Origin of the sequence: Azorhizobium sp. AG788 (genome assembly GCF_943371865.1) — a bacterium.
In the GTDB taxonomy this organism is placed as follows: Bacteria; Pseudomonadota; Alphaproteobacteria; order Rhizobiales; family Xanthobacteraceae; genus Azorhizobium.
In genome coordinates this window covers 1-50968 of record NZ_CALRWL010000046.1, presented here as the reverse complement: position 1 = coordinate 50968, position 50968 = coordinate 1, and the positions used below count along the sequence as shown (strand labels likewise).

The following is a 50968-nucleotide window of genomic DNA, read 5'->3' as shown; positions in this document are numbered from 1 at the left end:
CGCCGTGCCGGACCTCAGCCCTGCCGCAGCTGCTCGAGCGCGGCGGCAACCACCGCCTGAGGCGTAATGCCGAAGTGGCGATAAAGATCCTTGGCCGGTGCGCTGGCACCGAACGAGCTCATGCCGACGAAGGCCGCGTCCGAGCCGATGATCGAGTCCCAGCCCATGCGGATGGCGGCTTCGATGCCGACGCGGGCCGGGGCCTTGCCGATCACGGCGCGGCGTTCCACCAGCGGGCGGGCGAGGAACAGTTCGAACGAGGGCACGGACACCACGCGGGTGGCGATGCCGTCCGCTTCCAGCAGGGCGCGGGCTTCCACCGCCAGCGCCACTTCCGAGCCGGTGGCGAACAGCGAGACCTGGGCCTCGCCGCTGGCGGCCACCAATTCATAGGCGCCGCCGGCGGTGCGGTTCTCGTCGGTGGTTTCGGTGCGCAGCAGCGGCAAATTCTGGCGCGACAGGATCAGCGCGCTGGGCCGGTCCTTGGCTTCGAGCGCGATCTGCCAGCATTCGGCGGTTTCCACCGTGTCGGCGGGGCGCAGCACCAGAAGGTTGGGGATCGCCCGCAGCGCCGCCAGATGCTCCACCGGCTGATGGGTGGGGCCGTCTTCGCCCAGGCCGATGGAATCGTGGGTCAGCACATGGATCACCCGCTCGCCCATCAGCGCCGCGAGGCGGATGGCGGGACGGGAATAATCGGAAAACACCAGGAAGGTGCCACTATAGGGAATGAAGCCGCCATGCAGCGCCAGTCCGTTCATGGCCGCGGCCATGCCGTGCTCACGCACGCCCCAATGCATGAAGGAGCCGGAGAAGTCGTCCGGCGTCACCGCCTTCTGGCCCTTGGCGCGGGTGTTGTTGGAGCCGGTGAGGTCGGCGGAGCCGCCCAGCAGTTCCGGCACCGCCTTGGTGATGGCGTCGAGCACGATTTCCGACGACTTGCGGGTGGCCACCGCGCCGCCATCGGCCTTGGCCTTGGCCTTCACCGCGGCAATGGCCTCGGCCAGAGCGGCGGCGGGCAGGTCGCCGCGCAGGCGGCGCTCGAATTCGTCGCGGTCGGCCTGGGGCAGCGCGGCGAGGCGCTCCTGCCAGGCGGCGCGGGCGCTGGCGCCACGGCTGCCGGCAGCGCGCCAGGCATCATGCACGTCGGCGGGGGTCTCGAACGGGGCGGCTTCCCAGTTCAGCGCCTTGCGGGTGGCCTCGATCTCGGCGGCGCCCAGCGGCGAGCCGTGGGCCTTCTCCGAGCCGGCCTTGGCCGGGGAGCCGAAGCCGATCACGGTGCGGCAGGCGATCAGGGTCGGCTTGGTGGAGGCCTTGGCTTCTTCCACCGCCGCCAGAATGGCGACGGGATCATGCCCGTCCACCTTCAGCGTGTGCCAGCCGGAGGCGGCGAAGCGCGCGCACTGGTCGGTGGAGCCGGACAAGGAGGTGGGGCCGTCGATGGAGATGCGGTTGTCGTCCCATAGCACGGTCAGCTTCGACAGCTTGAGATGGCCGGCGATGTCGATGGCTTCCTGGCTGATGCCTTCCATGAGGTCGCCGTCGGAGGCCAGCACCACGGTGCGGTGATCGACGATCTGGTCACCGAAGCGGGCGGCCATCAGGCGCTCGCCGAGCGCGAAGCCGACCGCGGTGGCGATGCCCTGGCCCAGCGGACCGGTGGTGGTCTCGATGCCGGGGGTGACGAAATTCTCCGGATGGCCGGGCGTCAGCGAGCCCAGCTGCCGGAAGCGCTTGATCTCGTCCATGGGGACGGAGGCAAAGCCCAGCAGGTGCAGCAGGCCATAGAGCAGCATGGAGCCGTGGCCGGCGGAGAGGATGAAGCGGTCGCGATCGGGCCAATGGGGATCGGCGGCGTCGAACTTCAAGGTCTCGGTGAACAGGACCGTCGCGATGTCGGCGGTGCCCATGGGCAGGCCGGGATGGCCGGAGTTGGCGGTCTCCACGGCATCGATGGCGAGGAACCGGATGGCGTTGGCCATGCGGTTGTGGAGGTCGCGGCTCGACATGAAGGGCATTCTCCGGCGCGTGCGCGCCTCTATGACAGACGGTCAGACAGCATGAGGCAAAGCCTCGCGGCGGCACTGATAGCAGTGCGGTGCGTGCTGTCAAACGCACGGGCAAGGCGAGGTCAAGGCAGGTGTCCCCGTGCGGCCCCGCGCCGCATCGTCGCGGGCGGGCGCGGCAGGCGGGTGTGCCGCGAAACGCGCCGCGCCTAAATTTGCGCCATCCGGGGGCGCCGCGGGATCAGCGGGCGTTGGTGGAGAGCAAGGCGCGCAGGGTCTGCGGGTTGCGATCCCATTGCACGTCGGCGATGCGCCAGCCGGCGGAGGTGCGCACCATCTTGAAGATGACGGTCTTCTTTTCATCGAAATTGTCGAACTGGGCGATCACCGTGGCGCCGGTCTTGGTCACGCCCTTGGCGGAGATGGCCACCGCCTTGATCTCGAAATCCTGGCCTTCGATGAAGGGATCGAAATTGAGTCGCGGTTCACCGGATTGGGCATCGGCCACCACCAGCTTGCTCAAGGCCGGGTCGAAATAGGCCGCCGCCACCACCGGGTCGGTGAAGTCGAAGCCGACCACGGTGTCCGGGGCGGTCTCCAGATATTTCTGGTAGAGGGCGCGCACCAGCCCTTCGGCGGTGGGCGCCACCGCCGCCGCCCCGGCCGGGGGCGTGGCCGGCGCCGCTGTGGCCGCGCCCAGGCCGAGCGGCCCATGGCTCAGGAGGCAGGCCGCCGCCAAAGCAACGGCCAGCCCGCGCGGCGCCGTCCGCAGCATCGCCCGCATCCCCCGTCCAACCCCTTGCCGCATCACTCGCCCCCGACTGCCGTGTTCTCGCTTTGGTCGCTATGTACGCAGTCCCTTGGTACCGCTGCAAGATGGGTCTTGATGGCGGGTCTTGACGGCAGGTCTTGCGGCGCCCCGCCGCGCCCGCAGCCGGGAGGAAAGGATGCCTTCATCCTCTTTCCCGTTGACAAGTCTGAAGCGGTGGCCCTTTGCCCACCGACTCGGCTACACTGGGCTGTCATGTATGCGCTCAAGCAACGCCCGCCCGAGTTCGGACCCATCGAGGCCGCCACCCAGCGGCTGCATGCGGCGCTGGATCGGCTGTCCGATGCCCTGGATCGACGCCGCGAAATGGACCGCCATCAGGAGGCGCTCCTGGCGCAGCTGCATGCCTTGGGCAATGACCGCGCCCGTCTGGCGGCGGATCTGGACCGGGCCCAGGCGGAAGCCTCCCAGGTGGCGGATGTCAGCCGCGAGGTCACCCGCCGGCTGGATGTGGCCATGACCACCATCCGCGACGTGCTCGCGACCCATGGGGGGTAGGCGCGCATGGCCCATGTGAGTGTGACCATCGCCGGGCGCTATTACCGCATGGCGTGCGACGAGGGCCAGGAGGAACACCTCATGCGTCTGGGGCGCGATATCGATGCGCGCATCAACCAGTTGCGCAGCACCTTTGGCGAGATCGGCGACCAGCGCCTCACCGTCATGGCCGCCATCACCATTTCCGACGAACTGGCGGAAGCGCGCAATCGCATCCGCGCGCTGGAAAGCGACCTGGAAGGCCAGCGCGATGCGCGGGCCTCCGCTTTGGCCCGCCTGGAGGCGGGGGAAGAGGCCGTGGCGCGCACCATCGACGAGGTGGCCGAGCGCCTGGAGCGCCTCGCCCGCGAGATCGGCCCGGCGCCGGTGACCACCATCGGCATGGGCTGACGGCCCGCCGGGGGCGCGTACCGATTGCCGGCAAGATACCCCCGAGATACCCTCAAGATCCCCCTAGCGCCCGGTCGCGGGAGTGCCTACATTCGACAGGCGGGGCTGTGGGGTTCGTTAGGAAACATTTCCCCGGGGCCTTATCGATCCTTAAGGGAGCTGTTCCTGCCCTCGTCCGTGGACTTGGGCACACGGCGCCCACCTACGCTGTAGGTTTCCCGGGATCGAGTTCCGACGGCTTTTGCGGCTCCGCACTTATTCTCTGCTGATGACATCGATTGATCTCTCAGACAGCGCCGGTCTCACCGACCGCGCCATGAAAGCCAGCCTCCGCCGTGAAGCGCTGGCGCGCCGCGCCGCCATGGGGGCCGAGGCCCGGTCGCTCGCCTCCGATCTGGCCGCGCGCCATGCGCTGGCCGCCCTGAGCCCGGTGGCGGGCCGGATCGTCGCTCTGTTCGCTCCCTTCCGTGATGAAATCGACACTGCGCCTTTGGCCCATCGCCTGTGGGCTGCCGGGGCGCATCTGGTGCTGCCGGTGGTCACCGCCCGCGATGCGCCCTTGCTGTTTCGCGCCTGGAATGCCGGCGACACCTTGGTTCCCGCCGGCGCCTATGCCATTCCCACCCCCTCCGAGGATGCGCCCGAGCGGGTGCCGCAGGATCTGATCGTGCCTCTGGCCGCCTTTGACCGCGCCGGCTTCCGCATCGGCTATGGCGCCGGGCATTATGACCGCACCCTGGCCGGCTTGCGGGCAATGGGGCCGGTGCGGGCGTTCGGATTTGCCTTCGCCTGCCAGGAAACCGCCCATGTGCCCGCCGAACCCCATGACGAACCGGTGGATGGGATGATAACGGAGGAGGGCTTTTCCTCCTGCGGCGGTTCGGATGCGTATTCTCTTCCTCGGTGATGTGGTCGGCCGCACCGGCCGCGATGTGGTCATGACCCGGCTTCCGGGCCTGGTGTCCGACTGGGCACTGGATCTGGTGGTGGTGAATGGCGAGAACGCCGCCGGCGGGTTCGGCATTACCGAGGCGATCTATGAGGAAATCCGCGCCGCCGGCGCCGATGCTGTGACCCTGGGCAACCACGCCTTCGATCAGCGCGAGGCGCTGGTGTTCATCGAGCGGGCGGACGCCTTGGTGCGGCCGATGAATTATCCCCCCGGCACGCCGGGACGGGGCGCGGCGCTGGTGGAGACCCGCCGCGGCGGCACCGCTCTGGTGGTCAATGTGATGGGGCGGGTGTTCATGGACCCCATGGACGATCCGTTCGCCGCCTTGGATCGCGCCCTCGACGGCATGGAACTGGGCCGGGTGGCCGATGCGGTGGTGGTTGATTTCCACGCCGAGACCACCAGCGAGAAGCAGGCCTTCGGCCATTATTGCGACGGCCGCGCCAGCCTGGTGGTGGGCACCCACACCCATGTGCCCACCGCCGATCACCGCATTCTGCCCGGCGGCACCGCTTACATGACCGACATCGGCATGTGCGGCAGCTATGGCGGCGTGATCGGCATGGACAAGGAAGAGCCGCTGCGCCGCTTCACCCGCAAGATCGGCGCCGGGCGGTTCGAACCGGCCACCGGGCCGGCCTCGCTGTCCGGGGTGGCGGTGGAGACCGATCCGGCCACCGGGCTGGCGGTCAAGATCGCGCCGGTGCGTCTGGGCGGGGTGCTGGAAGAGGCGCGGCCCACCTTCTGGGAGGCGTAAGCGCCTCACCCTGGGGCAGTTTGGCGGGCGATATGCGCCTTCCTTGCCCTTTTCCATTGCGCCGACCTATAAGGCGCGCACAGTCGATCAGCCTCTCCGGGCGGCGCTCAGACGCGCGGGAGGGGCACATGTCATCGGGAGGCGACCATGGCCGGTCATTCACAGTTCAAGAACATCATGCACCGCAAGGGGCGGCAGGATGCGGTGCGCTCCAAGCTGTTCTCCAAGCTGGCGCGCGAAATCACCGTCGCCGCCAAGATGGGCCTGCCGGATCCGGCCATGAATGCGCGCCTGCGCGCCGCCATCCTGGCCGCCCGCGCCGAAAACATGCCCAAGGACAATATCGAGCGCGCCATCAAGAAGGCGTCCGGGGCCGACGGCGAGAATTATGACGAGATCCGCTATGAGGGCTACGGCCCCGGCGGCGTGGCGGTGATCGTCGAGGCGCTGACCGACAATCGCAACCGCACCGCCTCGGAAGTGCGCTCCTATTTCACCAAGTCCGGCGGCAATCTGGGCGAGACCGGCTCGGTGGCGTTCATGTTCGATCGCCTGGGCGCCATCGAGTTCAACGCCGGCAAGATCGACGCCGACGCTTTGCTGGAAGTGGCCATCGAGGCCGGCGCCGAGGATGTAGTGTCGTCCGAGGACGGCCATGAGGTGGTGTGCGCGGTGGAGAGTCTCGCGGAAGTCCAGCGCGCGCTGGAAGCCAAGTTCGGCGAGCCGCGCAAGGCCGGCCTGGTGTGGCGGGCGCAGAACACCATCGCCGTGGATGACGAGACCGGCGAGAAGCTGATGCGGCTGGTGGATGCGCTGCAGGACAATGACGACGTGCAGCACGTCACCGCCAATTTCGAACTGTCCGACGCGCTGATGGAGAAGCTCGGCGCCTGACGGGGACGGGCCACCGCCCGATCCCATCGGCCAAACGACAAAAGGCCCGATCCTCCGGCGGATCGGGCCTTTTCGTCTTTGAACGCTGTGGAAACGGCGGGGGTCAGGCGGCGGCGGCGAGCCGGTCGGCGGTGTCGCGCAATTCGGCGATGGCGGCTTCGATTTCCGTGCGCTGGCGCTCCAGCTGGGTGAGCTGGGTGAGGCAGCGGTCGCGGGTCAGGGCCAGATCGCGCCCGGCCTGGCCTTCGTGGGCGGCCACCAGGGAGCGGATTTCCGCCAGAGTGAAGCCGAGGCGCTTGCCCTTGAGGATCACCGTCAGGCGGTCGCGGTCAGCGGGGGAATAGAGCCGGGCGAGACCCTCGCGCCGGGGCGAGAGCAGGCCCTTGTCTTCATAGAAGCGCAGGGCGCGCAGCGTGACGCCGAACTCGCGGGCCAGATCGCCAATGGTATAGACGTCGTTGCCCGCATAAGCGCGGCCCGTGCCGGTGACCGGCAGGCCCACGCCCGTCAGGCCTGTGCTGGAACCCGTAGCAAGCGCATCGAAATTGTTCGCGTCCATCAAACTCTCCGTCTGTGAGCCGCACCCGGCGCCGGCGTGCCCTGCCTTGGGCAGCGACAGCGACCGGCGAAACGAGCGTCAACGAGCACCCCGTGAGGGCTAGTTAGGCCGGATGGCGACGCAGGGGGAGCGTGTTGCAGGCTCCGTAAGGGAAAGTAACCGTTACGCATTGAGGCTTTTCAACGGTTAACGCTCCGTTTACCAAAAGGCACGAATGCTGCTCAGATCGATTCGCAAGCGATTCGGTCGGGTCAGCGCGGAGGCGCCCGGTGATGATCGGGGAGGCGGACATGGATCGCAGGGACGGCGCCGCGCGCATGGCGAACACCGGCAACGCGGATCGCTTCTCCGACGCTGTCTTTTCCGCCTCGGCCATCGAGCATCTGCGCGCCGACGTGGAGAATCTGCGCAGCAGCCTCCAGGCTGCCGCCTCGCCGGAGGTCCTGCGCGACGTGGATCGCGCCATGGGCGTGCTCAGCCGCCAGGTCAAGGACGCCCGCGGCGAGGCCCGTCAGGCGGAACAGGCCGGCGCCCAACTGGCCGAAACCGTGGGCGGCCGGATCGACAGCCTGCGCGACAGCATCGAGAGCCTGCGCGCCGCCGAGCCCACCGTGGCCCTGGCCGCGGCGGTGGAGGCCATGGCCCGCAAGCTGGACGTGATCGACGCCAAGGCGGTGGACCCGGTGACCGTGGCGCGCCTGCAGCTCCAGACCGCCGAACTGAAGGATCTGGTGGCCCGCACCTTGGCCCACGCCACCCAAGCCGCCGAGCAGGTGCGCCAGGAGGCGGCCCAGCAGCTGGCCGAGGTGGGCGCGGGCGCGCTGGAAGCGGTGACCGCCGCCAGTGCCGACTTCGGCCGCATTGCGGCGGAAACCCTGACCCGCATCGAAGATCGCCTGGAGCAGCATCTGGCGGCGCAAGCGGCGCCCGCACCCACCGGCGCGGACGACCTTGCCGCCTTGCGCGACCGGCTGGATCAACTGTCCCAGGACGTGCGGGCGCTGGCCCCGGCCACGGACGGGCGCCTGGCGGCGCAGGTCACCCAGCTCCTGGAACGCATCGACCAGGGCGGCGGCATCGAGGCGGCCACCTTGGCGCCCTTGGTGGGGGTGCTGGAACGCCATCTGGTGACGCTGACCGAGCGCATGGGCGAGTCCCAGGTGCGGTTGCAGCGGCTCGACGGCATCGAGACGTTGTTGCAGCGCATGACCGGCGACATGCAGCGCATGCGCGAATCCCTGACCGAGGACGACGACGCGGCGGACGCCGCATGGCCCGCCGCCGACGCGCATCTGCCTATTATGACCGCAGCCTTGGGCCTGTCCCCGCAGGATTTTGATGACGCCCCGCGCACCGCCGCCTTCGCCACCTTGGATGAGGCCGGGCAGGTGTTTCGGGAGATGTATCTGCGGCATCCCGGCGACGAGGCTGCGCCTGAGGGCCGCGATCCCGGGCCGTCGCAGGCCGATGATCTGGCGTCCGACCCGCTGTGGCAGGAGATCCTGGGGCCTGCCTTTTTGCAGGCGGCATCCCGCGAGCCCGAACTGATGGACGAGGCCGGCGCACGCCCGGCGCGCGACCCCAGCGACGCCCTTCACCTTTTGGCCGCTGAGGTTTCGGAGGCCGAAGCCGCCGCGGCCGTGCCCGACTGGCATCGCCGCGAGAGGCCCGGTCTGCCGACCCTGCCCGCCGCCACCCGACGCTATGAAGCGCCCCTGCCGGCGGAGCCGGTGGCAGACCAGGACGAACCCGCGCCCGTGGCCGCGCCCGAGAGCGTGTCGGCGCCGAACGGTGGCGACCGCCCCGAGACCGCGCCGGCCCCCGCCACATGGGCGCCTGTGAGCACCGCGCCCCGGCCCGAGCCGCGCCCGGCGGATCCCTCCGCATCGGCGCCGGATAGCAGCTGGCCGGCGCACGAGGCCGTTGCGCTCTGGGTGGTTCCGGAGGCGCGGCAGCGTGAAGTGGAGGAGGCCTCCCTCCACGCCGCGCCCCGTCCGCGCGGTGTGGCCCCCTCGCATGCACGGGACCGCGCCGCCCATGAAAACGGACGCGGCCCGCGGCAGAAGCCCCTCAGTGCCCGCGAGGCGGCGGCGCTGGAAGCGGCATTGACCTCAGGCGCCACCGTGGACGAGGCGCCGCGGGTGCGCCTGGACTATGTGGCCGCCGCCGATCGGGCCGAGCACCACGAAAAGGGCGTCCGCATTGCCCGCAAGCGCCGCTCGGAGCGGCGCATCCATACCGCGCTGCGCCTGGGCGGGGTCGCCGCGGCGATCCTGGTGCTGGGGCTGGTGACGGTGAAGCTCACCGCCCGCGAGGGCGGCACGTTCGGGCTCCAGGCCCTGGTGACGGCGCCGGCCGCCACCGATGGCAGTGGCCCCGCGCCGGTGGACAAAAGCTTGCTGAGTGCCTTGCCGCCGCCGGTCGGCCCCGCGGCCCTGAAGACGGCCGCCTTGGCGGGGGATGCGGACGCGGCCTGCGAAGTGGGCTTGCGCTATGCCGACGGCAAGAGCACCGACGTGGATACCGCCGCCGCCATGAAATGGCTGGGCTTTGCCGCCGCCCATGGCTCGGTTCCCGCCGCCTATCGCCTGGGCAGCCTGTATGAATTCAGCATCCGCAACGTGTCCGAGGCCAAGCGGCTGTACCAATGGGCCGCCGAGCGCGGCAATCTGCGCGCCATGCACAGTGTCGGGGTGCTGTATTCCGACGGGGTGGACGGCAAGCCGGACTGGTCCAATGCCATCACCTGGTTCCGCAAGGCGGCCGAACGCGGATTGCGCGACAGCCAGTATAATCTGGGCGTGATCTATGGGCGCGGCCTGGGCGGGGCGGTGGATCGGGCGGAAGCCTGGAAATGGTTCTCGCTCGCCGCCAACCAGGGCGATACCGACAGCGCCCGCAAGCGGGACGATGTGGCCAACAAGGCCGAGGGCGGCGTGGTGGAGCGGGCCAAGGCCGCCGTGGCCGCCTTCGTGCCCGGCCCCGTGGTCGAGACCGCCAACACCGTGCCGGTGAAGCCGGAATGGGAAGTGGCCAGCCCCGCCGATACGGCGCCGCGCAAGTCCGCCTCCCGCTCCTGAGGGCCGGGCGCCGCTGGCGCCGGGCGGGGCGGCGGCGCAGGTTGGCGCCATGACTTCACGTTTGATTCGCATCATCGGGCTGGACCCGGGCCTGCGCCGCACCGGCTGGGGCGTCATCGAGGCCGAGGGCTCGCGGCTGTCTTATATCGCCTGCGGCACCATTCTCCCGCCCGAGGGCGCGCCCATGGCCGAGCGCCTCGCCATCCTGCACCGGGGGCTGATGGAGGTGCTGACGCTGCACGCGCCGGAGGAAGCGGCGGTGGAGGAGACCTTCGTCAATATGAATCCCGCCTCCACCCTGAAGCTGGGGCAGGCGCGCGGCGTGGTGATGCTGGCCCCGGCCCAGGCCGGTCTTTCGGTGGCGGAATATGCGCCGCTGCTGGTGAAGAAGACCGTGGTGGGCGCCGGGCGGGCGGAAAAGGCGCAGATCCGCATGATGATCGGCGTGCTGCTGCCCAAGGCGACCCCCAAGACCGAGGATGCGGCAGATGCGCTCGCGGTCGCCATTACCCACGCCCATCACCGCGGTGCCGCTGCGCTGCGGCGAGCCGCGCTGTAGGATGGCACGGGCGCGGCGCGCTGCCGGGCGGGATGGGGAAGGGGAACGACATGCTGTGGGGTCAGCTTGCCCTGGTGGACGCGGCCATGTTCGCCGGCGCGGCCTTCTATATCAATGTGGCCGAGCAGCCGGCGCGGCTGCAACTGGGGGCCGGGCCGATGCTGGCCCAATGGAAGCCGTCCTATCAGCGCGGGTTCGCCATGCAGGCCACCCTGGCGGCGCTGGGCTTTGTGTTGGGCGCGGCGGCGTTCGCGCTCTCCGGCCGCTGGCACTTTTTGGCCGGCGCCGTGCTGATGCTGGCCAATTGGCCCTTCACCCTGATCGGCATCATGCCCACAAATCGCAAATTGCTGGCCCTGGCGCCGGCGCAGGCGGGGGCGGAAAGCGCCCACCTGATCGCCATCTGGGGCCAGCTGCATATGGTGCGCACCGGCCTCGGCCTGCTGGCCACTCTGGTTTTCCTTTGGGCATTGCTGGGCTGAGCCCGGCGCGGATGAGATGACATGATCGGAAAACTGAAGGGCGTGGTGGACAGTGTCTTCGAGGATCATGTGGTCCTCGACGTGCACGGCGTCGGCTATGTGGTGCATTGCTCGGGCCGCACGCTCCAGGCCCTGCCCAGGGCGGGCGAGGCGGCGGTGCTGCTGATCGAGACCCATGTGCGGGAAGACCAGATCCGCCTGTTCGGCTTCTTTGCCGAAAGCGAGCGGGAGTGGTTCCGCCTGCTCCAGGGCATCCAGGGCATCGGCACCAAGACCGCCTTGGCCATTCTCTCCACCCTCAAGCCGTCGGAAATCGCCCATGCGGTGGCGCTGGGCGACAAGGCGGCATTGGCGCGGGCGCCGGGGGTGGGGCCACGGGTGGCCACCCGCATCGTCACCGAGCTGAAGGATAAAATGCCCAGCTTCACCGCGGCGGACCCCAGCCTGGCGCGGCTGGCGGCGGATATCGATGCCGCCGACGCGGCGGGTGGGCCTGCCGCCGATGCAGTGTCGGCCTTGATGAACCTGGGCTATGCCATGCCGCAGGCCCACGCGGCCATTGCCACGGCGGCCCGCAGCGCCGGGGAGGGCGCCACCGCCGAGACCCTCATCCGCCTCGGGCTGCGCGAACTGGCGAAATAGGCTGCTCCAGCAAGGGCAGCAGCCGGGAATCCTCCAAAGCGGCGCGGCGATGCCCGAGGCCGGCGAGGTAAGCGGCATCCTGGGCAAAGGCGAGGAAGGCTTCGCTCGAGGCCTGCCGCACCAGCAGCGCCTCGTCCCAGCGCTCGGTGTCGGGGCCGATCAGGAAGGTGTCGCCGGCACCGCGAAACAGCACCTCGCCGCCGCTGGCGTGCAAATAGGGCAGGGTGTGCGCGATATAGCGCTCATAGGCCTGCGCGCCGGTGATCGGGACGTCCGGCGCCAGCAGCGGGACGTCCGCATAATCGGCCATGGGGCGGAAGCGCAGCAGGTTCAGCATCACCACGCCCCGTGCCGGCCGGGCGGCGAAGGCGCGCCCGGCCGCCAGGGTCGGCTCCAGATAGCGGGGTTCGGCCGCAGCGGGCGTCATTGTGGACCCCCCATCGTCTCGCTGGACGCGGATGGGCCATCCACCAGGCGCAGCGCATAGGCCCGCACATCCTGCGGCCATGCGGCCATGCGCGCCTCCAGCCCGGCGCGGTCGGCGGCGAACAAAGCGCGGCTGGCCTCTTCAAACTCCGGCAGGTTGCCGGCGAGGGCGGACATGAAGGCATAGGCCGCCTCCCGCGCCGCACGGGCCTGCTGCGGCGAGGCTCCGGCGCGGCGGGCCTCGTCCACCAGGCGCCGCAGCACCACCGAGGCGCCGCCCGGCTGGGCGGCCAGCCAGTCCCAATGGCGCGGCAGCAAGGTGATCTCCCGCGCCACCACGCCCAGTTTCGGCCGGCCGCGCGGGCGGGGGGCAAGGTCTGCCTCCACGGATGCCGGATCGGAGCCGGGCGGGGCGAGGCGGGCGGCGATGTCCGCGTCCGTGCCGCGCAGATCCAGGTCCACCACCTTGCCGGTGGCGTCGTCAAACACCAGCAGCGTCTCCAGCGCGCCGGCGGCGTTCGCCGCCCGAACGGCCAGCGCCGCCTCCAGCAGCGGGCCGGCGGCGCGGCGCTGGAAGCCCTGGAACACGGTGAAGGTGGCATTGGCGGGTGGGGTCACGGGCCGGTCTCCTGAAAAGTTGGGCTGGTTTTACCCGGATGAATATGCGAAAGCAAATTATATCCGGGTAAAACTTATCGGGCCATGCCCAGCCCCACCGCACAGGACACCGACCGATGCAGCAGATCGACCGACGGGCGGCCATCGCCGCCTACAAGGAACGCAAGGTCCGCGCCGGCATCTATGCCGTCCGCTGCCCGGCAGCGGACGCGGTGTGGGTGGGGCAGGCGGCCAATCTGGACGGCATCGCCAACCGGGTGTGGTTCAGCCTGCGCCATGGCGGGCATCCCAACTGCGTCCTGCAGCAGGCCTGGCAGGCCCATGGGGCCGAGGGCTTTGTGCTGGAGGTGCTGGAAACCCTGGCGGAGGAGGAGAGCGCCTATCTGCGCGGGCGGCAGTTGAAGGCGCGGCTCGCCCACTGGCAGGCGCATCTGGGCGCCGCGCTGGCGTGATCCCGGCCCTTCCGGCGCATCGCGCGTGGCCCTGATGCGGGGAAGGGGCTAGAATCTGCCGACTCGCGATGGCACAAGGCCCCATGACACCTCGTTTGATAGCTGCCGAACCCCGGTCCGAGGACGAGGCGGATGCGACACTTCGTCCGCAACGCCTCGCTGATTTCGTCGGGCAGGCCCAGGCGCGCTCCAATCTGGAGGTGTTCATCCAGGCCGCCCGCGCCCGGGGCGAGGCGCTGGACCATGTGCTGTTCGTCGGCCCGCCGGGCCTGGGCAAGACCACCCTGGCGCAGATCATGGCCCGCGAGATGGGGGTGGGCTTCCGCTCCACCTCCGGGCCGGTGATCGCCAAGGCCGGGGATCTGGCCGCCATCCTCACCAATCTGGAAGAGCGCGACGTGCTCTTCATCGACGAGATCCACCGCCTCGCCCCCCAGGTGGAGGAGATCCTCTATCCGGCCATGGAGGATTACGAGCTGGATCTGGTGATCGGCGAGGGGCCGGCGGCGCGCTCGGTGAAGATCTCGCTGCCCAAGTTTACTCTGGTGGGCGCGACCACCCGATCCGGCCTGCTCACCACGCCGCTGCGGGACCGTTTTGGTATTCCGGTACGCCTTGTGTTCTATACGCTGGAAGAGCTGGAATATATTGTTACCCGCGGCGCGCGCGTATTAGGCATCGGCATCGTGCCGGACGGGGCGCGGGAGATCGCGCGGCGCGCCCGCGGCACGCCGCGCATCGCCGGGCGATTGCTGAGGCGGGTCAGGGACTTCGCTCTGGTGGCGGGGAGCGCCGCCATCGACCGCAAGATCGCTGACCGGGCGCTGCTGGCGCTGGACGTCGACGCGGCGGGTCTGGACGCCATGGACCGGCGCTATCTCTCTGTGATCGCTGAGCATTATGCCGGCGGGCCGGTGGGCGTCGAGACATTGGCCGCCGCTTTGTCTGAGCCACGGGATGCCATCGAGGAAATTGTGGAGCCATACCTGGTGCAACAAGGCTTCATCCAGCGCACGCCGCGCGGGCGGATGCTCACCGCCGGGGCCTTCCGCCATCTCGGCTTGCCCGAACCGCAGCGTCCGTCGGCGTCCCTGCCGCTGTTCGACGAGGGCGATTAGCCCCGATCGTGGCCATGAGATTGACGTGATCGCGGCGCTGAACCCGCCGCATGTTTCGTTGGCTGAAGCTGAGGGCGATGAGCGGAAGCCGGCTTCGCAGCATTGCGCTGTCGCAGCCCAGATGAATTCAAGGATTTCGCATGAAGACTGACCTGTCCGGTGAGCGCGCCATTGTGCCGGGAGAGCGCGAAGCCCATCCGCATCTGGCCGGCCGGCTCATTCCCGGCGGCCATGCCTTGGCGTTGCGGGTCTATTACGAGGACACCGATTTCTCCGGCATCGTCTATCACGCCAACTATCTGAAATTCATGGAGCGCGGCCGCTCCGACTATATGCGCCTGCTGGGCGTGGTGCAGGGCGACCTGTTCGCCGAAGCCGCCGCCGAGGCCCCTGGCTTTCACTTCGTCGTGCGCTCCATGCAACTGGACTTCAAGAAGCCCGCGCGCATCGACGATGTGTTGGAAGTCATCACTTTGTCCAAGGATGTGGCGGGCGCCTCCATCACTCTGGCGCAGTCGGTGAACCGGGGCGAGGAGGTGCTGGTGTCAGCATTGGTGCGGGTTGCCTTCGTGTCCCAGGGTCGCGCCAAGCGCATCCCTGATGCGCTGCGGAAGGCGACGCTGGAGGATGCCGCCGTGCTGGAAAGCGCTGTTGCACCGCAGCGCTAACGCTCCCTTAAGCTTAATGGAGCGAAGGTAGCGGAGCGACGCGGCATGCTGCGTCGCGGTCCGTCGCCCAAGTTTGGACAGAGTCCGCCTGGAAAGAGCGGCGGCGGGGCTTTTCCACACGGGTCGAGGCCTCGCGCGCTTTTTGCCATCGCGCGGCCTGCCAGCCGAGGATTGAAGATGAAACCAGCCATCCGGGCGCGGGGGCGTCGATGAAGAAATGGATTCCGACGCTGGCAACCCTGCTCGTGCTGGGGGCGTCGAGCGCATGGGCGCAATCGGACGTGGGCGCAGCGGCGCTGCCGGCGCCGAACGTCAACATCTCGCTCATCGGCTTGTTTTTGCAGGCACATTTCGTCGTCAAGCTGGTGATGATCGGCCTGGTGGCCTCGTCCATCTGGGTGTGGGCGATCATCATCGACAAGACCCTGCTCTACAGCCGCACCCGCAAGGAGATGGACCGGTTCGAGCAGGTGTTCTGGTCCGGCCAGAGCCTGGAAGATCTCTACCGCTCACTGTCGGGACGCCCGAACGAGGCCATGGCGGCCATCTTCGTCGCCGCCATGCGCGAGTGGAAGCGCACCTATGAGGGCGGCGCCAAGTCGTTGACCGGCCTCAATCAGCGCATCGAGAAGGTGATGGACGTCACCATTTCCCGCGAGGTGGAGCGGTTGGAGAACAAGCTGCTGGTGCTGGCCACCGTGGGCTCGGCGGGGCCGTTCGTCGGCCTGTTCGGCACGGTGTGGGGCATCATGACCTCGTTCCAGGCCATCGCCGCGTCCAAGAATACCAACCTCGCGGTTGTGGCGCCGGGCATCGCGGAAGCCTTGTTCGCGACCGCCATGGGCCTCATTGCGGCCATTCCCGCGACCATCTTCTACAACAAGTTCATCTCCCAGGCCGGGCGCCAGGCCCAGCGCCTCGAAGGCTTCGCCGATGAGTTCTCGGCGATCCTGTCGCGGCAGATCGACGAACGGGGCTGAGGGCGCATCATGGGCATGGGAGGCGGATTGGGAGGCGGATGGCAGAGCCGGCGGTCGCGTCGGCGTGGCCGCACCTCCGTCATGGCGGAAATCAACGTGACGCCCATGGTGGACGTCATGTTGGTGCTGCTGATCGTGTTCATGGTGGCAGCGCCCATGCTGACCGTGGGGGTGCCCCTCGACCTGCCGCAGACCCAGGCCAAGTCGGTGAACCAGGACAAGGATCCCTTGACCCTCTCGGTGAACGGGAAGGGGCAGATCTTCCTGCAGGACACCGAGATCAAGATCGACGACCTGGTGGCCAAGCTCCAGGCGATTTCCAAGAACGGCTTTGACGAGCGCATTTTCGTGCGTGGCGACAAGACGGTGAATTACGGCACGGTGATGCAGGTCATGGGCCGCCTCTCGGCGGCGGGCTTCAAGAAGGTGGCCCTGGTGACCGAGGTGGAGCAAGGAAGCTGAGAGCGATCAGGATGCGCGCCGGGCTAACCGCATCGACCCTCGTCCATGGGGGCGTCATCGTCCTGGCCTTGGTGTCCTTCGCGGCGCCGAGCCCCTTTGACGCGCCTCCCCCTGAGTCGATCAATGTGGACGTGATCTCGGCCTCCGAACTGTCGCAGATGACCAAGGGCAATGAAAAAGGCAAGAAGACCGAGACCAAGAAACTGGTCGCGGAAAAGGTCGATGCGCCCAAGCCCGTGAACGATCCCAACCTCAAAGTGTCGGAAAAGGCAGAAGTGGAGCCGGCCACCCAGCCGCCGCCACCGCCTCCCCCGCCGCCGCCCACCCCCACGCCGAAGCCGGAAGACGCCAAGCCGACGCCGCCGACGCCGAAGGTGGAAGATCCCAAGCCTGCACCGACCCCGCCCAAAGCCGAGCGCCCGCCCGAGCCCAAGGTGGAGCCGAAGGCCGACGAGGCGCTCAAAGCCGATCCCAAGAAGGAAGACCAGAAGCAGGAGGCGAAGGTGACCCCGCCGCCGCCCCCGCCGCTGCCGCCCAAGAAGCCGGCGCCGCCGCCGCTGGATCCGCCCAAGACCACGGCCGACGCCAAGCCGGACCAGAAACTCGACTATGACAAGATCGCAGCGCTGCTGGACAAGCGGACGCCGCAGCGCAACGCTGCCGCGGACCAGGCCGTCTCGCAGACCGCCTCGCTGGGCGCGCCCCGCGGGGAGGCGCAAACCCTGAGCCAGAGCGAGATCGACGCGCTGCGCGCCCGCATCCAATCCTGCTGGAGCCCTCCGGCCGGCGCGTCCGAGGCCAGCGACCTGCGCGCGGCCGTGAGCGTGTCGTTCAAGCCGGACGGTTCCCTGGCGGTCCAGCCGCTGCTGGCGGGCGTGACGCCCGCCTCCTCGCCCTACGGCCCCGCCTTCGCCGACAGCGCTTTGCGAGCCATCATCCGATGCGCGCCCTACAGCTTCCTTCCGGCCAACAAATACAATGTCTGGAAGGACATCGAGCTGGGCTTCAGCCTGAGAGACATGCTCGGCCGCTCGGATCAAACGAGAAGAACCCAATGATCGATCTTTCCCGCGAGATGTCTGAGTGTTCTCCCGGCCGCGACGGGATCTCGCGGCGCGCCGTGATGATCGGGGGCGGCGCCTTGGCCGGGGCCTCGCTGCTGGCGGGTCCCGCCAGTGCCGCGCTCAAGCTGGAAATCACCTCCGGCACGCCGCAGCCGATCCCCATCGCCATCACCGACTTCCTCGGTGAAGGCGACCAGGGGCGGGCGGTCAGCGGCGTCATCGCCGCAGATCTGAAGCGCTCCGGCCTGTTCGCGCCCATCGATCCCAAGGCGTTCGTGGAGAACATCACCAATCCGGATGTGGCGCCGCGGTTCCAGGACTGGCGGGTGATCAACGCCCAGGGTCTCGTCACCGGCCGCGTCACGCGCCAGAGCGACGGGCGCCTGAAGGCGGAGTTCCGCCTGTGGGACGTGTTCGCCGGCCAGCAGCTCATGGGCCAGCAATATTTCACCCAGCCGGAGAACTGGCGGCGGGTGGCGCATATCATCGCCGATGCGATCTATGAGCGGCTCACCGGCGAGAAGGGCTATTTCGATACCCGCATCGTGTTCGTGGATGAGAGCGGCACCAAGGACAAGCGGGTGAAGCGCCTGGCCATCATGGACCAGGACGGCGCCAATGTGACCTACCTGACCCGCGGCGACGCGCTGGTGCTCACGCCGCGCTTCTCCCCGACCAGCCAGGAAATCACTTACATGTCCTATGGGCAGTCGGACCCGCGGGTCTATCTGCTCAACATCGAGACCGGTCAGCGGGAGATTGTCGGCAATTTCCCCGGCATGAGCTTCTCGCCCCGCTTCTCCCCCGACGGGCAGCGGGTGATCATGAGCCTGCAGCAGGGCAGCAATTCCAACATCTTCGTCATGGATCTGCGGTCCAAGACCACCACGCGCCTCACCGACGCCCCGGCCATCGACACCGCCCCATGCTATTCGCCGGACGGCCGGCAGATCTGCTTCGAGAGCGATCGCGGCGGCTCCTCGCAGATCTACATCATGAATGCGGACGGCTCCGGCGCGAAGCGGGTTTCGTTCGGCAATGCGCGCTATTCGACGCCGGTCTGGTCGCCCCGAGGCGACGTCATCGCCTTCACCCGGCAGTCCGAAGGCAAGTTCGCCATCGGCGTCATGAAGCCCGATGGCTCCGGGGAGCGGGTGCTGACCGAGGGCTATCATAACGAAGGGCCGACCTTCGCTCCCAACGGGCGGGTGATCATGTTCTTCCGCGATCCGCCAGGCGCCGCGGGGCCGAACCTCTTCACCATCGACGTTACCGGCTATAATGAGCAGCGGGTTCCCACCCCCAGCTATGCGTCGGACCCGGCTTGGTCGCCGTTGCGCTCCTGATCCTGCGCAATCGGTGTTGCATAAAAGTCGCGGCGGGCTGAAAGCGCCGCGACCTGCGCCTTGGGGTTCGGGCTGCATTTGCGGTTTTATCTATTCAGATCAGTGAGATAGTCCGGCTCGCCGCGCGCCGGCTTTCCCCCGGCGCAGAGTGCCGCCGCATTCCCACATCTTTGCCTTGATGACGCCATGGCCCCCGCCCACTGCTGGGGCGTCCCGAACGCAGCGTTGCTGTGTCGGGCCATCCGCGTCCTCCGGGCGCGTCGGCGTGCGAGGCGCGCGGCGGCTGCGGCCTTCAGGATTCGGAAACCATAAAACACAGTAGTGAGCGGGATGCGCAGCGCGATCCGGCTTGCAGGGAAGCCGCGAGGGCGGGCGGAACCTCCGCTTAACCAAGCGGCTGCTAGAGCACGAACCGATGAGCTTGCAACAAATGCTGCTCACTGAGTCGTTCTCTTCTTTCATGAGGGCGGGACGCTCACATCGCAGCGATGGGGTCCGGCTCTAGAAACATTGTCCGGGCTGAAGTTAAGGAGACACCGGAATGCTTGGTTTTGGTTTTGCGCGCGGCTTCCGGTTCGCCGCCCTGTTCGGCGTGGTTCTCGCTCTGGCGGCCTGCGCCAATACGCCCGATCCGAATGCCGCCGGTGGCGTCGGTGGCGCCGGCGGACCTCCCGGTTCGCCGCAGGAGTTCGTGGTGTCGATCGGTGACCGGGTGTTCTTCGACACCGACCAGACCGACGTGTCCCCGGAGGGCCGCGCGATCCTGGACCGTCAGGCGCAGTGGCTGCAGCAATATGCCCGCTATACCTTCACCATCGAAGGCCATGCGGACGAGCGCGGCACCCGCGAATACAACATCGCCCTCGGCGCCCGCCGGGCACAGAATGTGCGCGACTATCTGGTGTCGCGCGGCATCGATCCGGCGCGCATGCGCACCATCTCCTACGGCAAGGAGCGCCCGGTGGCGGTGTGTAACGACATCTCGTGCTGGTCGCAGAACCGCCGCGCGGTGACGGTGCTCAATCCCGCCGGCAGCTGATCGGCAGGCCCTTCGGGGCGTGTTATTAACGTACCTCTCGAGCCGGCGCCCAAAGGGCGCCGGTTCTTGCGTTTCAAGGGCTGCAACGGTGGTGTCGGGGTCACACTTTGGACGCGATCCCCCGCCTAAGGTGCCCCGCTTGCGAGGCCCTGACGATGTACTTGCCCGTTCGTTTGTTTAAGATTGGCGCCATGAAACGCCACACTGCTAAGATGTTGCTTCTGGCGGCCGCCTGCGCCGCGCTGCTGGCTGCCCCTGCCGCCGCGCAGCAGTCCGGCGGCTTGTTCGGCGACATCTTCAAGCCACCGGCGCCGGTGCAGAACGATGGCGTTGCCAACCAGCAGAGCGAACTGGTGCTGCGGATGGACCGCATGGAAAACCAGCTGCGCCAGCTGACCGGGCAGGTGGAGCAACTGCAGTATCGCAATCAGCAGCTGGAGCAGCAGCTCAACGCGCGCTCCGGCACGCAGGTCGGCGTGCCCATGGTGGCGCCCCGCCCGACGGTTGTGCCGCCTGCCGCGCCAGCGACGGGGCGGCGATCCGATGCATTCGACCCCAATGAGGATCCCACGGCCCCCGGCGCGCCGCAGCCGCTGGGGTCGCCCAACAGCGCCGCCGTCGCGCCCCCGCGACCCGTGGGCGCCCCGCTTGATATCAATGCGGCGGCCCAGCGACCGGGCGCGCAGCCCGTGGCCGTGCCGCCTTCGGCAGGGCCCAAGGACATGTATGACCTCGGCCTCAATCAGGTGCAGCGGCAGGACTACGCCGGTGCCGAACAGACCTTGCGGCAGTTTCTCCAGACCTATCCCGGTGATCGCCTGACGGCAGATGCCACCTATATGCTGGGGGAGAGCTTCTATCAGCGGCAGACCTACAAGGACGCCGCTGAGCTGTTCCTGCAGGTCTCCACCAAATTCCCCAATTCAACCCGCGCGCCGGAAGCCTTGTTGCGTCTCGGCCAATCCCTTGCAGCGCTGAACGAGCGCGAGGCCGCGTGCGCCACCTTTGGCGAGGTGGACCGCAAGTTCCCCCGGGCGGCGTCCTCGGTCCGGCAGTCCGTCGAGCGCGAGCAGAAACGTGCCGGCTGCTGAGCGCGCCGGCCGGGAGCCGATCGATGCCCCCGAACTGGAGGGGTTGTTTTCCAGCTTCCTCAGCTATGACCGGATCCTGATCGGCGTCTCCGGCGGCCCCGACTCCACCGCCTTGCTGCTTCTGGCGCGCACATGGCGCTACGGATTGCTGGACGGGCCGGGTTTCCTGGTGGCGACCGTGGACCATGGCCTGCGCCCCGAGTCCGCCGCGGAGGCCGCCGCGGTGGGGGAGCTGTGCTATCGCCTGGGAATTCCCCACGTCATTCTGCCGTGGCGCGGTCCCAAACCGCGGAACGGTGTGCAGGAGGCGGCCCGCGACGAGCGCTTTGCCCTGCTGCGAGCCTTCGCGCGGGAGAACAGGGTCAGCGCCCTGGCGCTTGCCCATACCCTGGACGATCAGGCCGAGACCGTGCTGTTCCGCTTGTGCCGCGGCTCGGGCATCGGCGGGCTTGCCGCCATGCGTCCCATGACCCGGCGCAACGGCCTCACGGTGCTGCGTCCGTTCCTCGATGTGCCCAAGGCCCGTCTGGTGGCGACGCTGGAGGCCTCCGAGACGCCGTTCGTGCGTGATCCGAGCAATGCCGACCCGAAATTTGCCCGTCCGCGTCTGCGGGCCCTGGCGCCGGTTCTGGAGAACGAGGGGCTCGATGCGGAGCGCCTCGCCCTGCTGGCGCGCCGCGCCGCACGGGCGGATGCCGCACTGGAAGTGGCGGTCGACGCCGCTCAGGCCCGTGTGGGCCTCGGTCGCTGGGGCGAGGGTGCTGAGATCCGGCTGGATTGTGCGCCTTTTTTTGCCTTGCCCGAGGAAATCGGGCTGCGCCTGCTGGTGCGGGCGCTCACCGCCAAGGCCAGCGAGGGTGCCGTGGAATTGGGCAAGGCGGAGCGTCTGCATGGCGCCATCGTCTGTGCCCATGGGGAAGGGGCACGCCTGCGGCGAACCCTCGCAGGGGCTTTGGTCACCCTCAAGCAAGGCTATATCGGTATTGCTACAGCACCACCGAGGCAGGTTGGGGTGGAGGGCCTCGCAGTAAATTCAGAGGTTCTGCGTGCGCTCGTCCTTGGCAAGGAGGGGGGCGACCCCTAGATTACAGTCGGACGCAGCGGGACCATCGGCGCGAGGACGGGGCAGATTTGCCCATTTGACCTCCATCGACGACGTGACGCGGCGCCCCATGAGGGACCAATGAACGCCAACCTACGCAATTTCGCCCTTTGGGTTATCATCGTCCTGCTTCTGCTGGCCCTGTTCTCGCTCTTCCAGAGCCCGGGACAGCGCAGCAGCGCGAACGATATATCGTTCTCCCAGCTCCTGTCGGATGTCGACCAGGGCCGGGTGCGGGACGTCGTGATCGAGGGCCCCAATATCTCAGGGGCGTTCACCGACGGTCGCCAGTTCCAGACCTATGCGCCCAACGATCCGTCGCTGGTGCAGCGCCTGTATGGCAAGGGCGTGTCCATCACTGCCCGGGCGCCCTCGGATAATGTGCCGTGGTTCGTCAGCCTGCTGGTGTCCTGGCTGCCGTTCCTGGCTCTGATCGGCGTGTGGATCTTCCTGTCGCGCCAGATGCAGGGCGCCGGCGGCAAGGCCATGGGCTTCGGCAAGAGCCGCGCCAAGCTCCTCACTGAAGCGCATGGCCGCGTCACCTTCGAGGACGTGGCCGGCATTGACGAGGCCAAGAGCGACCTCACCGAGATCGTGGACTTCCTGCGCGATCCGCAGAAGTTCCAGCGCCTCGGCGGCCGCATCCCCCGCGGCGTGCTGCTGGTGGGCCCTCCCGGTACCGGTAAGACGTTGCTGGCCCGCGCCATTGCGGGTGAGGCCAACGTGCCGTTCTTCACCATCTCCGGCTCGGACTTCGTGGAAATGTTCGTGGGCGTCGGCGCCAGCCGCGTGCGCGACATGTTCGAGCAGGCGAAGAAGAATGCGCCTTGCATCATCTTCATCGACGAAATCGACGCCGTGGGTCGGCACCGTGGCGCCGGCCTCGGCGGCGGTAATGACGAGCGCGAGCAGACCCTCAACCAGTTGCTGGTGGAGATGGATGGCTTCGAGGCGAACGAGGGCATCATCCTCATCGCCGCCACCAACCGTCCCGACGTGCTCGATCCCGCCCTGCTGCGTCCCGGCCGCTTCGACCGTCAGGTGGTGGTGCCGAACCCGGACGTGGTGGGTCGCGAGCAGATCCTGAAGGTGCATGCCCGCAAGATCCCCATCGCCCCGGACGTGAACCTGAAGGTGATCGCCCGTGGCACCCCCGGCTTCTCCGGTGCGGATCTGGCCAATCTCTGCAACGAATCCGCGCTCATGGCGGCCCGGCGCAACAAGCGCATGGTCACCATGTCGGACTTCGAGGACGCCAAGGACAAGGTCATGATGGGGGCGGAACGCCGCTCGCTGGTCATGACCGAGGAAGAGAAGATGCTGACCGCCTATCACGAAGGCGGCCATGCCATCGTGGCGCTCTCGGTGCCGGCCACCGATCCGGTGCACAAGGCGACCATCATTCCCCGCGGTCGCGCGCTGGGCATGGTCATGCAGCTGCCCGAGCGGGACAAGCTGAGCATGTCTTACGAGCAGATGACCTCGCGCCTCGCCATCATGATGGGCGGGCGCGTGGCGGAAGAGCTGATCTTCGGCCATGACAAGGTCACCTCCGGCGCCGCATCCGACATCGAGCAGGCCACGCGCCTGGCCAAGATGATGGTGACGCGCTGGGGCTTCTCCGACGAACTGGGCCAGGTGGCCTATGGTGACAATCAGGACGAAGTGTTCCTGGGCATGTCCATGGGCCGCACCCAGAGCGTGTCGGAAGCCACCGCGCAGACCATCGACAAGGAAGTCCGCCGTCTGGTGGACGAGGGCTATATCGAGGCCAAGCGCATTCTCTCCGAGAAGCGCGAATCCCTGGAAGCCCTGGCCCGCGGCCTGCTGGAATATGAGACCCTGAGCGGCGACGAGATCGTGGATCTGCTCGACGGCAAGCCGCCGGTGCGCGACACGGTGATCGAGCCGGCCAATCCCCGTGGCCCCACGGTTCCCACCGCCGGCAAGAACCGCCCCCGTCCGGGCGACTCCGCCGGCAGCGTCGAGCCGCAGCCGCAGGCCTGAGACCAGGCGAGCGCTGATTGAGCGCCTTGCCCGAGGCGTCCTGACAGAGACAAAATGCCCGCCTCGGCGGGCATTTTGCTGTCCTGAGGTGTTCATCGCCGTGAGCGCGTGCGTCCGAGCCTGCGTTTGCGGGTCGCGTGGTGGCCAAGTGCGATCGTCTTGCACCGAGACGTTGCGAACAACACGCTGCGACAACAGCTCGTCCCCGAGGCGCCACATGGACAGGTGCCCCGCGCCTTGCCATAACCGCTCCTCCTCTCAGCGGATGGGCCATGCCTTCCCCTTCCCCTCTCGGGCGCGCGTCCATTGTCACGGCGGCGACGCTGGGCTCCCGCGTGCTGGGGTTCGCCCGCGATGCCGGCACCGCAGCTATCCTCGGCGCGGGGCCGTTGGCCGATGCCCTGATGGCCGCCCTTGCCTTGCCCTTGCTGGCCCGACGGCTGCTGGCCGAGGGCGCCTTCAACGCCGCCCTGATCCCGGCTCTCAGCCGCGCTGCCGCCCCCGGCGGCGAAGCCGGTGCGCGCCCCCGCGCGGTCGCCGGTGGAACGCTTCTCTTGCTCTGTGCCGCACTTGTTGCCCTCGCCGGAATCGGCGCCGTGTTCATGCCGGCGTTGATCACCCTCCTGGCGCCCGGCTTCGAAGTCGGCGGCGAACGCGCCGATCTGGCCGTGCAATGCGGGCGGATCGCGCTGCTCTATCTTCCCCTGGCGGGCGCGGCGGCGGTCTATGGCGGCATTGCCAATGCCGGCCATCGCGTCGCCTTGCCGGCGCTCGCCCCCATCCTGGCCAATCTGGTGGTGCTGGGGGCCATTGTTTGGCTGGTGCTGGAAGGCTGGATCGGCACCGCCCAGACGGCGCGGGCCATGGCCATCGCCACCGTGCTGGCGGGCGTCGCCCAATTGGCGCTGATGATGCTGGCCGCGCGCGGAAATCCCGCCTGGCCGTGCGTCACGACGCCGGACTGGTCGGCGGCGCGAGCGGTGCTGCGGGCCAGCGCCCCCGCGCTGTTGTTCGCGGGCCTGTCGCAACTGCGCCTGCTCATCGTCGCCGCTGTGGTGTCGAGCGATCCCGGCAGCGTGTCGGCGCTCAACTATGCCCAGCGGCTGGTGGATCTGCCGTTGGGCCTGGTGGGGGCCAGCGCCGGCGCGGTGCTGGTGCCGCTGCTGGCCGCGGGCGGGCGAACCGCAGGCCGGGAGGCCACCGGCGCGCTGCTGGCGGCTCTGGCCCTAGCACTTCCGGCGGCAGCGGGCTTGGCGCTATTGGCCGAACCCATCGTCAGCGTGCTGTACCAGCGCGGCGGCTTCACCGCTGCGGATGCCCACGCCACTGGCTGGCTGCTGACGGCGCTGGCCTTCAGCTTGCCCGCCCAGGGGGCGGAGCGGGTGCTCGCCGCCACCGCTTTGTCCCATGGCCTGACCCGGCCGGTGGAGAAGATCGCCCTGACGTCTCTGGCCAATTGCCTCGCTCTCGCCATCGGGCTCGGCCTCGGGCTCGGGCCGGTGGCAGCGGCCTGCGCCATCGCCGTCTCCGCTACGGTGAGTGCCGCAACCATGACCATGCTGCTGGCGGGGCATCGCCTGTTGTCATTCGATGCGGCCACGGGCCGACACCTGCGGACCCTGCTGGGGGGCACCGCTTTGATGGCGGTGGCGGTGGGGGGATTGGCCTGGCTCTGGCCCGGCTCCGCCGAGCCGACGCTGGCGGCGGCCGTGCGGCTGGCCGCGCTGGTGGGAGTGGGCCTTGTGGCCTATGGCGGCTGCGTGCTTGGGCTGCGGCGCCAATCCGGCGCGAAGCCACAGAACACAGCATGAGGCGCGATCGCTCGCGCCGACGGGGGACACATGAGCGAGCCGCATTTCTTCGCCTATCCCAGTGATGACGGGCTGGCCCTGTTCGGCCGCATGTGGGGGGAGCCGCAATCGACGCCGCCCGTGGTCCTGTTGCCAGGGCTCACCCGCAATTCGCGGGATTTCGACGCTTTAGCACAGGCGCTGGCCGATCACCCCACGCGCCCGCGCTGGGTGGTGGGGTTCGACTTTCGCGGCCGTGGCGGCTCGGCCTATGGCCCGGTGGCCAGCTACAATCCCCTGCAGGAGGCGCGCGACACGCTGCTGGGCCTGTCCCGCCTCGACATCACCCGCGCCGTGTTCCTGGGCACCTCCCGCGGCGGACTGGTCATGCTCATGCTGGCGCAGGCTTTGGCGCGGGCGGATCTGTTCGCGGGCGCCATCTTCAACGACATCGGCCCGGTGATCGAGACCGCAGGGCTGGCGCGCATTGCCGGCTATGTGGGGCGGCCGATTCCCGATACCTGGCCGGCATTGGTGGCAGAGCTGAAAGCGGCGCAGGGCTTCCTGTTTCCGGCACTCACCGGCGACCAGTGGGAGCGCTATGCCCGGCAGATCTACCGGGATGACGGCGGTCGTCCGCGCCTCGCCTATGACGCCGCGCTGGAGGAGGCCTTCAATGCGTTCGACCCCGCCAAGCCCCAGCCGGACCTGTGGCCGGCCTTCGATACGCTGGCGGATGTGCCGACAATGGTTATCCATGGCGGCCGCTCCGACATCCTGTCCGAGGGCACCGTGGCGCAGATGGCCGCGCACCACCCCGGACTTGCCATCCATACGGTGCCGGACCAGGGGCATGCCCCGCTGCTCTGGGATACCGCGTCGCAGCAGGCGATCCTGGATTTCCTGGCGCCGATCGCCTGAGGCGCGCGGCGCGTGGGCGCAGCACCCTTGCGCCGGGCGGCGGCGGCGTGGCATGACGCGGCCTCATCTTTCAAGCGGGCCCGGCGGGGCCGCTTCCCATCAAGGTTCGGCGGCGCGGCGGCGCCGCCTGTGAGGAGGTCGCCATGGCGGCGGTCGCGGAACGCGTGTTCTCCGGGGTTCAGCCCACGGGCAATCTGCATCTCGGCAACTATCTCGGGGCCATCAAGCGCTTCGTGGCCCTGCAGGACAGCCATGACTGCATCTATTGCGTGGTGGATCTGCATGCGATCACCGTGTGGCAGGATCCCGCAGAGCTGAAGCGCCACACCCGCGAGGTCACGGCCGCCTTCATCGCCTGCGGCATCGACCCCAAGGCGCATATCGTGTTCAATCAGAGCCAAGTGTCCGGCCACGCGGAACTGGCGTGGGTGTTCAACTGCGTTGCCCGGATGGGCTGGCTCAACCGCATGACCCAGTTCAAGGAGAAGGCCGGCAAGGACCGCGAGAACGTCTCGCTGGGCCTGTTCGCCTATCCCAGCCTGATGGCCGCCGACATCCTGCTCTATCGCGCCACTCACGTGCCGGTGGGCGAGGACCAGAAGCAGCACCTGGAACTGACCCGCGACATCGCCCAGAAGTTCAACGTGGATTTTGGCCCCTCCATCGCCGAACAGGGGCATGGTGAGGGCTATTTCCCACTGACCGAGCCGCTGATCGCCGGCCCGGCCACGCGGGTCATGAGCCTGCGCGACGGCTCCAAGAAGATGTCCAAGTCGGATGCCTCCGATCTCTCGCGCATCAATCTGACCGACGACGCCGACGCCATCGCCTCCAAGGTGCGCAAGGCCAAGACCGATCCCGAGCCGCTCCCCTCCGAGGAAGAGGGCCTGAAGGCCCGGCCCGAGGCGGACAATCTGGTGGGCATCTATGCGGCCCTGTCCGATAGCACCAAGCAGGCGGTGCTCGGCCAATATGGCGGCGGCCAGTTCTCCACCTTCAAGATGGCGCTGGTGGATCTCGCGGTGGCCAAGCTCGGCCCCATCGGCGGCGAGATGAAGCGGCTGATGGATGACGTCTCCGCCATCGATGCCATCCTCGGGGATGGCGCGGCGCGGGCGCGGGTGATTGCCGACCAGACCATCCGTGACGTGAAGGACATCGTCGGCATGGTGCGGAGCTGATCGCCGGCCCGCGCCTTCGCCTTGCTGCGGCCCCGGCGCGGGCGTAGAGCTTTTACTCCCCGCAGGAGACGCGCAGATGCAGGCGAACGCGACCATCGACCCGGCGGAAGTGGCCCGATTCGATGCTTTGGGTGCCCAGTGGTGGGATCCGAAGGGCAAGATGGCCCCGCTCCATGCCATCAATCCGGTGCGGCTCGGCTTCGTGCGCGACGTGCTGGTGCGACATTTCGGTCATGATGCGCGGTCCCTGCGGCCCCTGAAGGGCCTGCGCATCCTGGACATCGGCTGCGGCGGCGGCCTGCTCAGCGAGCCCCTGGCGCGCATGGGGGCGGAGGTGGTCGGCGTCGATCCCGCGCCCGGCAATATCGAGATCGCCCGCGCCCATGCGGCCGAGGCGGGGGTGAGCGTGGACTACCGCGCCTCCACCGCCGAGGAATTGGCCGATGCGGGCGAGCGCTTCGATGCCGTGCTGGCGCTGGAAGTCATCGAGCATGTGGCCGATGTGGGCCTGTTCGTGCGCCGGGCGTCCGAGATGGTGGATCCCGCCGGGCTGATGGTGTTCTCGACCCTCAACCGCACGCCCAAGAGCTTTGCCCTGGCCATTGTCGGGGCGGAATATGTGCTGCGCTGGCTGCCGCGCGGCACCCATCGCTGGGACAAGTTCATCACCCCGGACGAATTGGAAGCGGTCCTGGCCGCCACCGGATTCACCGTGCGCGAACTGGCCGGCATGGTGTTCGATCCGTTCCGCGGCGAGTGGCGGATGGCGGCGGATACGGACGTGAATTATTTCACCGTGGCGTGCCCGCCCACCTAGGTCGGCTTCTGTGCTGGCGCGCCCATGCCGGGGGGCGCGGACCACTGCGATTGACAGGCGACTCCAGTTATTTCACTCTTAAAATAACTGGAGTGTGATCATGGATCGTCGGCAGTTCACCATGTCTCTTGCGGGCCTGCTGGCCTTGCCCGGCCTTGCGCGCGCGGCCGATCCTGTCTTCCTCGGCTACACCCAGGAGATGCTGGATCAAGCCTATGACCAGCGCGAATGGGCCGCCAACGCCACCCAGGTCATTGCCCGCTACGCCACCGACAGTGCCGCCGTGCGCAAGCAGTTTCCGCCGCAGACTGAGCGCTATGGGCCGAGCGAGGCGGAAACCCTCGACATCTTTGCCCCGGAAGGCGCCAAGGGCCTGCCAGTCATGGTGTTCATCCATGGCGGCGCGTGGCGCGGCCTCCAGAAGGAAGATGCTGCTGCGCCGGCGCCGACCTTCATCCAGAACGGCTGCCTCTATGTGGCGCTGAATTTTGCCAATATTCCCGCGGCGACCCTGCCGGAGATGGCGGCGCAGTGCCGGCGGGCGTTGCTCTGGCTCCACGCCAATATCGCGCGCTTCGGTGGCGATCCGGGCAGGATCTTTGTGTCCGGCCATTCGTCTGGCGGTCACTTAAGCGCGGTCATGCTGACCACCGACTGGCGAGCGTTGGGCGGGCCGCAGGACCTGATTAAGGGCGGCGTCGTCATGAGCGGCATGTACGAGCTGTATCCCGTGCTGCTTTCGGCCAGGAGTTCCTATGTGAAGCTCACGCCGGCGGACGTGGTCGTCCTGAGCCCCATGCGGCAGTTGGCCAATCTCGCATGCCCGGTGATGGTGGTGAGCGGCGACAAGGAAAGCCCGGAGTTTCAGCGCCAGGCCACCGAATTCGCAACCGTGCTGGCGGGCATGGGAAAGCTCGCAAACCGCTTCACGCTGTTCGGCAAGAACCACTTCGAGGTGCCCGAAGTCCTGAATACGGGCGCGACCCCTGTCTCTCAGGCGGTTCTGGCCATGATGGCGGCCGGTCGTCGCTGACGGACGGTCTTCAGTTGCGCTCGTCGGGCAGGATCGGCAGGGGGAAGACGTCCACCTCGTCGTCCCGCAACGCCTTGATGTCTTCCGCCGTGGCCTCGCCATAGATGGAGCGATGCTCCAGATCGCCGTCATGCATCTGCCGGGCGAGGTCGGCGAACTCATCGCCCACATAGTCGGCAGTCTTGGTGACGTGCTCGCGCAGCTCCCGCAGCATGCGGCGGAAGGTCTGTTCCTCCTCGCTCATGAGTGCCACGGGGGTCGGCGTTGCATCGGCAGGCGCGGCGGCGGGAGCCGAGCGATCCCGGTCGGTGCGTGAGACCGCAGGCGCCATGATCGCCTTTTCCACCTCGACGGTGCCGCAGGTGGGGCAGGCCACCAGACCGCGCGCCTTCTGCGCCTCGAAACTCTCCGAAGACGGAAACCAGCTGTCGAAGGTGTGGCCATGGGCGCAGTTCAGCGCATAGCGGATCACGAGGGGCTCCCACCAGAGAGATGACCGGCCACGTCATCCGCCGCTTTCAGCGGACAACGGTGGCACCGGGACGGTATATCTTCCAGCCGTACAGGGACAGGCGTCAGGCCGCGATCAATTCGTCGAGACGACCGGCATCTTCCAGCGCATAAAGGTCGTCGCAGCCGCCCACATGATGGTCGCCGATGAAGATCTGCGGCACGCTGGTGCGACCGTCGGCGCGCTCGGACATGGCCTGCTGGCCGGCGGGATCGGTGGTGACGTCGATCTCCGTAAAGGTCCATCCCTTACGCCGCAGCAGCTCTTTGGCCGCGTGGCAATAGGGGCACCAACTCTTGGTGTAGATGACGATGGATTTCATGCGGGTCCTCGTCGCGACGCATTTTTTCGCGTCACGAAAGCGTCGCATGATAGGCAGGTCAGGCCGGATCCACAACCCGCGCGAAGGTAAGCACGTCTACCCCCTCTGCCCCCGCCCGGCGCAGGACGCGGGCGCAGGCATCCAGGGTGGCGCCGGTGGTGAGCACGTCATCCACCAGGAGAATGCGCCGGCCGGCGATGTCCCCGGCCTTCTGTGCCGGAACCGCAAACGCCCCAGCCACGTTGGCGCGCCGCTCGGCCCGGCTGAGGGAGACCTGCGAGGGGGTCGCCCGGGTGCGCACCAGGGCATCGGTCTGCACCGCGACCCCGCTGGCGCGGGAAATGGCGCGGGCCAGCATGGCCGCCTGGTTGAAGCGCCGCCGCCACAGGCGGAAGCGGTGCAGCGGCACCGGGACCAGCATGTCCGCCTCGGCCAGCAACTGGCCCCCGGCCCGCACCATCATCCGGGCCATGGGCACCGCCAGGTCCAGCCGGTCGCCATATTTCAGGCCGTGAACCAGCTCCTGGGAAATGTCCCCGAACACGGTGGCGGCGCGCGCCCGGTCATAGGCCGGCGGGTCGGCAACGGCGGCGGCAGACACGCGGCCTTCGCCGGCCTCAAACGGGAATGGGGTGCCGAGGCGCTCGCAGAACGGGCGTTCCACCAGCACGATGCGGCTCCAGCACCCGCCGCACAGCGTGCCCGGCGTGCTCACGATGGTGCGGCAGGCAATGCAGGTGGGGGGTAAGGCGAGGTCGAGCACCATGCGGCCGGCGGTCCGGGCGATGCGTCCGGCGCCGAGCGTCGTGTCTCTCAGTCGGTCCCGCGCAGCCCCCATGCGCCCCTCCCATCGGGGAGCATGGGCCAGCCTGAGGACCGCGTCCAGAGATCGGCGGCGTCGGCTAGTGCGGCGTCCAGCGCCGCAGCAGCAAAGCGTTGGCGATCACGCTCACCGACGAGAGCGACATGGCTGCCGCCGCCACCATGGGCGAGAGCAGCAGGCCGAGGGTGGGGTAGAGGATGCCGGCGGCCAGAGGCACGCCGGCGGCATTATAGATGAAGGCGAAGAACAGGCTGCGGCGGATGTTGCGCATGGTGGCGCGGGACAGGTCCCGCGCCTGGGCTAGCCCCGCCAGATCGCCCTTCAGCAAAGTGATGCCTGCGCTTTCCATGGCCACGTCGGTGCCGGTACCCATGGCGATGCCCACGTCGGCGGCGGCCAAGGCGGGGGCATCATTGACGCCATCGCCGGCCATGGCCACCACATGGCCCTGGGCCCGCAGCCGGGCCACCACGTCCGCCTTGCGGTCGGGCAGCACCTCTGCTTCCACCTCTTCAATCCCCAGCCGCTTGGCCACCGCCAGCGCCGTGGTGCGGGTATCGCCCGTGAGCATCACCACCCGCACCCCTTCCGCCGCCAGGGCCTTCAGCGCCGCTGGCGTCGAGGGCTTGACCGGATCGGCAATGGCGATGAGACCTGAGGTGGCACCGTCCACAGCAACGAACACCACGGTGGCGCCCTCCTGGCGCAGGGCTTCGGCCTCCGCCGTCCAGGCATGGGCGGGGGCGCCCAGCTCATTGAGGAAAGCCGCATTGCCGATGGCCAGCCGTCGGCCGTCTACCGTGCCGGTCACGCCCTTGCCGGCAGGGCTTTCAAAGTCCTTGGCCTCGGCTGGGGCGAGGCCTCGCGCGGTGGCCTCAGCCACGATGGCGGTGGCCAGCGGATGCTCGCTGCCCCGCTCCAGGCCGGAGGCGAGGCGGATCAATTCGTCCTCGGACAGGCCCGTGGCGCGCACCGTGGTCACCTTGGGCTTGCCTTCGGTGAGGGTGCCGGTCTTGTCCACCACCAGCACATCGACCTTTTCCATGCGCTCCAGCGCTTCGGCGCTCTTGATCAGAATGCCCGCCTGGGCGCCGCGGCCCACGCCCACCATGATCGACATGGGGGTGGCAAGTCCCAAGGCGCAGGGGCAGGCGATGATGACTACCGAAACCGCCGCCAGCAGCGCGAAGCTGAGACGAGGCTCCGGGCCCACCCACATCCACACCGCAAAGCTCAGCACGGATGCGGCCAGTACCGCCGGCACGAACCAGCCGGACACCTGATCCGCCACCCGCTGGATCGGTGCCCGCGAGCGCTGGGCCTGGGCCACCATCTGCACGATCTGGGCGAGCAAGGTCTCGCGGCCGACCTTGGTGGCGCGCATGACCAAGCCGCCGGACTGCACCAGCGTGCCGGCAATCACCGGCGCGCCAGCGGTCTTGGTGACAGGGAGGGACTCGCCCGTCACCAGGGATTCGTCCACCGCCGCGCGGCCGTCCTCCACCACGCCGTCCACGGCGACCTTCTCGCCCGGTCGCACCCGCAGCCGGTCACCGGGGTGGATGTCATCGATGGCGACGTCTTCGTCGCTGCCGTCGGTGCGGATCCGGCGCGCGGTCTTCGGGGTGAGGCCCAGCAACGCCTTGATGGCGCCGGAGGTGGCGTCGCGGGCACGCAATTCCAGCACCTGCCCCAGCAGAACCAGAACGGTGATCACCGCCGCGGCCTCGAAATAGACCGGTACCGCATCGCCATGGCCGCGCAGGGCGGCGGGGAACAGGCCGGGCGCAAAGGTGCCGGCGAGGCTGTAGAGGAAGGCAACGCCGGTGCCGAGCGCGATCAGCGTGAACATGTTGAGATGGCCGCTCTTCACCGAGGCATAGCCGCGCTCGAAGAACGGCCCGCCGGCCCAAAGCACCACCGGGGTCGCCAAGGCGAACTGCACATAGTTGGACAGTTGCGGCGCCAGCAGATGCAGGCCGGCGAAATGGCTGCCCATCTCCAGCAGGAACACCGGGGCGGTGAGGGCGAGGGCGATCCAGAACCGGCGGGTCATGTCCACCAGTTCCACATTGGGGCCGTCGTCCAGGCTCACCACGTCCGGCTCCAGCCCCATGCCGCAGATGGGGCAGGAGCCGGGGCCGATCTGCCGGATCTCGGGATGCATGGGGCAGGTGAAGACGGTGCCTTCGGGCACCTCCACAGCGGGCGGGGCGCCGCCGGCGGCATAATGCTCGGGATGGGCCTCGAATTTCACCTTACAGCCGGCGGAGCAGAAGAACACCGGCTGGCCGTCATGTTCGGTTCGATGCTTGGCGGTGGCGGGGTCCACGTCCATGCCGCAGACCGGGTCTTTTGCCAGGCCGCTGGCCGGGCCGTGGCCATGGCCGGCGTGGTCATGGGGATGATGGGCATGAGCCGCCTGGGCGGTCTTGGCCTCCTCCCGTGCCTTGGCCTTGGCAAGCTGGGCCTCCGGGTCGGCCTCGAATTTGGTCTTGCAGCCATTGCAGCAGAAATAGAACGTCTTGCCGCCGTGGCTGGCGTGATGCTTGGCGGTGGCGATGTCCACCTGCATCCCGCACACCGGGTCGGTGGCTTTGGAAGACAGGTCGAGCGGCGGCGGCGCGGCGCCGCTGCAGCAATCGGCAACGGGTGGCGGGGCGGGGGCGTTCGCGAGGACCGCGGGCGCGGGCGCTGTGCCGCCGCAGCAACTGCCGGACGGCGCCGAGGGGTGATCGGAATGGGAATCCTGAGCCATGACGCCTCCAGAAGAGGGGAGCGGCGCGGCGGTGTCTTTGCGCTGCGTCACATCTCCAACACCCCATGGGGGTATCTGACTTGCGTTCTATACCCATGGGGGGTATCTTTCAAGGATGAAAGAGCCGGCCCGATCCTCCGTCCTGAAGCGCCTCAACCGTATTGAGGGGCAAGTGCGCGGCATTGCCCGCATGGTGGAGGAGGATCGCTACTGCATCGACATCATCACCCAGATCTCCGCCGTCCGCGCCGCCTTGCGCCGGGCGGAGGAAGAGGTGTTGCGCGATCATGTGGGCCATTGCGTCGCCCACGCCATCCGCTCCGGTGATCCCGACGAGCAGGCGAAGAAGATCGACGAACTGATGGACGTGTTGGCGCGGTCGGAGCGGTGAGGCGGGGCGGTCAGGCCGCCAAGGTGCCAATGATCGCGTTCAGGACCGGGAAGCCCGGCGGCAGCACCCGCAGGCGGGCGCCTTCCAGCACCACCAAGCCTTCGGAGGCCAGATCCGCGATGCGCCCGGGTGCGATGGGCTTTCCGGCCAGCCGGGCGTGGCGATCCAGATCCACCCCTTCCGCGAGGCGCAGGCCCATGAGCAGCATCTCGTCCGCCTGTTCGGGGCGGGTCAGGGTCTCCCGCGAGACGATGCCGTGGCCGTTCGCCTCTACCTTGGCCAGCCAGGCTTCCGGATTGCGCTCGGTGAAGGTGGCGTGGCGGGCCTCGCCCACATTCAGGCGGCCATGGGCGCCGGGGCCGATGCCCGCATAGGTGCCATAGCGCCAATAGACCAGATTGTGCCGCGCCTGGGCGCCGGGGCGGGCGTGGTTCGAAATCTCATAGGCGGGCAGGCCGGCGGCGGTGGTGATCTCCTGCGTCATGTCCCACAAGGCGCGGGAATGGTCGTCATCGGGAATGATCAGCTTGCCGGCGGAATAGAGCTTTTCGAACGCGGTGCCCGGCTCGATGGTGAGCTGGTAGAGCGAGAGGTGCTCGCAGTCCTGGTCAATGGCGCGGGACAGTTCGCGCGCCCAGTCCTGCGGATTTTGCCGGGGACGGGCATAGATCAGATCGAACGACACCCGCTCGAAGGCGCTGCGCGCAATGGCCACCGCGGCCAGGGCCTCGTCCACCGAATGCATGCGGCCCAGCGCTTTGAGTTCGCCATCGTCCAGCGCCTGCACCCCCAGCGAGACCCGGTTGACCCCCGCCGCCCGATAGCCGCGAAAGCGTTCCGCTTCCACGCTGGTGGGGTTGGCCTCCAGGGTGATCTCGGCGTCTTTCGCCAGCGGCCAGGCGTCGTTCACCGCCTCCAGAATGGCGCCCACGGTGCCGGGCGCCATCAGCGATGGCGTGCCGCCGCCGAAGAACACGGTGCCCGCCGTCCGGGGACCGGACAGATCCCGCATGTAAGCGATCTCGCGGCGGAAGGCGGCGATGAAGCGCGCCTGATCCGGCGGCGACTGGCGCACATGGCTATTGAAGTCGCAATAGGGGCATTTGGCGAGGCAGAACGGCCAATGCACATAGACCCCGAACCCCCCGGCCGCCGCATCCGCCGCCCGAGGATCCGCGTGCACCCCTGCCACTGCCGGGGCGTCCGGCCTGAGGGGAGGGGTGGGCGCGAGGGTCTGCATCAGTTGTCCAGGCACGCCTGCGACAGCAGCCGGAACGCGCGGGCGCGGTGGGAAAGGCCCAGGCCCAAAGGCGGCATGGAGTGCTTCACCTGCGACGGCATCTCGCCGAAGGTCTGGTCATAGCCGTCTGGCAGGAAGCAGGCGTCATAGCCGAAGCCATGGGTGCCGCGGGGCGGGGAGACCACCTGGCCTTCCACCACGCCCTCGAATTCCTCCAGATGCCCGTCCGGCCAAGCCAGGCAGAGCGCCGAGACGAAACGGGCGGTGCGCTGGGCGGGCGTGACGGCGCCGCACGCCGTCAATTGCGCATCCACCTCGCCCATGGCCATGACGAAGTCCTTCTGCGGCCCACCCCAGCGGGCGCTGAAGATGCCGGGCGCTCCATCCAGCGCATCCACCACCAGGCCGCTGTCGTCGGCAAAGGCGGGCAGGCCGGCGGCTTTCGCCGCCGCCTCTGCCTTGATGCGGGCATTGGCGCGGAAGGTGGTGCCGGTTTCTTCCGGCTCCGGCAGGTTCAAGGCCCCGGCAGAGACCGCCTCGATCCCATAGGGAGCGAGCAACTCCTGCATTTCGGTGAGCTTGCCGGGATTGTGGGTGGCGATGACCAGCCGCCCGCTGAGTTTGCGGCTCATCCCTTGATCGCCGCCTTCTGCATCTCCACCAACTGGTTGATGCCGCCGCGGGCCAGATCCATCAGCTGGAGGAATTCCTCCTGCGAGAACGGGGTCTTCTCGGCGGTACCCTGGATCTCGACGATGCCGCCGGAGCCGGTCATGACGAAATTGGCATCGGTCTCGGCCTTGCTGTCCTCGGCATAGTCCAGATCGCACACCGGGGTGCCCTCATAGATGCCGCAGGACACCGCCGCCACATGCTCGCGCAGCGGGATCGTCTTCAGCATGGAGCGCTGGTACATCCAGTTCAGGCAATCATGCAGCGCCACCCAGGCGCCGGTGATGGCGGCGGTGCGGGTGCCGCCATCCGCCTGGAGCACGTCGCAGTCGAGCGTGATCTGGCGCTCGCCCAGGCCCACCAGGTCGGTGACCGAGCGCAGCGACCGGCCGATCAGCCGCTGGATTTCCTGGGTGCGGCCAGACTGCTTGCCGGTGGTGGATTCGCGCCGGGTGCGCTCCACGGTGGCGCGGGGCAGCATGGAATATTCAGCGGTCACCCAGCCCCGGCCCTGGCCCTTCAGCCACGGCGGCAGGCGCTCTTCCAGGGTGGCCGCCACCAGGACGTGGGTATCGCCGAACTTGACGAGGCAGGAGCCCTCGGCATGGCGCAGCACGCCCCGTTCGAAGGAAACGGCGCGCATCTGGTCGTTGGCGCGGCGGCTGGGGCGCATCATTTATCCATCCAATTCGTGGAGTCCGATACCATCAGGCCGAACGGACCTGCGGCGTGAATCCGGCTCCATATCCAAAGAGTGAAGCATGATGGTCTGCGAAGCCCGGAGGCTTCTTTCGGCATCATGCTCGAGAGACGTTCATCTGGCGAATGAGGCACGCGTCAATCAGTTGCAAACACAACAATGCAAAGCGGGCCTGCCAGCAATGGCAAGCCCGCTTCTGACGTTCGGTGCACGTGGCGTATCTTTAGCCGGAATTCGGACTGCGTAAAGCCATATCGGCCCACCTAACGATCAGGCCGCCGTGACTTGACGCAGAAAGCCGTCGATCTCGGTTTCGAGCCGCTCGGTGGCGGAGTTGACCGTGCGTGAGGCTTCCAGAACGCGGGCGGCGGAGTCACTGGTTCCCGCCACGGTTGTGTTCAAATGGGCAATGTCCGAGGCAACCTCACCGGTGCCGGTTGCCGCGCTGTCGATACTCGATCCGATCTCGCCGGTGGCGGAGCTCTGCTGCTCGATGGCGCCGGCGATGGCGGTGGCCGAACTGTTCACGTCCGACATGGTGGCGGCGATGGTCCGGATCGCCCGCGCCGCCTCCGAGGTTTCCTGCTGGATGGCGGCGATCTGCGTGGAGATGTCGTGGGTCGCGCGGGAGGTCTGGGTTGCCAGATCCTTTACTTCGGCAGCGACGACGGCAAAGCCGCGTCCGGCTTCGCCGGCGCGGGCGGCCTCGATGGTTGCGTTCAAAGCCAGCAGATTTGTCTGCTGGGCGATGGCCTCGATCAGCCCGACCACCTCGCCGATGCGGCTGGCCGCGGCGGCAAGGCCGGCAACCTTGGCGTCGGCGGCGCGGGCATCCTGCGCTGCCGTGCCGACCATCTGCGAGGTGCGCGAGATCTGGTCGGCGATGGAGGCGATGGACGCCGTCAGTTCCTCTGCCGCGCCGGCCACCGACTGGACATTGGTGGAGGCCCGCTGCGAGGCGTGCCGCGCGGAATCGGCGCGGGTGCGGCTCGCGGCGGCAGCGCGGGTCAGTTCGCCGGAGACGGCGGCAAGATCGCCTGCGGCCTCCATGGCTTGCCCGATCACTCTGCCAGCGGCGATGCGGAAGCTGTCGATCAGCGCGTCAATCTTCTCTTGGCGGACCGCTTGCGCCGCATGGGCAAGGGCCTTGGCTTCTTCTTCCCGCTTCCGGTCAATGGCGTGAAGGCGGAAGACATCGATGGCACGGGCCATCTCGCCGATCTCATCCTTGCGATCCGTCTGGTCGACGGTGATGGAGGTGTCGTCGGCGGCTAGCAGCCGCATTTTCTGCGTCATGCCCTGGATCGGTCGGGCGAGCGCTTGAGCGCCGAAGAACACCAGTGCCAGAATCGCCACAAGCGCGACCGCAGCCGTGAGGATCAGATCATTCCGCGTCTGCGTCACCTTGGCGAGCATGGTGGACCGAGGAATGCTCATCACCAGAATCCAGCGCTCGCTCATGCCGGGCAGGGTCAGGGCGGTGGCCATCATATACTGGGCGCCGGTTGGCGACTGGACCTCCAGGATCGGCTGTCCGCCGCGCGTCGCACCATCGATCAATTGGCGGATGGACGCATCTTCGACCTTCTTTCCCAGCAGGGCGGGGTCGTCATTGGCGATCCACAGGTCGTCGCCGCCGACGAGCGACATCCTGCCGTCCCCGAACGGGCGTAGCCGCTGGACGAAATGGGTGATGCCGTTCAAGGCCAGATCGCCCGTCACGATACCGATCGGCCTTGCCTTCTGGTGGATGACGATGCTGGTCGTGGTCATCAGGACGGGCTTTCCGTCCACCGGATAGTCATAGGGCGGCGTGACCAGCGATCGGTTCTGCTCGATCGGCTTGTCATACCATTCCTCGGTTCCGGCTTCCTTGGTCATCACCAATTGCTCGACGCCGATGGTGCCGTCGGGCTTGTTGAAGAAGTAAGGCACGAAGCGGCCGGTTGCGTCGGAAAAGCGGTGGCCGATGAAGGCGTTGTCCTTGCCATCCAAGGCGTCCGGCTCAAAGGCGAGCGTCATGCCGACCAGACCGGGATTTCCTGCGACCATCTTGGTGACCATCGCGCCAAGCGTATCGCGGTCGGTCATCTGGCTGTCGAGCAGACCTTCGATGGCGAGCCCGGCGGTCCGTACGGTCGCCACGGTGGTCGTCATGTCGGCTAAAATCTTGTTTGAATACTGGCCGAGCAAGGCCTGGGCCTCGGCTTGAGCCCCTTGGGTCGCTGCTTCAGCGCTGATCCACAGGCTGACGCCGACGACGCTCAGCATTGAGACTGCGCATAGGGTTCCTGCGGCCAGCATCAGTTTTGATCTGATGGTCAGGTCTTTAAGACGCATCTTAATGCCTCTCGGATATCTATTGTCTGGAAATGAGATATTTTATATATTTAATGATATTGAATGATTGTTATTGGATTTGTTTTCAATTTGCCCTGTATAATTTCTCAGTTTTACTATGTTCTGCGCGGCATGGTCAGGCTTAGGTGCCGATTGCTGCTGGCCTCCATGTGGCGTCGAAAGAAGCGAGCCCGCTATCTGCGCAAGAATGCGGTATAATTATAAAGTGGAAGACGGCGGGCGGTTGAGGATACAAAGGTAGCTAAGGACCCATGCAGACGGGGACTGATCCTCGTCCTTCATTCGAACGTACTGGAAACCGATATTAGGTTTTCGCAACACTTCTGTGTCCCCCAGAGGCCACTGCCGTGCCCATTGAACCGATCATCTCGCCCTTCTCCGCCGCCCTTGTGCAGATCGACGAGCGCTCGCGGGAAATCTTTCGCCAGATCGTGGAGAGCTATCTGGCCACCGGCGAACCGGTGGGCTCGCGCAATCTCTCCCGCCTGATCCCCATGACGCTGTCGCCGGCCTCGGTGCGCAACGTGATGGCGGACCTGGAGGCGGCGGGGCTGATCTATGCCCCCCACACCAGCGCCGGGCGGCTGCCCACCGAGCGGGGCTTGCGCTTTTTCGTGGATGCCCTGCTGGAAATCGGCGACGTTACCGAGGGGGACCGCCGCAACATCGAGTCCCAGGTGGCGGCCGCCGCCAAGGGCTATACGGTGGAAGGGGTGCTGAAGGAGGCCTCCTCCTTGCTCTCGGGCCTGTCGGGCGGGGCCGGCGTGGTCACCGCCATGAAGACCGATCCGCGCCTGAAGCACGTGGAGTTCGTGCCGCTGGATCTGGGCCGGGCTTTGGTGATCCTGGTGTCCGAGGACGGGCAGGTGGAAAACCGCGTGCTGCCGCTGCCCCCCGGCCTGCCGGGCTCGGCGCTGGTGGAGGCGAGCAATTTTCTCAATGCCCATATTCGCGGCCGGACGCTGGGTGAGGCGCGGGCCGAGATGGAGACTTTGCTCACCGATCTGCGGCGCGAACTGGATGCCCTCACCGCCCGGGTGGTGGAGGAGGGGCTGGCCTCCTGGTCCGGCGACGCGCCGGCGGAGCGCAAGCTGATCGTGCGCGGGCAGGCCAAATTGCTGGAGGATCTCCACGCGCTGGAGGATCTGGAGCGCATCCGCCTGCTGTTCGACGATCTGGAGAGCAAGCGCGAGGTTGTGGATCTTCTCGGCCGGGCGGAAGAGGGGCACGCGCTGCGCATTTTCATCGGTTCGGAGAACAAGCTGTTCTCCATGTCCGGCTCGTCCACCATCGTGGCGCCCTACCGCGACGGGCAGGGGCGGGTGGTGGGCGTGCTGGGGGTCATCGGGCCCACGCGGCTGAATTATGGTCGCATCGTACCTATGGTGGACTTCACCGCCCGCGTGGTGAGCCGGGTGTTGGGGGCTCCAGGCGCCGACGCCGCTTGATTTTTACCGCAGACACCCCGATATGCGAGGCGAATTGACGGACGGTCGCTTGCGGGCGGCCGGCGAACGGACGTTGCGCCGCCCATGGGCGGCCGGGCAGGCATGAGGAACAGCGCATGAGCGATCAGGGTGGCGCCGCCGGCGAAGAGCACCGCACGAATCCCGAAATCGATCCGGAAGGCGCCGAGATGGAATCCTTGGCGTCCGCCGAGCATATCGGCCATCTCCAGTCCGAGAAGGAGCGCTTCGAAGCCGAGGCCGCGGCGTTCAAGGACAAGTATCTGCGCGCCTTTGCCGAGGCCGAGAACATCCGCCGCCTCGCCGATCGCGAGATTGCAGACGCCAAGGTCTATGGCATCGCCTCGTTTGCCCGCGACGTGCTGAATGTGGCCGACGATCTGGCCCGGGCGCTCGCCGCCGTGGATCAGGAGACCAAGGACACCGCCGAGGGCGCCGTGAAGGGCCTGATCGACGGGTTGGAACTGACCGAGCGCAGCCTGCTCAAGGGCTTGGAAAAGCACGGCATCCGCAAGGTGGAGCCGGTGGGGGAGAAGTTCGACCCCAATCTGCATCAGGCCATGTTCGAAGTGCCGGACCCCTCGGTGGCCTCGGGCACCGTGGTCCAGGTGGTGCAGTCCGGCTATGTGATCGGCGACCGGGTGCTGCGCCCGGCGCTGGTGGGCGTGGCCCGCGGCGGCCCGAAGCCGGCGGCGGTCTCCGAGGCCGAGGGCGGTTCCGCCGCCTGATCGTCTTGCGTTCTTTCAGGTTGACAGCGAACGGCCGCCCGGTGGGCGGCCGTTTTGCTGTCGGGGATGGCGAAACGTCCGCCGGGATGACAGCCGGCGGTGTTCAGCGGTCCCCGCCAGCCTCGAAGCCGTCGCGGATGGCGCGCAGCTTGGGATAGGCGTCCGGGAAGGCATCGGCCTTGACCACGCCGAGCATGCGCACATAGCCGTTGGATCCGAACCGCAGCCACTGGATGACCTTCACCTCGGCGCCGCTCTGCGCCTCCTTGGCGGTGGCCATCACTTCGAAGCCGGGCTGGTTGTGGATGCGCAGCGGCTCGGCCCGCTCCACCCGCAACTCCTTGAAGCCGGGGGTCGAGGTCAGCGTGCGCACCGCGAAGGTGCCGCGGTCGTCATCGCGGGGGGCGCCGGCGGACACCGAGACCACGAACAGCGGCTGATCGGCGGCCTCGATCTCGTTCTTCGGCCCGTCGGTGAGGAAGACGGCGGTGTTGCCCAGCACCCGCAGCACCCGGAAGCCGGCCAAACTGCTGAGGTGGAACGGCAGCCCCTTGAGCTGCTCCTCGAGGCTCGGCGGGGCGCGGAAGGCGATGGTGGCCAGGGCCGCGCGCACCGTCTCGTCCGGCAGGCTGGCGGCAGTGGCCTCGGGGATCTGCGCGGTGATCAAAGCCGTGCCCTTGCTGGTGCCGGCCAGCAGCACCCACTTGCGCACCGTCAGCGCTCCGGCGGTCTGGGTGCCGGTGACGAACATGGTCTTGGTGTCGGGGATGGTCAGCGGGTCGCGGGAGATCACCGCAATGCCCTTGCTGGCCAAGGCGGCGTCGGTGAAGCCGCTGGCGACCTGCTCATAGGCCTCGGGGGGCATCTCCACCATCAGGATGGAGGCGGACTTGGCGCGGTCCTCGAAGCCGGGGAAGGCGGTGGCCTCGGTCATGCCGTCGGGCGGCACCAGACCCACCAGAGAGCCCCGCGGGAAGATGGGGTCCGCGGCGAAGGCGGCGCCGCTGAGGATCAGGCTGCCGGAGACCAGCAGGGCGGCAAGGGTCCGCGACAGACGCATGGGGTGCTCCTGGAAGCGCCGGCCTCGGGTGGGCCAGCCGATTGAGAACGCTGGGAAAGGCCATGCGCCTGCCGATCCGGCACGGTCAAGCGGTCTTGGGCGGCAAAGCCGGCGGAAGCGAGGCGTTCCGGGGGATCTCACGGCGGGGTGACCCGGCGCAAGGTCAGATTGAGCCGGCCGGGTGCCTCCAGCACGGTGGAGGAGCCCGGCAGGATCCGGTCGACCCCATGGAAGGCCAGCCGGCTGCGGCCGGCCAGCACCAGGGCATCCCCTGAGGCCAGGCGGATGCTGCGGGTGGGACCGCCGCGGGTTTCGGTGCCGATGCGGAAAACCGCAGTATCGCCAAGGGATAAGGACAGGACCGGGGCGGTGAGGTCGGCCTCGTCCTTGTCCTGGTGCAGGCCCATGCGGGCGTCCGGGCCATACCAATTGATCAGGCAGGCCTGGGGCGGCGGGCCGCCGGCGAGGGCGTCCCAGATCGCCAGCAGGGACGGGGGAATGGGCGGCCAAGGCTGGCGGGTGTCCGGATGGGTGGCCTGGTAACGGTAACCGGCAATGTCCGCCACCCAGCCCAAAGGCCCGCAATTGCTCATGCGCACGGACAGCGGCTTGCCGGTGCGGGGCATGGCCGGGGCGAACAGGGGGGCCTGCGCCAACACCGCGCGGATCTCCCCCACCAGCGCCTCCTGGGCGGCACGGTCGAGATAGCCCGCCCACCACCGGCAATCGGGGGCGATCTCCAAGGGGTGCGGCACAAGCCCGGCTCCTGACAAGGGGAGGTGATGTTGCATCATGGATGGACGCGAAGTTCCCCTGAAACGCCACCGTGTGTCATCCCGTTCCGGGCCGCTGGTGTCGTATGACACGGAAAGTCATGCCCCAGGTTGCGGCTTTGGCGAATGCATCTTCCGCGGGGCTCCGGTCCGGACCGGGGTCAGCCTCCCACGTCCGCCATTCGGCACAGGCGCACCCCGGCGGCGGCCATCTGCGCATCCGCCTGCGCCAGGGAGCCGCCGGTGTCGATGGCCCGGCAGGCATCCGCCACCACCAGGGTCTCGAACCCGTCGCGCACCGCGTCCAGCGCCGACCAGGAGACGCAGAAATCATAGGCGAGGCCCATGAGCACCACCCGGCCGATGCCCCGCGCCCGCAGATAGCCGGTGAGGCCGGTGGGGATGGCCGGGTCGGCTTCATAGAAAGTGGAATAGCTGTCCACGCTGGCATGGTGGCCCTTGCGGATGATGAGCTGGGCGTGGGGCACGTCCAGCCCTGGCGCGAACTGGGCGCCCGCGCTGCCCTGGACGCAATGGTCCGGCCACAGCACCTGCGGCCCATAGGGCAGGGGGATGGTGGCGAACGGCACCTGGCCCGGATGGCTGGAGGCAAACGAGATGTGCCCGGCCGGATGCCAGTCCTGGGTCAGGATCACGGTGCCGAACCGCTGGGCCAATTCATTGGCCAGGGGCACCACCGCATCCCCCGCCGCCACGGCGAGCCGGCCGCCGGGCAGGAAATCCACCTGGAGGTCGACGATGATGAGGGCGGTGGCGGCGTCGGGCCTCAGGGTCGCGGCGATCATGGGCAGGCTCCCAAAACCGAGGCAGAGGTGCGGTGGCGGGCCGACGCACGTCTGCTTCGGGGCTCAGTTGAGCTTGAGGAATTGGGTCAGGAAGGCGCCCACGTCTCGATGGGCCGCTGCGGCGGCCTCGACGCTGCCGCCCACATGCGGTCCCAGCTCCACGCAGGCGTCCTTATAGGTGAAGGGCTGGCCGGTGGCGGCATTGGTGAGCACGCCGGGCGCGGTCTCGCGAATGGTGCAGGCGCGCACGGTCTGGGATTTGGCCGCCGCGATCTTGCCGAGCGGGAACGGGGCGTCGAAGCCATGTTCGCCGGTGGGATAGGTGGTCACGCTCACGTCGTGCCCGGCCGCCTTCAGGCGCTCCACATAAGGCGTGCAGACCGCGACCGGATCATAATCGTCCAGGGCGCCGTGGAAGATGCGGATCGCCTTGCCGCCCACCTGCGTCTCATCGATGAAGCTGATGGCGCAGTCCGGATAGAACGGCACATAAGCGGCGAAGGTGACGCCCGAGGTGTTCCACAGCTTCTGGAAGCGATCGAGGCTGGCATAGAGCGCCGCCTGTCCGCCACGGGAGAAGCCCATCAGCACGATGCGGCTGGTATCGATGCGCGGGTTCTTGGCCAGGATCTCCAGCGCCCGATAGATGTCGAGCACGAAGTTCAGCCGCCCCAGCTGGCTCTGGTCGGAACTCACCGAGGTCAGGCCGCGCCCGGTGAAGCCGTCGATGACCAAAGTGGCGATGCCCATGGCGTTGAACTGCTCCAGCCACGGCTCGATATTGGCGCCGACGCCGCTGGAGCCGTGCATGAGCACCACCACCGGCTGCTTGCCGGGGGCCTGGGCGAGGCGCAGTTCCGCCGCCAGCGTCACCGGCTTGCCCTCCTCCTTGGCCCCTTTCAGGAACGCGCTGTCGGGCAGGGTCAGCGAGGTGAAGGGATGCAGCTCCACGCGGGCCGGGTAGGCGGCGAGCGGGGCGGGCGCGGGTGTCTGGGCCGGCGCCTGGGCCAGGACCGGCACGGTCGCCAGCGTCAGGCCCGCGGCCAGCGCGGCGAACAGAGAGAGGGACAGGCGCCGCATCAGGTTCATCCCAGCATCGGGTAACGGGGCATGGACAGTGTCAGGTGAAGCCGGCGTTGTCAGCGGCGAAAGCCGGCAGTCCCAGGCTTATGCCCTGCCGTTTCGCCGTCCTGCCCCGCCATTCGGCCGGCGGGGACGGATGCAGCGGACAAGCGGCGCCGGTGGATGGGGCACGGGGCGGTCACCGGGCGGCAAAGCCGGCGACGGCGGACACCACCTGCCCGTCGATGCCGTTGAAGCCGTGATGGGCGCGCGCCTCGCAGGCGTCGCCTTCCTCGCTGCCGCCGTCGAGCCAGACCGCCTTGGCCTTGCCGTGCGACCAGGCCAGAAATGGCTCCACGCCGGCCGGCAGGGTCTTGCGGCAGCCGTCGTGCCGGTGCGCGATCACCAGGGTGGGCGGCAGGGCCGCGGGCGAGCTGAGGATGCGCATCACATTGTCCGGGTCGCCGGAGGCATCGCTGAGGAAGCCCGAGGTCAGCACCAGCCGCGTCGGCCGCGCCCCGGCGGCGATGCCGCGGGCGGCGCGCTGGGTGCCCCGGCTGGTGCCCACCAGGGTGGTCGGGCCGAAGCGGGACATCATCTCCACCGCCGCCGCGACGTTGACGCTGCCCTCGGGCACCAGGACGGCGAACCCGCGCGCCGCATAGGCCTGCCGGGTTCGCACCAACTGGTTGCCGCCATGGGCGATGCTGCCGTCGCTGCCGATGCCGAGGACACCGCTCCCTCCGGCGAGCAGGATGATGCCGCCGCGCGGCTTGGCCGGCGTCAGCAGCGCCGCATTGACGCCGCCCACGGAAACGCCGGTCACCTGCACCTCCGCCGCATCGGCCGGGCCGCAGGCCAGGAGCGAGACTAATTCTCACGTGTGCCCACTCATCTCACCAGCGCGGCAGATGAGTGGATGGCGAGAATCGCGTATCATACAACCTCTCAATAGAGGCAGTCCTCGGCGATAAAGTGTCGTGATATGAGAGGTTGTAATGTTCGCCAACGCTTGGTCTCTTATATTATCTTTTGCAAAGTCATTTGAGGGATATTCCGGATTTTGGTCCTTTTTTCAGGGTGCCGTGGCGACGGTTGGTATTGTTTGGGCAGTTTGGTATCCAAATACGCAGAATAGAAAATTGCAGGTGGACAATTTTATTGCCATCAGAAATATATGTTGGGTTACAGCTCGCTATTTAGATTGTTTAACTATCGAATTTCAAAAGGACAGGGATGCTTATCGAGGATTGGATGAGTTAAATTATTGTAATTTTAGTTTACAAACAATAGATCTTAATACAGTGCGGCCTGCAGAATTAATATCTCGTGTGATTCATTTGCAGGGAATGAGCTTGTTGTTCATCAAAGAGCTGCAAAATCCAGTTATTGACGTCGCTCGCCTGCGTTGGATCAGTGGGCAAGCCAGCGGTGTGATGGAAGTGCTGGATGGCGCCGTAGTGGCCATGGGAGGGAAATTCACTAAAGACGACGAGCGAATGGCATTTCACTGAGATAGGCCGCTTGGCCTCTGTGAATTGATGGGCCTCCGGACCGGGCTCTCCGGATCGTGAAAAACTGGAAGCCGCGCATCGGCCATGCCTTGCGGCGCCTGAAGCGCCCCCCTATATCGGCCTCGAACGCTGTAGACATACGGCGTACCCCAATATGCGGGGGCCGGCGGAATGGACGGGAGGGGCCCGTTCGTCCTTCATGGGTGCTGAACAAGGCCCGGCCGGTCTGCCGACAAGGAGAAGTACATGTCAAAGATCATCGGCATCGACCTCGGCACCACCAATTCCTGCGTCGCGGTGATGGAGGGCGCCAGCCCGAAAGTCATTGAAAATGCTGAAGGCGCGCGCACCACGCCGTCCATCGTCGCCTTCACGGAAGACGGCGAGCGTCTGGTCGGCCAGCCCGCCAAGCGCCAGGGCGTCACCAATCCGGAGCGCACCTTTTTCGCGGTGAAGCGCCTCATCGGACGGCGCTATGAAGACCCCACCGTCGAGAAGGACAAGAAGCTCGTCCCCTATCAGATCGTGCGCGCCGACAATGGCGACGCCTGGTTGTCGTCGGACGGCAAAAAATATTCGCCCTCGCAGATCTCCGCTTTCATCCTGCAAAAGATGAAGGAGACCGCCGAGGCGTTCCTGGGCGAGAAGGTGGAAAAGGCGGTCATCACCGTCCCCGCTTACTTCAACGACGCCCAGCGCCAGGCCACCAAGGACGCCGGCAAGATCGCCGGCCTGGAAGTGCTGCGCATCATCAACGAGCCCACCGCCGCGGCGCTGGCCTATGGCCTCGACAAGAAGTCGGCTGGCACCATCGCGGTCTATGACCTGGGCGGTGGCACCTTCGACGTGTCGGTGCTGGAGATCGGCGACGGCGTGTTCGAGGTGAAGTCCACCAACGGCGACACCTTCCTCGGCGGTGAAGACTTCGACATGCGCCTCGTCAGCTATCTGGCCGACGAGTTCAAGAAGGAGCAGGGCATCGACCTGCGCAACGACAAGCTCGCTTTGCAGCGCCTCAAGGAGGCCGCCGAAAAGGCGAAGATCGAACTGTCGTCTGCGACCCAGACCGAGATCAACCTGCCCTTCATCACCGCCGACGCCACCGGGCCGAAGCATCTGACCATGAAGCTGACCCGCGCCAAGTTCGAAGCGCTGGTGGAAGACCTCATTCAGCGCACCATGGAGCCCTGCCGGCTCGCGCTGAAGGATGCGGGCCTGTCCGCCGCGCAGATCGACGAAGTGGTGCTGGTGGGCGGCATGACCCGCATGCCCAAGGTCCAGGAGATGGTGAAGCAGTTCTTCGGCAAGGAGCCCCACAAGGGCGTCAACCCGGACGAAGTGGTCGCCATCGGCGCCGCCATCCAGGCCGGCGTGCTCCAGGGCGACGTGAAGGATGTGCTGCTGCTCGACGTGACCCCGCTGTCGCTGGGCATCGAGACTTTGGGCGGGGTGTTCACCCGGCTCATCGACCGCAACACCACCATCCCCACCAAGAAGTCCCAGGTGTTCTCCACCGCGGAGGACGGCCAGACGGCGGTCACCATCCGGGTGTTCCAGGGCGAGCGCGAAATGGCGGCGGACAACAAGGTCCTCGGCCAGTTCGATCTCATGGGCATCCCGCCGGCCCCGCGCGGCGTGCCGCAGGTGGAAGTCACCTTCGACATCGACGCCAACGGCATCGTCAACGTGTCGGCCAAGGACAAGGGCACCGGCAAGGAGCAGCAGATCCGCATCCAGGCCTCCGGTGGTCTCAACGACGTCGACATCGAGAAGATGGTGAAGGACGCCGAGAGCCACGCTGCCGAGGACAAGAAGCGCCGCGCTCTGGCGGAAGCCAAGAACCACGGCGAAGCGCTGGTCCACTCCACGGAGAAGGCCCTGGCCGAGCATGGCGACAAGGTGGGTGCGCCCGAGAAGGCCGCCATCGAGACCGCGCTGGCCGAGGTCAAGACCGCCCTGGAAGGGGCCGATGCCGAGGTGATCCAGGCCAAGAGCCAGACCCTGGCCCAGGCGTCGCTGAAGCTGGGCGAGGCCATGTACGCCAACCAGCAGGGCGACCAGCCCGCCGGCGAGCCCAAGAAGGACGACGTGGTGGACGCCGAGTTCACCGAGGTGGACGACAACACCAAGAAGTCGGCCTGATCTGTCCTGTGACTTCGGACCCCTCCGGCGGTGCCGGGCGGGTCCGGGTCGGACCGGATCGCTAGGCGATCCGATGGTGACTTGCTAAGACCCCTGTCACTCCCGGATCGCTCCGGGGGTGACACTGTTTCTGGTGTTCTGGAGCACGTTCCGAGCCGGTTGACCTGCCCGGGCACGTCTCTCTCAATCAATGGGCCTGTGGCTTCGTTCCGGTGACGTGAAACGGATCGGGGCCGGCCCGCGTGGTGTGGTTCAGTGGGGCGGTGGCCCGTGCGAGCCGAGGGCGATCCGGCTGCGGCCGCGGTCGGTCTCCGGCAGGCGCGGACCGTGCACGGGAAACCGGACCGGAGGCGACGGAAATCGAGACCATGGCGAAGCGTGATTATTACGAAGTGCTGGGCTGTGATCGCGGCGCCGATGAAGCGGTGCTGAAGGCCTCCTACCGCAAGCTGGCCATGAAATGGCATCCGGACAAGAATCCCGGCGATGCCGAGGCCGAAGTCCGGTTCCGGGAATTGAGCGAATCCTACGAGGTGCTCAAGGACCCGCAGAAGCGCGCCGCCTATGATCGCTTCGGCCATGCGGCATTCGAGAATGGCAATGGCGGCGGCGCGGGCTTCAATGCCGATTTCGCCTCCACCTTCGCCGACATCTTCGACGATCTGTTCGGCGGCTCCATGAACCGGGGCGGCCAGCGCGGCGGGGCTGCGGCCGGCGGGCGCGCCCGCGGCGCGGACCTGCGCTACAACATGGACATCTCGCTGGAGGATGCCTTCTCCGGCAAGACCGCCCAGATCAACATTCCCACCTCCATCGCCTGCGAAGTGTGCTCGGGCACCGGCGCCAAGCCGGGCACCCAGCCCAAGCCCTGCCGCACCTGCAACGGCGCCGGCAAGATCCGCCATGCCCAGGGCTTCTTCACCTTGGAGCGCACCTGCCCGACCTGCCAGGGCCGGGGCAGCGTGATCGAGGATCCCTGCGTCAATTGCGGCGGCGCCGGCCGCGTCACCCGCGAGCGCAATCTCCAGGTGCAGATCCCGGCCGGGGTCGAGGACGGCACCCGCATCCGCCTCGGCGGCGAGGGCGAGGCCGGCATGCGCGGCGGACCGGCGGGCGATCTCTATATCTTCCTGTCCATCGAGCCCCACGCCTTCTTCCAGCGCGAGGGGGCCGATCTCTACTGCCGCGCCCCCATCTCCATGGTGACGGCGTCGCTGGGGGGCACGGTGGAAGTGCCGACCATCGGCGGCGAAAAGACCAAGGTGAAGATCCCCGAGGGCACCCAGTCCGGCAAGCGCCTGCGCCTGCCCGGCGCCGGCATGCCGGTGCTGCGCACCCGCTCCATGGGCGACATGTATGTGCAGGTGGTGGTGGAGACGCCGCAGAACCTCACCAAGCGCCAGCGCGAGCTGCTGGCGGAGTTCGAGGGCCTCAGCTCCAACGAGACCCAGCCGGAGTCCAACGGCTTCTTCGCCAAGATGAAGGACTTCTTCCAGGGCGCCGGCGACGCGGATTGAGCGCGCCTGCGTTCGGTTGGCCGGTCGCCGCATAGAATAGAGCGGCAAAAGAGAATAGCGCGGCAGAACCCTCCCCCCTTGCGGGGGGGGGCAGGGAGGGGGGTGAAACGGCTTCCCTCCCGTGCCCGCCCTGAGGTCTCTTATTTACATCCCACCGGGTGCGATCCCCTGCGGCGCTTCCAGCCCAATCCGTTTCACCCCCCTCCCCAGCCCTCCCCCGCAAGGGCAGGGCTATCGCATATGGGCGAGGGCTCGGATGAGGTAGTCGTCTTCCCATGCGCAGCGCTTGAAGCGCCTTCGGATGGGGGTCTTTGGGTCGTCGATCCGGTTGGCGATGTTGAGGGCCCAGCGATTGACGA

General features: G+C 67.7%; 48 protein-coding genes, 1 other RNA gene and 1 pseudogene. 32 read left to right on the top strand and 18 right to left on the bottom strand.

Going from position 1 to position 50968, the window contains the following annotated elements:
- Positions 1-14 precede the first annotated feature (14 nt).
- Both tkt and AAG816_RS21475 read right to left on the bottom strand, forming a co-directional pair.
- Positions 15-2009 (bottom strand): transketolase, encoded by a 1995-nt coding sequence (tkt, locus tag AAG816_RS21480; protein ID WP_341991730.1) that lies wholly within the window; start codon positions 2007-2009, stop codon positions 15-17.
- Between the two features lie 238 nt (positions 2010-2247).
- Positions 2248-2781, bottom strand: coding sequence for a hypothetical protein (locus tag AAG816_RS21475; protein ID WP_341991729.1), 534 nt, complete (start codon positions 2779-2781; stop codon positions 2248-2250).
- Between the two features lie 249 nt (positions 2782-3030).
- On the opposite strand from AAG816_RS21475, the gene AAG816_RS21470 reads away from it, so the two are divergent.
- The 6 genes from AAG816_RS21470 to AAG816_RS21445 all read left to right on the top strand — a co-directional run bounded on the left by AAG816_RS21470 (position 3031) and on the right by AAG816_RS21445 (position 6326).
- Positions 3031-3333: a DUF4164 domain-containing protein gene (locus tag AAG816_RS21470; RefSeq protein ID WP_341991728.1), complete on the top strand. Its 303-nt coding sequence runs from the start codon at positions 3031-3033 to the stop codon at positions 3331-3333.
- Positions 3334-3339: 6 nt separating this feature from the next.
- The gene (locus tag AAG816_RS21465; protein ID WP_341991727.1) at positions 3340-3723 is read left to right on the top strand and encodes a cell division protein ZapA; all 384 of its coding nucleotides are present in this window, start codon (positions 3340-3342) and stop codon (positions 3721-3723) included.
- Positions 3724-3822: 99 nt separating this feature from the next.
- Positions 3823-3977: non-coding RNA, 6S RNA (gene ssrS, locus AAG816_RS21460), on the top strand.
- A 62-nt stretch (positions 3978-4039) separates the two neighbouring features.
- Complete coding sequence (locus AAG816_RS21455) at positions 4040-4630, top strand: 5-formyltetrahydrofolate cyclo-ligase (RefSeq protein WP_341991726.1); 591 nt, start codon at positions 4040-4042, stop codon at positions 4628-4630.
- Complete coding sequence (locus tag AAG816_RS21450; protein WP_341991725.1) at positions 4608-5432, top strand: TIGR00282 family metallophosphoesterase; 825 nt, start codon at positions 4608-4610, stop codon at positions 5430-5432. Before AAG816_RS21455 ends, AAG816_RS21450 begins: the two co-directional genes overlap by 23 nt.
- 147 nt (positions 5433-5579) lie before the next feature.
- Positions 5580-6326: a YebC/PmpR family DNA-binding transcriptional regulator gene (locus tag AAG816_RS21445; RefSeq protein ID WP_341991724.1), complete on the top strand. Its 747-nt coding sequence runs from the start codon at positions 5580-5582 to the stop codon at positions 6324-6326.
- Between the two features lie 103 nt (positions 6327-6429).
- On the opposite strand, the gene AAG816_RS21440 is transcribed toward AAG816_RS21445, so the two are convergent.
- Positions 6430-6885, bottom strand: coding sequence for a MerR family DNA-binding transcriptional regulator (locus AAG816_RS21440; RefSeq protein WP_341991723.1), 456 nt, complete (start codon positions 6883-6885; stop codon positions 6430-6432).
- Positions 6886-7175: 290 nt separating this feature from the next.
- Between AAG816_RS21440 and AAG816_RS21435 the strand changes: the two genes are divergently transcribed.
- From AAG816_RS21435 to ruvA, 4 genes are read left to right on the top strand one after another with little or no spacing between them, the layout of a single operon-like run.
- Positions 7176-9965: a hypothetical protein gene (locus tag AAG816_RS21435; protein WP_341991722.1), complete on the top strand. Its 2790-nt coding sequence runs from the start codon at positions 7176-7178 to the stop codon at positions 9963-9965.
- Between the two features lie 49 nt (positions 9966-10014).
- Positions 10015-10524 (top strand): crossover junction endodeoxyribonuclease RuvC, encoded by a 510-nt coding sequence (gene ruvC, locus AAG816_RS21430; protein ID WP_341991721.1) that lies wholly within the window; start codon positions 10015-10017, stop codon positions 10522-10524.
- Between the two features lie 50 nt (positions 10525-10574).
- Complete coding sequence (locus AAG816_RS21425) at positions 10575-11006, top strand: DUF1772 domain-containing protein (RefSeq protein WP_341991720.1); 432 nt, start codon at positions 10575-10577, stop codon at positions 11004-11006.
- 21 nt (positions 11007-11027) lie between these two features.
- Entirely contained in the window at positions 11028-11648 is a 621-nt protein-coding gene (gene ruvA, locus AAG816_RS21420; RefSeq protein ID WP_341991719.1) for a Holliday junction branch migration protein RuvA, read from the top strand.
- Here ruvA and AAG816_RS21415 read toward each other — a convergent pair.
- Together AAG816_RS21415 and AAG816_RS21410 are read right to left on the bottom strand one after the other, a co-directional pair.
- The gene (locus tag AAG816_RS21415) at positions 11614-12075 is read right to left on the bottom strand and encodes a DUF1330 domain-containing protein (RefSeq protein ID WP_341991718.1); all 462 of its coding nucleotides are present in this window, start codon (positions 12073-12075) and stop codon (positions 11614-11616) included. The two genes, ruvA and AAG816_RS21415, sit on opposite strands and share 35 nt — an antisense overlap.
- Positions 12072-12692 (bottom strand): DUF2239 family protein, encoded by a 621-nt coding sequence (locus AAG816_RS21410; RefSeq protein ID WP_341991717.1) that lies wholly within the window; start codon positions 12690-12692, stop codon positions 12072-12074. Before AAG816_RS21410 ends, AAG816_RS21415 begins: the two co-directional genes overlap by 4 nt.
- Positions 12693-12808: 116 nt before the next feature.
- Between AAG816_RS21410 and AAG816_RS21405 the strand changes: the two genes are divergently transcribed.
- The 16 genes from AAG816_RS21405 to AAG816_RS21330 all read left to right on the top strand — a co-directional run bounded on the left by AAG816_RS21405 (position 12809) and on the right by AAG816_RS21330 (position 29763).
- Positions 12809-13144, top strand: a complete 336-nt coding sequence (locus tag AAG816_RS21405; RefSeq protein WP_341991716.1) for a GIY-YIG nuclease family protein — start codon at positions 12809-12811, stop codon at positions 13142-13144.
- A gap of 83 nt (positions 13145-13227) precedes the next feature.
- On the top strand, positions 13228-14262 hold the full coding sequence (ruvB, locus tag AAG816_RS21400; protein WP_341991715.1) for a Holliday junction branch migration DNA helicase RuvB: 1035 nt from the start codon (positions 13228-13230) through the stop codon (positions 14260-14262).
- A 140-nt stretch (positions 14263-14402) separates the two neighbouring features.
- Entirely contained in the window at positions 14403-14930 is a 528-nt protein-coding gene (gene ybgC, locus AAG816_RS21395; protein ID WP_341991714.1) for a tol-pal system-associated acyl-CoA thioesterase, read from the top strand.
- A 209-nt stretch (positions 14931-15139) separates the two neighbouring features.
- The gene (gene tolQ / locus AAG816_RS21390; RefSeq protein ID WP_341991713.1) at positions 15140-15910 is read left to right on the top strand and encodes a protein TolQ; all 771 of its coding nucleotides are present in this window, start codon (positions 15140-15142) and stop codon (positions 15908-15910) included.
- Between the two features lie 9 nt (positions 15911-15919).
- Positions 15920-16372 carry a protein TolR gene (gene tolR / locus AAG816_RS21385; protein ID WP_341991712.1) on the top strand — a complete coding sequence of 151 codons (453 nt, stop codon included), beginning with the start codon at positions 15920-15922 and terminating at the stop codon, positions 16370-16372.
- An 11-nt stretch (positions 16373-16383) separates the two neighbouring features.
- Entirely contained in the window at positions 16384-17430 is a 1047-nt protein-coding gene (locus AAG816_RS21380) for a cell envelope biogenesis protein TolA (RefSeq protein WP_341991711.1), read from the top strand.
- A gap of 17 nt (positions 17431-17447) precedes the next feature.
- Positions 17448-18782, top strand: coding sequence for a Tol-Pal system beta propeller repeat protein TolB (gene tolB / locus AAG816_RS21375; RefSeq protein WP_341991732.1), 1335 nt, complete (start codon positions 17448-17450; stop codon positions 18780-18782).
- Positions 18783-19323: 541 nt separating this feature from the next.
- Positions 19324-19821, top strand: coding sequence for a peptidoglycan-associated lipoprotein Pal (pal, locus tag AAG816_RS21370; protein WP_341991710.1), 498 nt, complete (start codon positions 19324-19326; stop codon positions 19819-19821).
- A 191-nt stretch (positions 19822-20012) separates the two neighbouring features.
- Positions 20013-20912, top strand: a complete 900-nt coding sequence (gene ybgF, locus AAG816_RS21365; RefSeq protein ID WP_341991709.1) for a tol-pal system protein YbgF — start codon at positions 20013-20015, stop codon at positions 20910-20912.
- A complete protein-coding gene (gene tilS / locus AAG816_RS21360) occupies positions 20899-21996 on the top strand; it encodes a tRNA lysidine(34) synthetase TilS (protein ID WP_341991708.1) in 1098 nt (365 codons plus the stop codon). The genes ybgF and tilS overlap by 14 nt, the downstream gene beginning before the upstream one ends.
- A 99-nt stretch (positions 21997-22095) precedes the next feature.
- Complete coding sequence (gene ftsH / locus AAG816_RS21355) at positions 22096-24021, top strand: ATP-dependent zinc metalloprotease FtsH (protein ID WP_341991707.1); 1926 nt, start codon at positions 22096-22098, stop codon at positions 24019-24021.
- Between the two features lie 272 nt (positions 24022-24293).
- Positions 24294-25832, top strand: a complete 1539-nt coding sequence (locus tag AAG816_RS21350) for a lipid II flippase MurJ (RefSeq protein WP_341991706.1) — start codon at positions 24294-24296, stop codon at positions 25830-25832.
- Positions 25833-25862: 30 nt separating this feature from the next.
- On the top strand, positions 25863-26732 hold the full coding sequence (locus AAG816_RS21345) for an alpha/beta hydrolase (protein ID WP_341991705.1): 870 nt from the start codon (positions 25863-25865) through the stop codon (positions 26730-26732).
- A gap of 143 nt (positions 26733-26875) precedes the next feature.
- Positions 26876-27913 carry a tryptophan--tRNA ligase gene (trpS, locus tag AAG816_RS21340; RefSeq protein WP_341991704.1) on the top strand — a complete coding sequence of 346 codons (1038 nt, stop codon included), beginning with the start codon at positions 26876-26878 and terminating at the stop codon, positions 27911-27913.
- Positions 27914-27989: 76 nt separating this feature from the next.
- Positions 27990-28730: a bifunctional 2-polyprenyl-6-hydroxyphenol methylase/3-demethylubiquinol 3-O-methyltransferase UbiG gene (gene ubiG, locus AAG816_RS21335; RefSeq protein ID WP_341991703.1), complete on the top strand. Its 741-nt coding sequence runs from the start codon at positions 27990-27992 to the stop codon at positions 28728-28730.
- Between the two features lie 100 nt (positions 28731-28830).
- Positions 28831-29763: an alpha/beta hydrolase gene (locus AAG816_RS21330; protein WP_341991702.1), complete on the top strand. Its 933-nt coding sequence runs from the start codon at positions 28831-28833 to the stop codon at positions 29761-29763.
- A gap of 10 nt (positions 29764-29773) precedes the next feature.
- Here the strand turns inward: AAG816_RS21330 and AAG816_RS21325 are convergent, their stop codons facing one another.
- The 4 genes from AAG816_RS21325 to AAG816_RS21310 form a co-directional block, all read right to left on the bottom strand.
- Entirely contained in the window at positions 29774-30235 is a 462-nt protein-coding gene (locus tag AAG816_RS21325) for a DUF1178 family protein (RefSeq protein WP_341991701.1), read from the bottom strand.
- Between the two features lie 103 nt (positions 30236-30338).
- Entirely contained in the window at positions 30339-30596 is a 258-nt protein-coding gene (gene grxC / locus AAG816_RS21320; protein ID WP_341991700.1) for a glutaredoxin 3, read from the bottom strand.
- Between the two features lie 58 nt (positions 30597-30654).
- Positions 30655-31434 (bottom strand): ComF family protein, encoded by a 780-nt coding sequence (locus AAG816_RS21315; protein ID WP_341991699.1) that lies wholly within the window; start codon positions 31432-31434, stop codon positions 30655-30657.
- 64 nt (positions 31435-31498) lie between these two features.
- Positions 31499-34177 (bottom strand): heavy metal translocating P-type ATPase, encoded by a 2679-nt coding sequence (locus AAG816_RS21310; RefSeq protein ID WP_341991698.1) that lies wholly within the window; start codon positions 34175-34177, stop codon positions 31499-31501.
- A 115-nt stretch (positions 34178-34292) separates the two neighbouring features.
- Here AAG816_RS21310 and AAG816_RS21305 point away from each other — a divergent pair, with 115 nt between their 5' ends.
- On the top strand, positions 34293-34568 hold the full coding sequence (locus tag AAG816_RS21305) for a metal-sensitive transcriptional regulator (RefSeq protein WP_341991697.1): 276 nt from the start codon (positions 34293-34295) through the stop codon (positions 34566-34568).
- A gap of 10 nt (positions 34569-34578) precedes the next feature.
- Here the strand turns inward: AAG816_RS21305 and hemW are convergent, their stop codons facing one another.
- The 4 genes from hemW to AAG816_RS21285 all read right to left on the bottom strand — a co-directional run bounded on the left by hemW (position 34579) and on the right by AAG816_RS21285 (position 39451).
- Positions 34579-35808, bottom strand: coding sequence for a radical SAM family heme chaperone HemW (gene hemW / locus AAG816_RS21300; protein WP_341991696.1), 1230 nt, complete (start codon positions 35806-35808; stop codon positions 34579-34581).
- The gene (gene rdgB / locus AAG816_RS21295) at positions 35808-36440 is read right to left on the bottom strand and encodes an RdgB/HAM1 family non-canonical purine NTP pyrophosphatase (protein WP_341991695.1); all 633 of its coding nucleotides are present in this window, start codon (positions 36438-36440) and stop codon (positions 35808-35810) included. The genes hemW and rdgB overlap by 1 nt, the downstream gene beginning before the upstream one ends.
- On the bottom strand, positions 36437-37153 hold the full coding sequence (gene rph / locus AAG816_RS21290; protein ID WP_341991731.1) for a ribonuclease PH: 717 nt from the start codon (positions 37151-37153) through the stop codon (positions 36437-36439). The genes rdgB and rph overlap by 4 nt, the downstream gene beginning before the upstream one ends.
- Positions 37154-37450: 297 nt before the next feature.
- Complete coding sequence (locus tag AAG816_RS21285; protein WP_341991694.1) at positions 37451-39451, bottom strand: methyl-accepting chemotaxis protein; 2001 nt, start codon at positions 39449-39451, stop codon at positions 37451-37453.
- Positions 39452-39888: 437 nt separating this feature from the next.
- Here AAG816_RS21285 and hrcA point away from each other — a divergent pair, with 437 nt between their 5' ends.
- Both hrcA and grpE read left to right on the top strand, forming a co-directional pair.
- A complete protein-coding gene (gene hrcA / locus AAG816_RS21280) occupies positions 39889-40989 on the top strand; it encodes a heat-inducible transcriptional repressor HrcA (RefSeq protein WP_341991693.1) in 1101 nt (366 codons plus the stop codon).
- A 116-nt stretch (positions 40990-41105) separates the two neighbouring features.
- Positions 41106-41735 (top strand): nucleotide exchange factor GrpE, encoded by a 630-nt coding sequence (gene grpE, locus AAG816_RS21275; RefSeq protein ID WP_341991692.1) that lies wholly within the window; start codon positions 41106-41108, stop codon positions 41733-41735.
- Between the two features lie 103 nt (positions 41736-41838).
- Here grpE and AAG816_RS21270 read toward each other — a convergent pair whose 3' ends face one another.
- The 5 genes from AAG816_RS21270 to AAG816_RS21250 all read right to left on the bottom strand — a co-directional run bounded on the left by AAG816_RS21270 (position 41839) and on the right by AAG816_RS21250 (position 46262).
- On the bottom strand, positions 41839-42795 hold the full coding sequence (locus AAG816_RS21270) for a hypothetical protein (RefSeq protein ID WP_341991691.1): 957 nt from the start codon (positions 42793-42795) through the stop codon (positions 41839-41841).
- A 137-nt stretch (positions 42796-42932) separates the two neighbouring features.
- Positions 42933-43550, bottom strand: coding sequence for an alpha-ketoglutarate-dependent dioxygenase AlkB (locus AAG816_RS21265; protein ID WP_341991690.1), 618 nt, complete (start codon positions 43548-43550; stop codon positions 42933-42935).
- Between the two features lie 179 nt (positions 43551-43729).
- Entirely contained in the window at positions 43730-44374 is a 645-nt protein-coding gene (gene pncA, locus AAG816_RS21260) for a bifunctional nicotinamidase/pyrazinamidase (RefSeq protein WP_341991689.1), read from the bottom strand.
- A gap of 63 nt (positions 44375-44437) precedes the next feature.
- The gene (locus AAG816_RS21255; RefSeq protein WP_341991688.1) at positions 44438-45454 is read right to left on the bottom strand and encodes a dienelactone hydrolase family protein; all 1017 of its coding nucleotides are present in this window, start codon (positions 45452-45454) and stop codon (positions 44438-44440) included.
- A gap of 181 nt (positions 45455-45635) precedes the next feature.
- Complete coding sequence (locus AAG816_RS21250) at positions 45636-46262, bottom strand: alpha/beta hydrolase (RefSeq protein ID WP_341991687.1); 627 nt, start codon at positions 46260-46262, stop codon at positions 45636-45638.
- Positions 46263-46434: 172 nt separating this feature from the next.
- Between AAG816_RS21250 and AAG816_RS21245 the strand changes: the two genes are divergently transcribed.
- The 3 genes and pseudogenes from AAG816_RS21245 to dnaJ all read left to right on the top strand — a co-directional run bounded on the left by AAG816_RS21245 (position 46435) and on the right by dnaJ (position 50609).
- A complete protein-coding gene (locus AAG816_RS21245; protein WP_341991686.1) occupies positions 46435-46950 on the top strand; it encodes a hypothetical protein in 516 nt (171 codons plus the stop codon).
- Positions 46951-47178: 228 nt separating this feature from the next.
- Positions 47179-49092, top strand: a pseudogene (gene dnaK / locus AAG816_RS21240) (molecular chaperone DnaK); the annotation flags it as partial.
- Between the two features lie 368 nt (positions 49093-49460).
- Complete coding sequence (gene dnaJ / locus AAG816_RS21235; RefSeq protein ID WP_341991685.1) at positions 49461-50609, top strand: molecular chaperone DnaJ; 1149 nt, start codon at positions 49461-49463, stop codon at positions 50607-50609.
- Positions 50610-50968 lie beyond the last annotated feature (359 nt).

Bases quoted from the DNA above. Each gene is read 5' to 3' on its own strand.
- tkt (WP_341991730.1), bottom strand. From the start codon at position 2,009: ATGTCGAGCCGCGACCTCCACAACCGCATGGCCAACGCCATCCGGTTC.
- AAG816_RS21475 (WP_341991729.1), bottom strand. From the start codon at position 2,781: ATGCTGCGGACGGCGCCGCGCGGGCTGGCCGTTGCTTTGGCGGCGGCC.
- AAG816_RS21470 (WP_341991728.1), top strand. From the start codon at position 3,031: ATGTATGCGCTCAAGCAACGCCCGCCCGAGTTCGGACCCATCGAGGCC.
- AAG816_RS21465 (WP_341991727.1), top strand. From the start codon at position 3,340: ATGGCCCATGTGAGTGTGACCATCGCCGGGCGCTATTACCGCATGGCG.
- AAG816_RS21455 (WP_341991726.1), top strand. From the start codon at position 4,040: ATGAAAGCCAGCCTCCGCCGTGAAGCGCTGGCGCGCCGCGCCGCCATG.
- AAG816_RS21450 (WP_341991725.1), top strand. From the start codon at position 4,608: ATGCGTATTCTCTTCCTCGGTGATGTGGTCGGCCGCACCGGCCGCGAT.
- AAG816_RS21445 (WP_341991724.1), top strand. From the start codon at position 5,580: ATGGCCGGTCATTCACAGTTCAAGAACATCATGCACCGCAAGGGGCGG.
- AAG816_RS21440 (WP_341991723.1), bottom strand. From the start codon at position 6,885: ATGGACGCGAACAATTTCGATGCGCTTGCTACGGGTTCCAGCACAGGC.
- AAG816_RS21435 (WP_341991722.1), top strand. From the start codon at position 7,176: ATGGATCGCAGGGACGGCGCCGCGCGCATGGCGAACACCGGCAACGCG.
- ruvC (WP_341991721.1), top strand. From the start codon at position 10,015: ATGACTTCACGTTTGATTCGCATCATCGGGCTGGACCCGGGCCTGCGC.
- AAG816_RS21425 (WP_341991720.1), top strand. From the start codon at position 10,575: ATGCTGTGGGGTCAGCTTGCCCTGGTGGACGCGGCCATGTTCGCCGGC.
- ruvA (WP_341991719.1), top strand. From the start codon at position 11,028: ATGATCGGAAAACTGAAGGGCGTGGTGGACAGTGTCTTCGAGGATCAT.
- AAG816_RS21415 (WP_341991718.1), bottom strand. From the start codon at position 12,075: ATGACGCCCGCTGCGGCCGAACCCCGCTATCTGGAGCCGACCCTGGCG.
- AAG816_RS21405 (WP_341991716.1), top strand. From the start codon at position 12,809: ATGCAGCAGATCGACCGACGGGCGGCCATCGCCGCCTACAAGGAACGC.
- ruvB (WP_341991715.1), top strand. From the start codon at position 13,228: ATGACACCTCGTTTGATAGCTGCCGAACCCCGGTCCGAGGACGAGGCG.
- ybgC (WP_341991714.1), top strand. From the start codon at position 14,403: ATGAAGACTGACCTGTCCGGTGAGCGCGCCATTGTGCCGGGAGAGCGC.
- tolQ (WP_341991713.1), top strand. From the start codon at position 15,140: ATGAAGAAATGGATTCCGACGCTGGCAACCCTGCTCGTGCTGGGGGCG.
- tolR (WP_341991712.1), top strand. From the start codon at position 15,920: ATGGGCATGGGAGGCGGATTGGGAGGCGGATGGCAGAGCCGGCGGTCG.
- AAG816_RS21380 (WP_341991711.1), top strand. From the start codon at position 16,384: ATGCGCGCCGGGCTAACCGCATCGACCCTCGTCCATGGGGGCGTCATC.
- tolB (WP_341991732.1), top strand. From the start codon at position 17,448: ATGTCTGAGTGTTCTCCCGGCCGCGACGGGATCTCGCGGCGCGCCGTG.
- pal (WP_341991710.1), top strand. From the start codon at position 19,324: ATGCTTGGTTTTGGTTTTGCGCGCGGCTTCCGGTTCGCCGCCCTGTTC.
- ybgF (WP_341991709.1), top strand. From the start codon at position 20,013: ATGAAACGCCACACTGCTAAGATGTTGCTTCTGGCGGCCGCCTGCGCC.
- ftsH (WP_341991707.1), top strand. From the start codon at position 22,096: ATGAACGCCAACCTACGCAATTTCGCCCTTTGGGTTATCATCGTCCTG.
- AAG816_RS21350 (WP_341991706.1), top strand. From the start codon at position 24,294: ATGCCTTCCCCTTCCCCTCTCGGGCGCGCGTCCATTGTCACGGCGGCG.
- AAG816_RS21345 (WP_341991705.1), top strand. From the start codon at position 25,863: ATGAGCGAGCCGCATTTCTTCGCCTATCCCAGTGATGACGGGCTGGCC.
- trpS (WP_341991704.1), top strand. From the start codon at position 26,876: ATGGCGGCGGTCGCGGAACGCGTGTTCTCCGGGGTTCAGCCCACGGGC.
- ubiG (WP_341991703.1), top strand. From the start codon at position 27,990: ATGCAGGCGAACGCGACCATCGACCCGGCGGAAGTGGCCCGATTCGAT.
- AAG816_RS21330 (WP_341991702.1), top strand. From the start codon at position 28,831: ATGGATCGTCGGCAGTTCACCATGTCTCTTGCGGGCCTGCTGGCCTTG.
- grxC (WP_341991700.1), bottom strand. From the start codon at position 30,596: ATGAAATCCATCGTCATCTACACCAAGAGTTGGTGCCCCTATTGCCAC.
- AAG816_RS21315 (WP_341991699.1), bottom strand. From the start codon at position 31,434: ATGGGGGCTGCGCGGGACCGACTGAGAGACACGACGCTCGGCGCCGGA.
- AAG816_RS21310 (WP_341991698.1), bottom strand. From the start codon at position 34,177: ATGGCTCAGGATTCCCATTCCGATCACCCCTCGGCGCCGTCCGGCAGT.
- AAG816_RS21305 (WP_341991697.1), top strand. From the start codon at position 34,293: ATGAAAGAGCCGGCCCGATCCTCCGTCCTGAAGCGCCTCAACCGTATT.
- hemW (WP_341991696.1), bottom strand. From the start codon at position 35,808: ATGCAGACCCTCGCGCCCACCCCTCCCCTCAGGCCGGACGCCCCGGCA.
- rdgB (WP_341991695.1), bottom strand. From the start codon at position 36,440: ATGAGCCGCAAACTCAGCGGGCGGCTGGTCATCGCCACCCACAATCCC.
- rph (WP_341991731.1), bottom strand. From the start codon at position 37,153: ATGCGCCCCAGCCGCCGCGCCAACGACCAGATGCGCGCCGTTTCCTTC.
- AAG816_RS21285 (WP_341991694.1), bottom strand. From the start codon at position 39,451: ATGCTGAGCGTCGTCGGCGTCAGCCTGTGGATCAGCGCTGAAGCAGCG.
- grpE (WP_341991692.1), top strand. From the start codon at position 41,106: ATGAGCGATCAGGGTGGCGCCGCCGGCGAAGAGCACCGCACGAATCCC.
- AAG816_RS21270 (WP_341991691.1), bottom strand. From the start codon at position 42,795: ATGCGTCTGTCGCGGACCCTTGCCGCCCTGCTGGTCTCCGGCAGCCTG.
- pncA (WP_341991689.1), bottom strand. From the start codon at position 44,374: ATGATCGCCGCGACCCTGAGGCCCGACGCCGCCACCGCCCTCATCATC.
- AAG816_RS21255 (WP_341991688.1), bottom strand. From the start codon at position 45,454: ATGCGGCGCCTGTCCCTCTCTCTGTTCGCCGCGCTGGCCGCGGGCCTG.
- AAG816_RS21245 (WP_341991686.1), top strand. From the start codon at position 46,435: ATGTTCGCCAACGCTTGGTCTCTTATATTATCTTTTGCAAAGTCATTT.
- dnaJ (WP_341991685.1), top strand. From the start codon at position 49,461: ATGGCGAAGCGTGATTATTACGAAGTGCTGGGCTGTGATCGCGGCGCC.